Origin of the sequence: Paenibacillus taichungensis (assembly GCF_047302525.1) — a bacterium.
GTDB classification, from domain to species: domain Bacteria; phylum Bacillota; class Bacilli; order Paenibacillales; family Paenibacillaceae; genus Paenibacillus; species Paenibacillus taichungensis_B.
In genome coordinates, this window is record NZ_CP168020.1 from 6,857,267 (window position 1) to 6,914,937 (window position 57,671).

At 48.4% G+C, this 57,671-nt stretch carries 46 protein-coding genes (2 of these 46 running past the window's edge); 38 read left to right on the plus strand and 8 right to left on the minus strand.

The annotated features are described in order from the left end of the window. The 3 genes in view from ACDJ58_RS30995 to ACDJ58_RS31005 are tightly spaced (at most 52 nt apart) and all read left to right on the plus strand, a layout consistent with a single transcriptional unit that may run on beyond the window. Nucleotides 1-758, plus strand: partial view of a carbohydrate ABC transporter permease gene (locus ACDJ58_RS30995; RefSeq protein WP_413374468.1) — the 3' portion only. Its footprint begins 127 nt before the window's first position; 758 of the gene's 885 nt are visible here — the last part of the coding sequence; its start codon lies off the left edge, out of view; its stop codon occupies nt 756-758. A gap of 52 nt (nt 759-810) precedes the next feature. After that, the gene (locus ACDJ58_RS31000) at nt 811-3,144 is read left to right on the plus strand and encodes a helix-turn-helix domain-containing protein (RefSeq protein ID WP_413374469.1); all 2,334 of its coding nucleotides are present in this window, start codon (nt 811-813) and stop codon (nt 3,142-3,144) included. 33 nt (nt 3,145-3,177) lie between these two features. Beyond that, nucleotides 3,178-4,308 (plus strand): glycoside hydrolase family 88 protein, encoded by a 1,131-nt coding sequence (locus tag ACDJ58_RS31005; RefSeq protein WP_413374470.1) that lies wholly within the window; start codon nt 3,178-3,180, stop codon nt 4,306-4,308. Between the two features lie 121 nt (nt 4,309-4,429). On the opposite strand, the gene pdxA is transcribed toward ACDJ58_RS31005, so the two are convergent. The 5 genes from pdxA to ACDJ58_RS31030 all read right to left on the minus strand — a co-directional run bounded on the left by pdxA (nt 4,430) and on the right by ACDJ58_RS31030 (nt 9,981). After that, nucleotides 4,430-5,431, minus strand: a complete 1,002-nt coding sequence (gene pdxA / locus ACDJ58_RS31010) for a 4-hydroxythreonine-4-phosphate dehydrogenase PdxA (RefSeq protein ID WP_413374471.1) — start codon at nt 5,429-5,431, stop codon at nt 4,430-4,432. Beyond that, nucleotides 5,428-6,723 (minus strand): four-carbon acid sugar kinase family protein, encoded by a 1,296-nt coding sequence (locus tag ACDJ58_RS31015; RefSeq protein ID WP_413374472.1) that lies wholly within the window; start codon nt 6,721-6,723, stop codon nt 5,428-5,430. Before ACDJ58_RS31015 ends, pdxA begins: the two co-directional genes overlap by 4 nt. A gap of 62 nt (nt 6,724-6,785) precedes the next feature. Beyond that, a complete protein-coding gene (locus ACDJ58_RS31020) occupies nt 6,786-7,772 on the minus strand; it encodes a 2-keto-3-deoxygluconate permease (protein ID WP_063566472.1) in 987 nt (328 codons plus the stop codon). A gap of 166 nt (nt 7,773-7,938) precedes the next feature. Then, nucleotides 7,939-9,621, minus strand: a complete 1,683-nt coding sequence (locus ACDJ58_RS31025; RefSeq protein ID WP_413374473.1) for a PrpR N-terminal domain-containing protein — start codon at nt 9,619-9,621, stop codon at nt 7,939-7,941. A gap of 180 nt (nt 9,622-9,801) precedes the next feature. Further along, entirely contained in the window at nt 9,802-9,981 is a 180-nt protein-coding gene (locus ACDJ58_RS31030; RefSeq protein WP_413374474.1) for a hypothetical protein, read from the minus strand. A 151-nt stretch (nt 9,982-10,132) separates the two neighbouring features. Between ACDJ58_RS31030 and ACDJ58_RS31035 the strand changes: the two genes are divergently transcribed. From ACDJ58_RS31035 to ACDJ58_RS31160, 26 genes are all read left to right on the plus strand, one after another. After that, nucleotides 10,133-10,837 carry a PspA/IM30 family protein gene (locus ACDJ58_RS31035; RefSeq protein ID WP_413379897.1) on the plus strand — a complete coding sequence of 235 codons (705 nt, stop codon included), beginning with the start codon at nt 10,133-10,135 and terminating at the stop codon, nt 10,835-10,837. A gap of 46 nt (nt 10,838-10,883) precedes the next feature. Beyond that, nucleotides 10,884-11,915, plus strand: a complete 1,032-nt coding sequence (locus ACDJ58_RS31040; RefSeq protein ID WP_413374475.1) for a TFIIB-type zinc ribbon-containing protein — start codon at nt 10,884-10,886, stop codon at nt 11,913-11,915. A gap of 2 nt (nt 11,916-11,917) precedes the next feature. Beyond that, nucleotides 11,918-12,715 carry a TPM domain-containing protein gene (locus ACDJ58_RS31045; protein WP_413379899.1) on the plus strand — a complete coding sequence of 266 codons (798 nt, stop codon included), beginning with the start codon at nt 11,918-11,920 and terminating at the stop codon, nt 12,713-12,715. A 65-nt stretch (nt 12,716-12,780) separates the two neighbouring features. Further along, on the plus strand, nt 12,781-13,803 hold the full coding sequence (locus ACDJ58_RS31050) for an SPFH domain-containing protein (RefSeq protein ID WP_413374476.1): 1,023 nt from the start codon (nt 12,781-12,783) through the stop codon (nt 13,801-13,803). Between the two features lie 200 nt (nt 13,804-14,003). After that, on the plus strand, nt 14,004-14,231 hold the full coding sequence (locus ACDJ58_RS31055) for a DUF896 domain-containing protein (RefSeq protein WP_063566529.1): 228 nt from the start codon (nt 14,004-14,006) through the stop codon (nt 14,229-14,231). A 130-nt stretch (nt 14,232-14,361) separates the two neighbouring features. Then, nucleotides 14,362-15,324 (plus strand): ring-cleaving dioxygenase, encoded by a 963-nt coding sequence (locus ACDJ58_RS31060; protein WP_413379901.1) that lies wholly within the window; start codon nt 14,362-14,364, stop codon nt 15,322-15,324. A gap of 58 nt (nt 15,325-15,382) precedes the next feature. Then, nucleotides 15,383-16,471, plus strand: coding sequence for a low temperature requirement protein A (locus ACDJ58_RS31065; RefSeq protein WP_413374477.1), 1,089 nt, complete (start codon nt 15,383-15,385; stop codon nt 16,469-16,471). A gap of 222 nt (nt 16,472-16,693) precedes the next feature. After that, nucleotides 16,694-19,480, plus strand: coding sequence for a glycoside hydrolase family 3 C-terminal domain-containing protein (locus ACDJ58_RS31070; protein WP_413374478.1), 2,787 nt, complete (start codon nt 16,694-16,696; stop codon nt 19,478-19,480). Between the two features lie 101 nt (nt 19,481-19,581). Further along, nucleotides 19,582-19,770 (plus strand): hypothetical protein, encoded by a 189-nt coding sequence (locus ACDJ58_RS31075; protein WP_024629467.1) that lies wholly within the window; start codon nt 19,582-19,584, stop codon nt 19,768-19,770. A gap of 186 nt (nt 19,771-19,956) precedes the next feature. Continuing rightward, nucleotides 19,957-20,127, plus strand: coding sequence for a hypothetical protein (locus tag ACDJ58_RS31080; protein ID WP_413374479.1), 171 nt, complete (start codon nt 19,957-19,959; stop codon nt 20,125-20,127). Nucleotides 20,128-20,264: 137 nt separating this feature from the next. Next, nucleotides 20,265-21,686, plus strand: a complete 1,422-nt coding sequence (locus ACDJ58_RS31085) for an alpha-L-fucosidase (RefSeq protein ID WP_413374480.1) — start codon at nt 20,265-20,267, stop codon at nt 21,684-21,686. 142 nt (nt 21,687-21,828) lie between these two features. Beyond that, nucleotides 21,829-22,695: a sugar phosphate isomerase/epimerase family protein gene (locus tag ACDJ58_RS31090; RefSeq protein ID WP_413374481.1), complete on the plus strand. Its 867-nt coding sequence runs from the start codon at nt 21,829-21,831 to the stop codon at nt 22,693-22,695. Between the two features lie 261 nt (nt 22,696-22,956). Beyond that, on the plus strand, nt 22,957-24,015 hold the full coding sequence (locus tag ACDJ58_RS31095; protein ID WP_413374482.1) for a Gfo/Idh/MocA family protein: 1,059 nt from the start codon (nt 22,957-22,959) through the stop codon (nt 24,013-24,015). A gap of 365 nt (nt 24,016-24,380) precedes the next feature. Then, nucleotides 24,381-25,793 (plus strand): alpha-L-fucosidase, encoded by a 1,413-nt coding sequence (locus tag ACDJ58_RS31100; protein WP_413374483.1) that lies wholly within the window; start codon nt 24,381-24,383, stop codon nt 25,791-25,793. A 314-nt stretch (nt 25,794-26,107) separates the two neighbouring features. Then, complete coding sequence (locus ACDJ58_RS31105) at nt 26,108-27,088, plus strand: ABC transporter permease (RefSeq protein ID WP_024629462.1); 981 nt, start codon at nt 26,108-26,110, stop codon at nt 27,086-27,088. 15 nt (nt 27,089-27,103) lie between these two features. Continuing rightward, nucleotides 27,104-28,012: a carbohydrate ABC transporter permease gene (locus ACDJ58_RS31110; protein ID WP_413374484.1), complete on the plus strand. Its 909-nt coding sequence runs from the start codon at nt 27,104-27,106 to the stop codon at nt 28,010-28,012. Between the two features lie 128 nt (nt 28,013-28,140). Next, complete coding sequence (locus ACDJ58_RS31115) at nt 28,141-29,778, plus strand: ABC transporter substrate-binding protein (RefSeq protein WP_413374485.1); 1,638 nt, start codon at nt 28,141-28,143, stop codon at nt 29,776-29,778. A 173-nt stretch (nt 29,779-29,951) separates the two neighbouring features. After that, a complete protein-coding gene (locus ACDJ58_RS31120; RefSeq protein WP_413374486.1) occupies nt 29,952-32,174 on the plus strand; it encodes a helix-turn-helix domain-containing protein in 2,223 nt (740 codons plus the stop codon). A gap of 44 nt (nt 32,175-32,218) precedes the next feature. Further along, the gene (locus ACDJ58_RS31125; protein ID WP_413374487.1) at nt 32,219-34,531 is read left to right on the plus strand and encodes a glycoside hydrolase family 3 N-terminal domain-containing protein; all 2,313 of its coding nucleotides are present in this window, start codon (nt 32,219-32,221) and stop codon (nt 34,529-34,531) included. Continuing rightward, nucleotides 34,528-37,629, plus strand: a complete 3,102-nt coding sequence (locus ACDJ58_RS31130; protein WP_413374488.1) for an alpha-mannosidase — start codon at nt 34,528-34,530, stop codon at nt 37,627-37,629. The genes ACDJ58_RS31125 and ACDJ58_RS31130 overlap by 4 nt, the downstream gene beginning before the upstream one ends. A gap of 139 nt (nt 37,630-37,768) precedes the next feature. Then, nucleotides 37,769-38,644, plus strand: a complete 876-nt coding sequence (locus ACDJ58_RS31135) for a sugar phosphate isomerase/epimerase family protein (protein ID WP_413374489.1) — start codon at nt 37,769-37,771, stop codon at nt 38,642-38,644. A gap of 12 nt (nt 38,645-38,656) precedes the next feature. After that, entirely contained in the window at nt 38,657-39,529 is an 873-nt protein-coding gene (locus tag ACDJ58_RS31140; RefSeq protein WP_413374490.1) for a sugar phosphate isomerase/epimerase family protein, read from the plus strand. A gap of 214 nt (nt 39,530-39,743) precedes the next feature. Next, nucleotides 39,744-40,535, plus strand: coding sequence for a carbohydrate-binding protein (locus tag ACDJ58_RS31145; RefSeq protein WP_413374491.1), 792 nt, complete (start codon nt 39,744-39,746; stop codon nt 40,533-40,535). 118 nt (nt 40,536-40,653) lie between these two features. Continuing rightward, nucleotides 40,654-40,881, plus strand: a complete 228-nt coding sequence (locus ACDJ58_RS31150; protein ID WP_053782996.1) for a hypothetical protein — start codon at nt 40,654-40,656, stop codon at nt 40,879-40,881. Between the two features lie 79 nt (nt 40,882-40,960). Beyond that, complete coding sequence (locus ACDJ58_RS31155) at nt 40,961-41,521, plus strand: hypothetical protein (protein ID WP_413374492.1); 561 nt, start codon at nt 40,961-40,963, stop codon at nt 41,519-41,521. A 224-nt stretch (nt 41,522-41,745) separates the two neighbouring features. Next, complete coding sequence (locus ACDJ58_RS31160) at nt 41,746-42,174, plus strand: VOC family protein (RefSeq protein WP_413374493.1); 429 nt, start codon at nt 41,746-41,748, stop codon at nt 42,172-42,174. A gap of 93 nt (nt 42,175-42,267) precedes the next feature. On the opposite strand, the gene ACDJ58_RS31165 is transcribed toward ACDJ58_RS31160, so the two are convergent. After that, nucleotides 42,268-43,143, minus strand: a complete 876-nt coding sequence (locus ACDJ58_RS31165) for a hypothetical protein (RefSeq protein WP_413374494.1) — start codon at nt 43,141-43,143, stop codon at nt 42,268-42,270. A 370-nt stretch (nt 43,144-43,513) separates the two neighbouring features. Here ACDJ58_RS31165 and ytxJ point away from each other — a divergent pair, with 370 nt between their 5' ends. The 8 genes from ytxJ to ACDJ58_RS31205 all read left to right on the plus strand — a co-directional run bounded on the left by ytxJ (nt 43,514) and on the right by ACDJ58_RS31205 (nt 53,915). Continuing rightward, complete coding sequence (gene ytxJ, locus ACDJ58_RS31170; protein ID WP_413374495.1) at nt 43,514-44,053, plus strand: bacillithiol system redox-active protein YtxJ; 540 nt, start codon at nt 43,514-43,516, stop codon at nt 44,051-44,053. Nucleotides 44,054-44,361: 308 nt separating this feature from the next. Beyond that, a complete protein-coding gene (locus ACDJ58_RS31175) occupies nt 44,362-44,424 on the plus strand; it encodes a potassium-transporting ATPase subunit F (RefSeq protein ID WP_231952816.1) in 63 nt (20 codons plus the stop codon). 63 nt (nt 44,425-44,487) lie between these two features. Next, nucleotides 44,488-46,167, plus strand: coding sequence for a potassium-transporting ATPase subunit KdpA (gene kdpA, locus ACDJ58_RS31180; RefSeq protein WP_090955342.1), 1,680 nt, complete (start codon nt 44,488-44,490; stop codon nt 46,165-46,167). A gap of 67 nt (nt 46,168-46,234) precedes the next feature. Then, on the plus strand, nt 46,235-48,373 hold the full coding sequence (gene kdpB / locus ACDJ58_RS31185) for a potassium-transporting ATPase subunit KdpB (protein ID WP_413374496.1): 2,139 nt from the start codon (nt 46,235-46,237) through the stop codon (nt 48,371-48,373). Nucleotides 48,374-48,597: 224 nt separating this feature from the next. Beyond that, entirely contained in the window at nt 48,598-49,158 is a 561-nt protein-coding gene (kdpC, locus tag ACDJ58_RS31190) for a potassium-transporting ATPase subunit KdpC (protein WP_413374497.1), read from the plus strand. A gap of 128 nt (nt 49,159-49,286) precedes the next feature. Beyond that, nucleotides 49,287-51,626: a histidine kinase gene (locus ACDJ58_RS31195; protein WP_413374498.1), complete on the plus strand. Its 2,340-nt coding sequence runs from the start codon at nt 49,287-49,289 to the stop codon at nt 51,624-51,626. Between the two features lie 8 nt (nt 51,627-51,634). Next, nucleotides 51,635-53,215 (plus strand): ATP-binding protein, encoded by a 1,581-nt coding sequence (locus tag ACDJ58_RS31200; RefSeq protein WP_413374499.1) that lies wholly within the window; start codon nt 51,635-51,637, stop codon nt 53,213-53,215. A gap of 1 nt (nt 53,216) precedes the next feature. Beyond that, nucleotides 53,217-53,915: a response regulator gene (locus ACDJ58_RS31205; RefSeq protein ID WP_413374500.1), complete on the plus strand. Its 699-nt coding sequence runs from the start codon at nt 53,217-53,219 to the stop codon at nt 53,913-53,915. 89 nt (nt 53,916-54,004) lie between these two features. On the opposite strand, the gene ACDJ58_RS31210 is transcribed toward ACDJ58_RS31205, so the two are convergent. After that, the gene (locus ACDJ58_RS31210) at nt 54,005-55,306 is read right to left on the minus strand and encodes an alpha-glucosidase/alpha-galactosidase (protein WP_413374501.1); all 1,302 of its coding nucleotides are present in this window, start codon (nt 55,304-55,306) and stop codon (nt 54,005-54,007) included. A 196-nt stretch (nt 55,307-55,502) separates the two neighbouring features. Here ACDJ58_RS31210 and ACDJ58_RS31215 point away from each other — a divergent pair, with 196 nt between their 5' ends. Then, nucleotides 55,503-56,339: an AraC family ligand binding domain-containing protein gene (locus tag ACDJ58_RS31215; RefSeq protein WP_413374502.1), complete on the plus strand. Its 837-nt coding sequence runs from the start codon at nt 55,503-55,505 to the stop codon at nt 56,337-56,339. A gap of 138 nt (nt 56,340-56,477) precedes the next feature. Here ACDJ58_RS31215 and ACDJ58_RS31220 read toward each other — a convergent pair whose 3' ends face one another. After that, nucleotides 56,478-57,671, minus strand: the end of a protein-coding gene (locus tag ACDJ58_RS31220; protein WP_413374503.1) for a DUF5704 domain-containing protein. Its footprint extends 1,743 nt past the window's final position; only the last 1,194 of its 2,937 coding nucleotides appear in the window; its start codon lies off the right edge, out of view; it ends in the stop codon at nt 56,478-56,480.

Here is a 57,671-nt window from a genome sequence, read left to right on the forward strand (position 1 = left end):
GTCAACTCATGGCCCATAGAGGCCTGCTGCTTTCCCCCAAAGGAATTACAATGGAGAGCTACAAGCTGGTGCTAAGCAACCCCAACATTCTGTCCGGATACCGGAATACGATATTCATTGTGGTGGTGGGCACGGCGCTTAATCTGCTGTTCACCATTCTGGGGGCGTACACGTTGTCCCGCAAAAGCTTTATGCTCCGCAATCCGATTATGCTGGCGATTGTATTTACGATGTTTTTTAACGGCGGAATCATACCGTCTTATCTGTTGATCAATAACACGCTTCATATGGGCAACAGCCTCTGGGCTCTGATTGTACCCGGTTTGATCAGCAGCTATAATCTGATTATTATGCGGACTTCCTTTGCGGAAATCTCGGAAAGTCTACTAGAGTCGGCCCGTATAGACGGGGCGGGAGAGATGCTCATTCTCTGGCGGATCGTAGTGCCATTGTCCATGCCCGTTATTGCGGTGATGATTCTTTTTTACGGCGTCGGTCACTGGAATTCATGGTTCAGTGCGATCCTGTATATTCGGGACCGGAACCTGTTTCCACTTCAACTGGTGCTGCGAGAAATTCTGATTCAGAACAGTACAGACTCGATGACAACAGGAGCGACCGCTATGGACAAAGAGGCCATCGGGGAAAGTGTAAAATATGCAACGGTCATGGTAGCCACCCTGCCTATATTGTTCATCTATCCGTTTCTACAGAAATACTTTGTTAAAGGTGTTATGATCGGAGCAATCAAAGAATAGAGTTGCCTTATGCCAAGCCATGCCCAAATATCACAATGTGAGGAGGAGACGCATGAAGAGAAAAAGCATCCTGTTATCCTGGGGCATTTCTTACATGGTCATTCTGCTCATACCGATTGTGATCGGTGCTGCTGTTTTTGCCGAGTCTCGCATGTTGCTTGAGGAAGAAGTTAATCGTTCCAACATGGTGCTGTTATCTCAGGTACAGGAAACCATTGATAACCAGATTGGCGATATTGGCAGCATTAGCAATCAATTAATGGCTGACTCCCAACTCATGAGCTTCATTAATCATGCGTCTGAACAGGATGCCCGCTGGAGGTTCATGGGGATTGATCTGATCAAAAACCTAAAATCTACACGCGTCGGAAACGGCTTGATTAGTGAACTGTATATTTATATCAAACAATCCGATATCGCGTTGTCCTCTTCTTCACTCATTCAAAAAAATTATCTGTATGACATGTTCTATCAGGGCACCAATGTAACCGAGGAAGCGTGGACCCGGCTTATGCATGATTCCGGTAAGAGCATGTACCGAAAGATGGAGGTTCGGAGTGAAGATCGACGGATTGAAGACACGCTGGTCTATATTCAGCCGTTTCCTATCCAGAATGGCGCTGACAGCCCTGCGACCTTCGTCGTTAACCTGGACCCTAACCGATTCCAGCAAGCCATCGATAACGTACGTTTGGAAAAAGAGAGCACTGTATTCATTTTGGATCACGATGGTCAAACGTTATTTTCTACCGGATCACTTGAAACCCCTTACATGAAGGGGGAGGGTCTTAACCTTTTCAATGATGTTGGGAAAAGAACGGAAACGATCGATTGGAACGGAGAATCCGTGACCATATCGCAGATTTCTTCTAAGATCCAGGACTGGAAGTATGTATCCATCATACCTACCCGAATCTATGCCAAGAAGCTGACGGTTATCCGCGATATTACTCTTGGAGGCGTTGCCGCAGGACTTATCCTCGGTGGGGTGGCAGCCTGGTGGTTCACCAGACGGAATTACCGTCCGCTGGGACGGATCATGAACATTATCTCGGATAAGGTCAAGTGGAAACTGGAGCAGCCGGACGATGAATATGGCATTTTGCAATCTGTTCTGATCCAAGCCTGGGAAGAGCAGGATCAATTTGCGAACAGGCTCAAGGATCAGCAAAGCGTTGTACGGAGCAGCCTACTCTCCAAGTTGATGAAGGGAAGGGTACAGGTGGGTGAGGAGTTTGCTTCGGCGCTGGAACGTTCGGGCATTCGGTTCGAGACGGATTCGTTTGCCGTATTGCTCCTGCACATTGAGGATGTTGAAGGGCTGTTCCGTTCCAGAGTACGTGAGCAGGACCAGGAGGAGAAGCATCAATTTGTGCACCTGATTCTGACCAATGTGCTAGAGGAAATGATCGGCTCAATCGGTCATGTATACTCTGCGGACATTGATGGAAGAATTGCGTTCCTGATTAATATTCGGAAGTGTGAGGAGGATACCAGTCATCAGCTAATTCGTGCAGTCGAAGAAGCCCAGCGTTTCATCGGCTCCCGATTCTGCGTGTACTTCTCTGTTGGCGTTAGCCATGTTCATCACCGTATTGCGGAGATCGCAGATTGTTTCCGTGAATCGGAAGAAGCGCTGGAATACAGGTTGATTCTGGGGATCGGTCAAATTATTGACCCGAACCGGATTCGTCGGCCCAAGGAGGAGCTGTATTACCCTCTCGATCTGGAGAGACAGCTCATCAATTATATTGCTACAGGGAATTATGCCCGTTCCACGGAAGTGATGAACGAAATTCTCATGACCAATTTTGCAGGAGAGCCCTTATCTGTTGAACTGGCTCGCTGTCTGATGTTTGAGTTGATCGGTACCTTTCTGAAAGCTACGGAACAGATTAAGACGGATGATCAAAACGAGATGACACAGCGCAACGATCTGATTCGGCAATTGTTTGCATGTGAGACCTTTGAGGAGATCGAGTCCGAATTGCTGCGGATACTGGAGACGGTATGCCAGACAGTGCATGAGCGCAAGCGGTCCCGCAGTGAGGAATTGAGGGATCAACTGGTGGAATTCATTCATGAGAGTTATGCAGATGTCAATTTGGGCTTGACTCATTTATCCGAGCGGTTTCGTTTTCATCCAACCTATGTCTCCAAGTACTTCAAGGAACAGACCGGAGTCAACGTGATCGATTACATTAACCAATATCGAATTGAGCAATCCAAGAAAATTCTAGAGGCAGAGGAACTGACGATCCAGGACGTATCCGAGCGGGTGGGTTTCCTGAACAGCAATTCGTTCATTCGTGTCTTTAAGAAATATGAGGGAATTACACCCGGCCAGTATAAGCAAAACAGCAGACTTGTCCAGCAAGAGGGTTGAAAAATATTACTTGCCTAGAGGAGGAACTGTTCCATGTGGAAAAAAGCTATTGAAGATGCACTCAATGTCACTCGGCGTAATATAGATCGATTCGAGGGACGCTTTCCCCATGTTAGTAATGGGGATGAGCATTATGTGCTTAATGATAATACGGAGTGGACGGCAGGGTTCTGGTCAGGCATCCTGTGGTTATGCACGGAGTATACTCAGGACCCGAGGTTTCGTGAGGCTGCCGTGAATAGCGTCGATAACTTCCGTCGGCGAATGGAGCAGAAAATCATTTTCGATCATCATGATATTGGCTTCCTCTATTCGTTGTCTTCTAAGGCACAATGGATTGTGGAGCATGACGCCGCCGCTAAAAAACTTACGATCGAAGCTGCCGATATGCTGATGAAACGCTGGCGTGAGGATGCTGGACTGATTCAGGCTTGGGGACGTAAAGGCGATGTGAACAACGGAGGGCGAATTATTATCGATTGCCTGCTCAATCTTCCGCTGCTGTTCTGGGCGTATGAACAGACAAATAACGAGGAGTATCGCCGTGTTGCTGAGCTGCATGCGCTGAAAAGCCGCCGTTTCCTCGTTCGTGGAGACGACTCCAGTTATCATACCTTTTATTTTGACCAGGCTACCGGAGAGGCCATTCGAGGCGGTACGCATCAAGGCTACAATGACGGCTCTACCTGGACTCGCGGACAGGCATGGGGGATATATGGTTTTGCACTGTGTAGCCGCTATCTGCAAAGTGCAGAAATGCTGGAGACAGCCAAACGTCTTGCCCGTTATTTCCTTGCCCATCTTCCGAAGGACGAAGTAGCTTACTGGGATTTTGATGCCCCACAGACGCCTGAACCGAAACGGGACAGCTCTGCATCGGCTATTGTTGCCTGTGGTCTGTTGGAAATTGCCGGACGGCTTGATGAAGCCGATCCTGAGCGTGAGGTATTTCAGAACGCAGCGGAATCGTCCATGAAATCCTTAATTAATCATTATTCCACGCAGGGCTCCGATACAGCGGAGGGTCTGCTGAAGCATGGCTCATACTCCGTAAGAGGTGGGGATTCACCTGATGATTACACGATCTGGGGCGATTATTTTTATCTTGAAGCGTTAATGCGTCTTGAACGAGGTATTCCTGGCTATTGGTACGATCGTCAATAAAGTGATTATGAACAAGTTCCTTGCCGATGAATTAAAATATTTTGACCCAAAAGAAAAAGCAGCGATTCTTCCGTGATGACAGAATCGCTGCTTTTCAATCTTTATATTTGAAAACGTGCTGTTAAATTTGCGTTTTTGGCGCAAGCTCAATGGCGGAACGAATGGCGGCCAGCATGCTTTTGTCATCGGCGATGTTTTTGCCTGCGATGTCAAAGGCTGTTCCATGGTCTACAGAAGTACGGATAATGCCGCCTTTGAGACCTACCGTAATATTCACACCTTCTTCAATGCCCATGACCTTAATTGGGGCATGTCCCTGGTCGTGATAACAAGCCACAACGATATCAAAATCGCCACGGCCAGCGCGGAAGAATAACGTGTCCGCCGGAAGTGGACCAACCACGTTAATGCCTTCCTTTTGCGCACGTTCGATGCCGGGCTGCAGTTTTTCTTCCTCTTCACCATTACCGAACAGTCCGTTCTCACCTGCATGCGGGTTAATACCGCAAACAGCTACACGCGGATTTTCGAAGCCAGCTTTTTTCAAAGTATCATGAGCCAGTTTAACCACAGTGTATGTTCTTTCCGGGTTGATGCTCGCAATGGCATCAATCAGACCCATATGCGTCGTAAGGTGAATCACTCGCAGATTGGGTGTAGTCAGCATCATGGAGAAATCCTCAGTATCGGTCAAATCAGCCAAAATCTCGGTGTGACCTGGATACAAGTGTCCACCTAGGTGCAGCGCTTCTTTGTTCAGAGGCGCCGTGCAGATGGAGTGAATTTGCTGTTTTATGGCCAGATCAATGGCTTTCGCCAGAAACTGAAATGCTGCATCTCCCGCAACGGCAGATACTTTTCCATATTCCAGATCTGCAGGAACGAGATCCAGATCAATAACGTCCACAGTACCGAATTCATACTTGGCTTCGGATGGCTCATGAATGGCATTTACCTTCAGACTCGATCCGATGACAGGCAGGACACGCTCCAATATTTTCGCATCGCCAATGACGAGTGGATTGCAGTTGTTGTAGACCTCCTGATGGCCTAATGCTTTCATAATGATCTCGGGTCCAATGCCTGCTGCATCTCCCATTGTAATTCCAACGGTTGGTTTCATACGGTAACTCCTCCTTTTAATTTTTCAATCGCATGGATGAAGACGTCGGGCTTGCCGAATCCGCCCGCTTTGGTAATCACGTGCAGATCCTCAATTCCAATAAATTTCGATATCGGTACACCAATTTCAAGCTCATCAAGCAGCTCAAAACCACTGATATTCCACTTCATACAGATTTGCTTAGCTGTATCTCCGCCCGTCATGGATACACCTTTGAAGTACCCATTCTCCAGCAACTTGGCGCAGATTTCACCTATGGCCCGTACAATTTCATTGCTGACCTCGGTGTGATTAAGTCCTCTGACTTCACCCGTAGCACGTGCTAGTTCAATATCTACCTGTTCGGCGGTTGAATAGAGGACAACGTCATTGCCTTCCACGGCTTTGGCCATCACTTCCTCATACACACGATCGATTTCTTGCTCACGATCTGCCGAACCCGATACGGCTTTGAACGAGTGGAACGGGATGGATGATACGTTTGTTTTCTGTAGCAACTGCTTGAGCTGCTCACGAGAGTTTTTGTTCACACTCCCTACAACGGTGAGGATCGGACCCGGATTCGCCAGAATGGTCAATTCCGCTGACTTGGCTCCCAAGCTGTAATGAGTGGGAAGGTAGTTCGCGATACCTGCCGAGCCTGCCCAGGCAAATGTATAATCCAACTCGCTGGTGATATTAAGGATCTGCTCTAGGTGTTGCTCATCCGTCGAGTCGACGAGGATATAGGGAATGCCGGTTGCCTTAAAGGTTTCCAGTTTCGTCTTCATATGATCTGTACCCGATTCAAGATCACTCACCGTAATCTCGCCCACTTCATACTTGGTCTGAAGCTTGAGTAAATCCGGAAGATATGAAAGGGTCACAGGTGTCTTCGGATCATTCGCAATCTCGGTATCGGCCAGTGGAACGCCGTTCAGATAATGTGTGCCATTAAGAATGGTGCGGTTGTTCTTGGGATAGCCCGGGGCAATCATCATGAAGTCCGGTTTGACCACATCATACAAAGCGTCGATCTCGATCCCGATGTTTCCGCGCATGGTTGAATCCATTTTTTTGAAAATGGCGCCAAATCCGTTCTTTAACAGCAGTTCGGCTGCTCGACTAACCCGCTGATACGCATCCTCCGGTGTGATGGAACGGCTATCGGTATCAAAAACGACCGCATCGTAATTACGAATGTTATCTTCGTCCATGTTGAATAGTACGCTTGTCTTTAATCCATGACGGGCAAGCTGCACCCCGCTGTCATTGGCGCCGGTCAAATCATCTGCAATAATGGCTAATTTCATGCAGTCATCCCTCCTTGAAAATCAAAATTAAATATAAGTCCGGTCAGCTAAATTCAATGCATTTATGTGGACGGTCTTTGATTGTATTTCTCGACACCGCCTGATTTCTCCAGCCTTTTGGAAAGGAATCCGATGAAGATCGGCAGCAGAATGGCGGTTGTCACAACACTCGCCGCAATCTGCACGGTAGCGATTTCAGCAATTGGAGCAAATGAAGCATTGGCAGCCACGATGGCAGCAGGTGTACCTACAGCGTTACCGGCTGTGGAACCTTCCGAAGCTCCGACAATGGGATTCCAGCCAATGGCTTTGAAGAGCAGGTAGCCGACGCCGCCAGTAATCAATACAGTAATTACACCCAGCATGATGCCGCTAAGTCCGCCTTGAATGATGGACGAGAAGTTGATTCCCATACCCAGTGAAAAGGCGAAGAATGGAACGAGCTTGTCGCTGCCTTTGTGCAGCCATTCAGCAAGGTTGCGATCCAGGTTACCGATAACAACACCGACGATCAGTGGAAGCAGTACGGCTACAAAAGCCATCGGGGAGAACATGCCGTTGGCGAAGCCCATCGCACCGAAAATAGAGAGTGCAACCATGGTAAGAAAAGGTCCATCGCTGAGTGCGAGGAACGGATAAGCCGCCTTGTCATCCTCTTTGCCGTATTGTCCGGCCAGCGCGATGTACAGTCCACCATTGGAATTCGTCATTGCAGCGATAATAGCAAGCGGTGCCAAACCAAGGAATAAACCATTGGAATCCGCAAAATAGATGGCGATCAAACCTAATACTGCACCAACTGCCCACTTGAACACAAGCAATGTAACGCCTTTACCAACCGAAGAACCTGCTGTCTTGAACGTAATTTGTGTACCAGCAATCAACAGGAACAGGGCGATCAATGTACTTGAGCTATTTACGAACAGGGCTTCCGTGAAACCCCCGATTCGCAAAGCATTCGGAAAGAATGTGTTAATGGTTGCACCGAGCAACAGGGGAACAACCATCATACCGCCAGGAATACGATCTAATGTTGCTTTAATGTTCATAGTAGTGGCTCCTTATGAAGTAATCGTTTTTATAAAGCGTTTGCAGGGATTATGTTATCCCATATTGTTTATTTTAGCAACACTTAATTATTGTAAATTTTAAGTAATAACTTTATGTGTTTAATTATGCAACACTTATGATCGTAAAAAAAGCGTAAACCTAAAGTTACTCTTTAAGTTTACGCCATAAGGTGGCACGGTTAATCCCCAAGCGGTCGGCCGCCTTGGATTGATTATTGTTTTCCTCATGTAGAACGAATTGAATAATCTCTTTTTCGATTTCTTTCAGCGTACCACTAAGCTTCATCGTATTGGATGAGGGTTGTTCACCGAGCAGATGTGATAAGGTCTCGGCTGAGATCACGTAGTCCTGTTCATTCAATGCCGCCTGTTTGATAAGATGCCTCAACTGGTTCACTGTCATATGCGGAACTTGATCTCTGATTAGCTGCAACGCGTCCTCTTTCATCTTCACCGCAACAGTCCCATACTTCTGGTAGTAATCGCTGAGGAAATGCTGGATCAGTGGTGCAAGATCCTCCTGTCTGTCCACAAGGCTTGGCATAATGATCGTATTCAGCTCGATATCCAGGGTTCTATTTGGGTTCAATCCCTGTTCCCCTAGAATGAATACTCCAATCCGCCTTTGTAGACAGGTCTGAATGAATGAGATCAATTCCTCATCCTTCGAACCATTTTCCAAATGATTAATCTCCACGTTGCGCACTTTGGAGAGTGGGATTTTGTGCAAATGGCCTGGAGGAACCTGGGCAAGATCGATTTGAAGCATAAGCCCACCGCTGGAGTACATCTGATGAATATGTTTTACCAGAAAAGATTTGCCCGAATCCGCTTCGCCTAGCAGATAAATGGGTTCATGGTTCTCGTAAAGCGCCCGGATGTTCTTCAATACGGCCTGCATGGCAGGGGATTCGGCAACGATCGGCTCCATGGATATATCGGTATACGCCGTTATGCCAAATTGTGCAAAAGCATAGGGCTGTCCTTTTTCAAGGGAGTATACTTTATAGCTTTTGTTACTTAACGTCGTTTCATAGGCTGTCACCGTAAGCTGGTAATCATCCACGATGAACACATTTTGAACTTGGGATTGATGGAAATCCAGGTTGGTATTGGTGAGATAAATGTGATTATCGGTGAGTGGATTTTGCTCAAAATCGGTCAAATTCTCGAATACAACCTCGTTCTGCTCGTTTAAAACAAGAAGATTAGGATGCTCTTGGGTGACCAGATTGTTCAGTATGACGGATATCGCGTGATTTTTGCTTAAGTACCGATATACCAACTGTGCATCTTCAAGCGCTCTGAGGATGGATTCCTTGCCAGATTGGATCAGCAATCCTTCCATTCCATAGGTTTTGGCCGTATTCACGGTGATGACATCGCCAACAATCTGACGGTACCCTGACGCTTTCAGCTCCAGCAGCAGCCGTGCCACATCCTCGGAGCTGCGTATGGTATACACCTTTAAAGGCAGTTCCATTAGATCGATAATCGACTGTGCCCCTGAAGTAATATTGGCAAAGCCAACGATAGCGGTTTTGCCGTTGAACTGGCTTGCCAGCGTTAGGGAGCGTATCATGTCATATCCCGACAACTGCACATCAATAACGGGAATGGTTACGGCTTCCTTGATTAGTTGGGCAGTACCACCGCGGCTAATCATAATTTCAGCACCGTTTCGTTCGGCTTGGGCCGCCAGTTCGGCGCCTTTCATTAAGTCGCCTACTTCACACTGAATGGCTAGCTGGGGAAATAGTGGAATGCACTCTTCTATAATAGTAGTCATGGATTCATAAGGAGCGATAATATGAACTCGTGTACGCATAATTTTCCTGCCTTTTATAAAAATCATTCATGGTTCCTACTGGTACATCAGACCAGAGGGCTTTCCTTATTATAGCCAACTTGCAGAGGAATGGCATCCCTGGCTCCTGACGGATTCAGTTATGCTGACAAGCAAACAGATTATCTGGATGTATTCTCCTCCTTGGAAGTGTGATAAAGATCACGGAATACAACATTCGAATTTATCAAACAGGAAGCACAACTGGCGCAGATTGCCGAATACGTTCATGCTAATTTTGACGTCGATCTGCTGGATGTCTTCTTCACAGCGGTAGAGAGCCTTCCCGTCGAATGCTGATGTCTGCGTCTCGATCAGGGAATATCCCTTAACCATCAGCAATGGGCTGGTGGTTTTTCTTTTATAATGTAATGGGATTATGTCACGCTCGGATGACTTCAGATTTATTGTTGCAGTGGCAGTAAATGAAACCTTAATGCCTATATTCATGTATTATAGTATACATATGAACTTATCGAAGGAGGAACGAATGATGGGAATCTTATCGAGGTTTAGGGACGTGATGAAAGCGAATGTGAACCATGTGCTGGCTCGGGCGCAAGATCCGGAGAAGACGGTGAATGAATATATGCAGAGCTTGAGCAGTGATCTGGGTCAGGTGAAGGCAGAGACGGCTGCGGTTCTCTCAGATGAGAGCCGGGCGAAGAGGGCTTTGGACGAATGCAGTGCAGAGATTAAGAAATTACAGCGGTATGCAGAGAAATCTGCGGAGTCTGGTGATGAAGACAAGGCACGTGGTTTTCTGGAAAAGAAGGCAGAGCAGACTAAGAAAATGAATGAATTACAAGCTGCCTATGATCGGGCTTCTGCTAAAGCCAAAATGATGAAGCATATGCACGAGAAGCTTGTTGCGGATATGGGGCAATTGGAAGCTCGGCATACCGAGCTGAAGGGCAGAATGGCGGCTGCCAATGCGCAACAACAGGCCAATGAACGGAACGCCTCAGCTGCCAATGTGAATGCTGCTTTGAAGGCGATGGAAGACAAAGCGAATCAGGCGCTTAACGAAGCTGAGGCTTTGGCTGAACTCCGTGCTGGGGCACAGGAAGATGATCTGGATGTGCTAATTGCGCAGTTGGAGCAGCAAATGAATGCCGAAGCGGGTAATAATGCACAGATGACGCCGAGTCCAGAGGAAGAGCTCGCAGCAATACAGAAGAAATTGGAAGATAAATAACGATATATAAAATGTCATACATTTCGTTAAACATTGAGGTGAGCAAATGCCGGTAATCGAGTACAAGTGTCCTAACTGCGGCAGTGGAATGCTTTTTGATAGCGCAACTGGAGCGTTATCCTGCCCCAGCTGCGGACGACAGGATAATATCGAACAGATCCCCGATCCGCTGAAGAAACAGGTGTTCACGGAGAATGAGGTCAAGGAGTATCACTGTAACAGCTGCGGCGCGGATATTGTGACTGAGCCGGAGACAAGTGCAACGACATGCAGCTTCTGTGGAGCTGCCGTTGTTCTGAGTGATCGACTGACGGGAGATCTGGCACCGGCCATGGTTATTCCCTTTTCAATCAGTAAGGATGAGGCCAAGCAGGCGTTCAAAAAGTGGTGCAGAAATGGCTTGCTGACACCTAGCGGATTCATGACGGCTGACCGGGTCAAGAGCATTACCGGGATTTACGTGCCCTTCTGGTTATATGAGTTACATAACAAAATTGAAGTTCATGGTCGTGGCACAAAAATCAGAACCTACACGCAGGGTGATTACCATTACACGGAAACACAGCATTTCGATATTTACCGGAGAATCCGGCTTAATTATGTGAATCTGCCCATTGATGCTTCGGAGAAAATGAAAGATGAACTGATGGATAAGCTGGAGCCATTTCCTTATAACCAGTTAAAGCTTTTCAAAACCCCGTATCTCGCCGGGTATATTGCGGAAAAATATAGTTATACCGATGAGGAACTATACCCGCGTGCCAAGGAAAAAACGAGCTCTTATATTGATTCTTATATTGCATCAACGGTTTCAGGCTATAGCAGTGTCAGCTACACGGACAAACAGATTGATACTACGTTAAAAAATGCAGACTATGTGCTGCTTCCGGTGTGGATGGTTTACTATGACTACAATCGTGCGCAGTATACCTTTGCCATGAATGGCCAGACGGGGAAAGTGGTGGGTAAACCGCCCATTAGCAAAGCTAAAGTTGCCGGATGGTTCGCAGGAATTTCAGCCGTTTCTTTGTTGTCATTGAAGCTGGTCTCCTGGATGATGGGAGGTGGATTCCTGTGAGGATAAGAAAACATCTGGCATGGATGGCAACGCTCATTTTATTTTTGATTACTCTCGTTTCTCCATTGATTCCAATGTCAGTGGTATCAGCAGCAGACAGCAAAAACCTGATTTACGATGAGGCTAATCTGCTGAACGAGCAGGAGAAAAGTGAACTGAATGCATTGGCGAATGAGTATGGGGCGGAGAGGCAAACAGACTTCGTTATTCTGACAACGAATAATACGGAGAATCAGGATGTACAGCTGCTGACCGAGGATTTCTATGATGAGCACGCTCTTGGGTATGACAAAGCGCATGGAAATGCGGTCATTCTGACGTTGGATATGTACAATCGGGATATTTATCTGGCTGGCTTTTATAAAGCCGAAGATTATCTGGACAATGGTCGGCTGCAATCAATCCGAAGCAGGATTACCTCTGAATTATCTAGTGGGGATTACAAGCTGGCTTTTGAGAAATATATTAAGCTTTCCTACAAATATATGGGGTATGAACCTGGTGTGAACCCGAACAATATTTTATTTAACGGTTGGTTCCAATTGGGAGTATCTGTATTAATCGGAGGCGTTGTTGTTGGGATTATGACTTACCGTTCTGGCGGACGTGTGACGGTCAACCGGGCGACCTACGAGGATTCGAGTACTTCCAGCGTAATTGATCGTCAGGATCGGTATATTCGTACAACGGTAACCAAACGCAAAATTGAGAAGAACAATAACAATGGTGGCGGAGGCGGCGGGGGTGGAGGTACCAGCCGAGGCGGCCATTCGCACAGTGGTAGTAGAGGATCTTTCTAGCAGGAAAATAACAATTTAGCTTATGATGATGCAAAATGCTTACTATAGAAGGGATGGGAACGAGTATGGGATTTTTCAAAAATCAATTTTCAAATGTGGTGGAATGGGAAGAGTTCAGAGATGACATGATTTTCTGGAAGTGGAGTAACCGTGAGATCAAGAAGGGAAGTAAATTGATTATCCGTTCGGGACAGGATGCGATCTTCCTGAATAACGGCAAGGTGGAAGGGATTTTCGAAGACGAAGGGTCGTTTAATATCGATTCCGAGATCATTCCGTTTCTGTCTACCTTAAAAGGATTCAAGTTCGGATTCAACAGTGGCATGCGGGTTGAAGTGCTGTTTGTGAATACGAAGGAGTTTACGGTTCGGTGGGGTACGCAAAGTCCGGTATTGATTCCGACTCCTCAACTTCCAGGCGGGATGCCAGTTCGTGCGAATGGTACATTTAATTTTAAAGTGAGTGACTATGTTACATTGATCGATAAAATCGCGGGTATTAAGCAGAGTTATCTGGTCGAGGATGTCAAAATCCGGATTACGTCTGTGCTCGATCAGTTGCTAATGAAATGGATTAGCCGTGAGGGTAAGGACATGTTCAACCTGCAGGCGAATGCCTCGGATATTGCCAAAGGTATTCAGGAAGATCTGGATATGCAGATGATGGACATTGGGATTGGAATCACAGGTTTCCAGGTGATGAGCTTCAATTATCCGCAGGAGATCCAGGATATGATTACGAAGACTGCTTCACATGAAATGATAGGCAATTTGCAAAAGTATCAGCAGGTCAGCATGACTGATGGCATCTCATCCGGTAAAGTTAAGGGTGGCGGCGCTGCTTCGGATATGGCGGGCATGATGATGGGCATGAACATGGCAAATGAAATGATGAAGAACATGAATCAGAACCAGAACAACCAGAACCAGAATCAGAATTCGGATCAAAAGCCTGCGGCTAATCAAAACAGCGATGCAGGCGCATCTTCTTCGTCTGGAGACAATAAAAAGCCAAATTTCTGTCCGAACTGTGGCGCAAAGAATGAAGGAGCAAATTTCTGTCCAAACTGTGGTCAGAAGTTGGGTTAACACATATCTAAATATAAAAGGGCTTACTCTAAGGTCAAACTTTGGAGTAGGCCCTTGTTTCATTTTATTTTAAATGGGAGAAAACGGTTGACAATCCATGACAAATGATTTATCTTTAAATTAAGATATTTAATTTGAATATAAACTAAACCAAGAAAAACAAATATCTTAATTCCGATTTACGAGGAGAGATCCAGATGATGATCCCAACATTGACCAGAATCAACGAACTTTCAAGAAAAGCCAACGCGGCAGGGTTGACGGAGATGGAGAAAGCGGAACAAATTCGTCTGCGTCAGGAATATCTGCAAACCTTTCGTGGTTCGATCAATGATATTCTGCTGAATGTAACCATCTATGATCCGAACGGCGACGACGTCACTCCGGATAAATTGAAACAGGAACAGGCCCAACAAAATAATAACTGACTCAGCTCGGTTTAATATCTTAATTTAAAGATAATATAAATGATCATAAATATAAATAAAGCACATATCTGGCTATCTACAAATAACTATTCCCATTCCAAATGTTCGTTAAACCAAGGAGGAAATTATGATGACAATTCAAACTGCAGGTATTCACCATATCACAGCTTTTGCGGGAGATCCGCAGGCCAATGTCGACTTTTATGCTGGTGTCTTGGGACTTCGTCTTGTGAAAAAAACGATTAACTTCGATGCACCAGACGTTTACCATCTGTACTTTGGGGATGAGAACGGAAGTCCAGGTACCATTATCACATTCTTCCCATCAGCCGGATCACCGCGAGGCAAAATTGGTGGCGGTCAGGTCGGCATCACCTCATATGTGATTCCACCTGGGACTATTGGCTTCTGGCAAGATCGGCTGGATCAGTATAACATTGAGGTAACCAAAACAAGTCGTTTTAACGAAGAGCTGCTGCAATTCGAAGACAGCGAGGGTTTGCGTCTCGAGCTTGTTGAACGTGAAGAGGGTGCAGCGAGCACCTGGGTGCATGAAGGCATTCCCGCGGACAAAGCCATCAAAGGATTTGGAGGTGCCGTGCTGTTCAGCGTCAATCCGCAGAGAACGATGGATGCGCTGGACAAAATACTCGGATTCACCAAAGTAGATGAAGATGAGGAGTATGTACGATTCCGGTCTATCGGAGATATCGGTAATGTCGTGGATGTTCCTGTCACCCGGATGGCTTTGGGGGCAGGCGGAGCAGGGACGGTCCACCATATTGCGTGGCGTGCCAAAGATTTTGCAGAGCACGAGCAGTGGAGAGAAGCTGTACAACAGTACGGCTATCAACCAACCCCAGTTCGGGACCGTCAATATTTTAACGCAATCTATTTCAGAGAAGCGGGGGGAATCCTGTTCGAAATTGCTACCGATCCTCCTGGATTCGCGAAAGATGAGCCTGCGGAGTCGCTAGGACAGAAACTCATGCTGCCCGAATGGTTTGAACCATACCGTGCCCAAATCGAAGGCAATCTGCAGCCGATTCAAGTCCGGACGTTAGAGCCTTCGCATACTATGCTGGCACGTTAAAGAAGGGCCAGAACAAGTAATCTTTTTGATATAAGTTCAACTAAAGGAGCATTGAAGGATGATGGAGAAAAAGGTTACCTGGCTGGAGCTGTTCTATGATTTGCTCTTTGTAGCGGCAGTCTCCAAAGCGGGTCATGTCCTGCTGCATGCTGAACACGGCGTGATTTCGTTTGAATATCTGATGAAATTTGTTTTGATTTTCATTCCTGTCTGGTGGGCATGGGTCGGTCAGACCCTATTCATTAACCGTTACGGTCAGGATATCTTCATCCATCGAGTCTTTCTCATCCTTCAACTCCTGTCCGTTCTGGTGATGACGGCGAGCCTCTCGGTAGATTTTGATCAATACTATCTCCCCTTCTTTGCGGGTTATATCGGTTCGAGGGCACTTACAGCCATTCAATATTTTATGATTCATAATTCCAAAAGCGAACATCGACAAAAAGCCGCCCGTTATCTGGGCGTATGCTTCATCATCGGCATATTGATCTCAACAGGTTCCCTGTTCTTTGATTCGTGGCTGCGATATGCGATTTTGTACGTGGGAATTGCGGTGGATATCATTCTCCCGCTCATCGGACGCAAAAATCTGGTGAAGGTGCCGATACACACCCATCATTTATTGGAACGTTTCGCTCTGTTTACGCTTATCCTGCTCGGTGAGTCGGTCGTCAGTATCATTGCCGTGCTGCAAATGGATCACTGGGATGTAAGATCTGTTCTATTCGCGGCGTTTACATCCATATTCGTGATTGCGATGTGGTGGCAGTATTTTGATAATGTTGAGAAAAAGGTCAGTAAAGAGATCCAGACCGCCGGGCAAGCGATCATATACGGCCATCTGTTCATCTATATATCCATGAGCATGATTGCCGCTTCCATTCAACTGTTATACCTGGATGAACTCAATTATAGTTTCATGTTGGCCTTTGTATTTGGTTCAGTTCTGCTGTATTTTCTGTCCACCTCGCTGGTGTTCCACCGATACAGACATGCTCATCTGCGGCTACGTCCGCGTCACTTGGTGTTTATGCTGGGGATAATGGCCGCGTTTATCGTTGTGGATCTGATCTATCGGGTGCCTAATTATGCAATCGTAGGAGAGAACATGGTGTTCTTCCTTGTCTACGCCAAATTAACGACCTAATGCATAGGTCGCACAAGTATAAAAGTCACGGACGAATGACGTTCGTGGCTTTTTAAGTTAGATAATTGTAAAATCATGTCCACTATATGAAAAAACGTTTAACCTGATTTATTTTCTACTATAGAATCTGTTAATATGAGACTAGATACAAGTGAATCTACCAGATTAACGAATATACATAGTGATTCGTGGGTATGGAGATGACAATCAGGAGGGAAATCATTGAGCACACATCTAATCGGAGTTCCATTGGAAGGGTTTGCAGAGTTTAGCCGCACGGTTGCCGCTGAAGGCGCAGTGCTTTTGAAGAACGAAGGACAGGCTCTTCCGATTCGAAAAGACGAAAACGTTTCAGTGTTTGGACGGATTCAAGTTAACTATTATCGCAGTGGTACAGGCTCAGGCGGCAGCGTTCATGTGGCGTATACAACCAATTTGCTGGATGGTCTTCGTAGCAAAAAAGGACTTACGGTTAATGAAGAATTGGCAGCTGTCTATGAAAAATGGATTGAGGAAAACCCGTTTGATGACGGTGGAAAAGTATGGGCGGCAGAGCCTTGGAACCAGAAAGAAATGCCTTTAACGGACGAAGTGGTATCCCAAGCCAGAAGTAAATCCAGCAAAGCGATCGTGGTGATTGGACGTACAGCAGGCGAAGATCAGGATAACGTCGATGCACCAGGCAGCTACCGGTTGACGGAAGATGAGAAAGCGATGCTGAAGCAGGTCACGAATCATTTTGAACAAACGATCGTCGTGTTGAATGTATCGAACATCATGGACATGAGCTGGTTGAATGATGAAAGTTACGTTCATCCGATCCAAAGTGTCATTTACTCGTGGCATGGCGGTATGGAGGGTGGTAATGCGATCGCCGATGTACTGGCCGGAGATGTTACACCAAGTGGTAAATTAACCGATACGATTGCGTATTCCATTGAAGATTATCCTTCCACAAGCAATTACGGGAATGAGTTTAAGAACCTTTATCAAGAAGATATCTACGTAGGCTATCGTTATTTCGAAACGTTTCGACCTGAGAAAGTACAATTTGAATTTGGATACGGCTTGTCCTATACCACATTCACAACCAAAGCTGAAGACGCAAAATTGATCTCTCAAGACGGAGAAAACAGCATTAAGGTGAATGTAACCGTAACCAATACGGGCACAACCTATGCCGGTAAAGAAGTGGTGCAGATCTATTATGAAGCTCCACAAGGCCAATTAGGGAAACCTGCAAAAGCTCTGGTAGCATTCGGCAAAACCAATCTGCTTCAGCCGGGTGAGTCTCAGCGTCTGACCGTGAGCTTCCCTGTGGATTCCATGGCTTCCTATGATGATGCTGGCGTAACAGGACATGCATCGGCGTATGTACTTGAGGCAGGAACATATCGTTTGTACGTGGGAACCAGTGTCAAAAATGTGGAGCATGTCAGCATTGATGGCCAAGATGGGTACGTCGTAGAAACGATTCAACTCGTGGAACAGCTCCAAGAGGCAATGGCACCGACTGAAAGCTTTACGAGAATGAAGCCGGGAGCGCGCAAAGATGATGGATCTTACGAGCTGATCTTTGCAGATGTACCGACGCGCCAAGTATCCATGGCTGAACGAATTGAACAATGCTTGCCACAAACGCTGGAGCAAACCGGCAATCAGGGCTACAAGCTGAGAGATGTGAAGGATGGCAAAGTCAGCCTAGAAGCGTTTATCGCCCAATTGAGTGATCAGGATCTGGCAGCCATCGTAAGAGGCGAAGGTATGAGCAGCCCACTCGTTACATCGGGTACAGCTTCCGCATTTGGTGGCGTGAGTGACAGTCTGTTTAATTACGGAATCCCTGTTGCATGTACTGCAGATGGCCCATCTGGTATTCGTATGGATAGTGGGGAGAAGGCTACACAAGTTTCCATTGGAACTTTGCTGGCAGCAACATGGAATGCAGAACTCGTCGAAGAGCTGTATGTGATGGAAGGCCAGGAATTGCTGAGAAATCAGGTGGATGCACTGCTCGGGCCTGGATTAAATATTCGCCGGAGTCCGATGAACGGACGTAACTTTGAGTATTTCTCAGAAGATCCGCTGATTTCCGGTGTGTTTGCTGCTGCATGTACAAAAGGAATCATGAAGGGTGGCTCTAATGCTACGCTGAAACATTTCGCCTGCAACAATCAGGAGAAACATCGCAGTAAAGTAGATGCCGTTGTATCTGAACGCGCATTGCGTGAGATCTATCTGAAAGGGTTCGAGATTGCCGTGAAAGAAGGCGGAGCGAATTCAATCATGACCTCCTACAATCCGATTAATGGACATTGGGCGGCTTCGAACTACGATCTGAACACGACCATTCTTCGTGGAGAGTGGGGCTTCCAAGGTATCGTGATGACCGACTGGTGGGCTATTATGAACGATGGCGTTGAAGGTGGACCAGCAGATCGGAAAAACACCAACTGGATGGTTCGCGCTCAAAACGACCTGTACATGGTTGTACCTAACTATGGTGCAGAAATCAACGGCTGGGATGATAACACGATCGAATCTCTGGAAAATGGGACGTTGACACGTGGCGAACTTCAGCGCTCGGCTATGAATATTTGTGAGTTCATCATGAATGCACCTGTCTTCTCCAGAAAACATGAGATTGTAGAGAATGTCGCTTCATTCCAAGCGAATGCTTCACTTTCCTCAGAGCAGGCACAAGTGCTGGCTGATAATGCACAGGTCAAACCTATTGTGGGCGAACCTGTCTACATGAAAGTGGATGAAGCAGGTCAATATCGGATTATTGTACAGATCATGTCTCCTGAGCCGGAACTGGCTCAAAGTGCATGTAATGTGATTCTCAATGATCAATTGATGACGACCATTCAAACCAATGGTACTGAAGGTAAATGGATCAGACAGAAGCTTGTTAAAGTGGAGTTGGAAGCAGGCTTGTACGAATTGAAGCTGGACTTCACCAAACCAGGTCTGCAGATCGACTGGATCGAATTCAAACAAGTGTAACGCAGGATCGTCTGATCTGTTGTAACTGAACATGACGACTGTTATGATTGTGTTATGAGATCCGGAATTTCTGAACAATCTGGTCAGGAGTGTTGCGAAGGATGAGAAGGTATAATTTTTGGAGCCCCATTCTGCTGATTGCGGTTGCGCTGATTGTCAGAGGCCTGGTTACCAATCTGGGCGTTCTGTTCGGCATGTCGCATGATGCAGCAAGTAATATCGCAATTGTTGCCATGTTGATTGCTGCACTGATAATGTTTAATCGAATGACAAAGGCAAAGCGAAAATGAACATATAATATTCGATATTGATCAAGAGAGAGGCACCCTTAGGGGTGTCTTTTTTGTGTATTGACGTTTCATTCATAACGTCTTAGACTGTTTATGAATAAAACAATAACATTTTTATAATAACGAAAATAACAAATGTGATTACTCCAATGGCTAACCCATCATTTTCCGAAAGGAGACCCATTCATGAAGGTTATGGCGGCATGGTTTGCAGGCAAGCATGAAAAGGCAATTGATGTGGTGAGCAGGATGTGGGGGCAGCAGGAGGGGTCGTGGATCGTTCCGCTGAGATTGGTAGAGTCTTCGTGGAACAGGGATCGAATTGCAATCAGGCAGCTGACTTTCAACGACAGATGAACATAATTAAGGACCGCTGGAGATGCTGTGCTCTGTCGGTCCTTTATGGCATTTGGCGGAAAGCGGACAGAGAACCGGCATGAGAGGAGAGGGATCCAGTAAATACAACCGATTGGGTGAAGGCAGCAGCACAGGTCGTGCCATCAGAACGTCAGCTGAAATGGCAGGAGATGGAGTTCTATGCATTTATTCATTTTACCATGAATACGTTCACAGATCAGGAGTGGGGAACGGGGAATGAAGATCCCGATATCTTTAACCCTTCTCATCTGAGTGCCCGGCAATGGGTTCAGGCGTGCAAGTCTGCCGGTATGACCGGATTAATCCTCACATGCAAGCATCATGACGGGTTTTGCTTATGGCCAAGCCAGTACACGAATCATTCGGTAGCTGCCAGCCCTTGGCGAAATGGTGCGGGTGATCTGGTGAAAGAGGTTGCCGATGCCTGCCGGGAGGGCGGATTGAAGTTCGGTATTTATCTGTCTCCTTGGGACCGTCATGAAGCATCCTACGGAGATTCAGAGCGATACAACGAATTTTTCAAAAATCAGTTGCGTGAGCTGTTAACCCGATATGGTGAACTTTTCTGCGTGTGGTTCGACGGAGCATGCGGAGAGGGGCCGAATGGGAAAAGGCAGGTCTACGATTGGGATTCCTATTATGCGCTGATCCGGGAGTTGCAGCCAGAGGCTGTAATCTCGGTATGTGGACCGGATGTTCGCTGGTGCGGCAATGAGGCAGGTCATACCCGGACTTCGGAATGGAGCGTCGTACCTGCCTACTTGCAAGATAATGAGAAGATCCAGGAGCAATCGCAGCAGTTAGATGATGGTGAGTTTGCCAGCAGAATTAATACACAGGATGCCGATTTGGGGAGTCGGGAAGTGATCCGGCAGCATGAGGGCAAGCTCATCTGGTATCCCGCGGAAGTGAACACGTCCATCCGTCCGGGGTGGTTCTATCATGCAAGCGAGGACGATCAAGTCAAATCGCTGGAGGAACTGCTTGGCATCTATGATGGAGCGGTTGGGGGCAACGCCAATTATCTACTGAACCTTCCACCAGATCGACGCGGCCTTATTCACGAACAGGATGTTGAGCGGCTGCAGCAGCTCGGGGACTTTTTGCGCAGTACTTATCGGCAAAGTTTGGCTTTTGGGGCGAGAATTCACGCATCGGATACCATGGGTGATGAACATGTGGCTACCCAGGTATTGCTTGAGGAATCGGATACGTTCTGGTGCCCATCTGAAAGAACTGAACTGGCTTGGCTGGAGGTGGAGCTGCCGGAGGAAAAGCGGTTCGACCGAGTCGTTCTCATGGAGCATATCCGTTCAGGTCAACGAATTGAACGCTTTACGCTGGAGGCAAAGGGAGAGAGTGGGGATTGGCATGAGCTGTATCGCGGCACGATTGTTGGTCACAAACGAATCTGTAGTTTCGAACCTTTTACCGCCAAAACCATTCGTCTGACCATTCATGAATCCAGATGGTATCCAACGTTGTCCTGGCTGGGTGTATATCTGAGCAAACAAGAGGTGCATGAAGCTGGCGATTGAGCCGTAACATTTGTAGATAAGCCGATTTTGGATTCATCCCATGGAAAATAGAGTAGCAAACGATTATTGGCAATTGTATGATCTTATGGAAAAAGGTATACGTAAGGTAGAGCTACACACCAGCAGGAGAGGATGAGAGGATATGAAAGTAGGACTCAGCACATACAGTCTGCAACAGGCACTGGATGCCAAAGAATTGACTGTACCCGACGCCATCCGTTACATCGCCGAGCAGGGCGGAGAACATGTGGAGATTGTTCCGATCGGGTACAGCCTGATCGACCAACCGGAATTTATTGACCAGATCCGAGAGGCTGCACAAGACGTGGGAATTGATATTTCCAATTACGCAATAGGTGCCAACTTCGTTACAGGAGAAGGCCCGGATGCACTTGAAAATGAGATTGCTGCTGTCTTGAAGCATGTAGATGTCGCTGCCGCACTTGGCGTTACGAGAATGCGCCATGATGTCGCGTTTCGTCCTGCACAGGAAGGCACTGTTGCCCAGTTTGAGGCGGACCTGCCTGTTCTGGTGAAGGCCTGTCAGCGAATTGCCGATTACGCAGCGAGTCACGGCATTATCACAAGTGTGGAGAATCATGGTTACTATGTGCAGTCCAGTGAGCGTGTCCGGCGGTTGGTGCATGAGACGGCACGAGAAAACTTCAAGACAACGCTGGATATCGGCAATTTCCTGTGTGTGGATGAAGACCCGGTTAGCGCTGTGAAAAACAACATTCCTTATGCATCCATGGTGCACGCCAAAGATTTCTATCGGAGACCTTCTTACCGTAATCCCGGAGAGGGCTGGTTCCAGACCGCACACGGCAATTACCTGCGTGGAGCGATTGTGGGTCACGGAGATATCGACATGCCGGAAGTATTCCGTGTGTTGAAGCAATCCGGTTATGACGGATATATCTCTGTAGAATTCGAAGGTATGGAAAATTGCAAAACAGCATCCCGAATCGCGATGGATAACGTCCGCCGCTTCTGGGAGGAAGCTTAAGCAGGCTACTGCACTACTATATAAGTGGAATCAATTTTTATATGTAAGGCTGAAGTAACAGAGGGGAAGTTTGGAACTGTAGGAGCAGTAGCGCCCGCCCTTGTCTGCGGATTTCAACTGCTGAGAGCGGTTGATACAAGAAATCTGTAGACAACAGCGGCCGAAAGTCCAAACATTCACCGTAGTTACGTTAAGCCGATTATCATATGTTTTGAATCAACTGATATGACCATCATTCAACAGATTATGGAGGGAAAATCCATGTCCAAACTTAAAATTGCCGTTATCGGTGCAGGATCAATTTCCGATTTTCATTTACAAGCGTATGACAGTAATCCCGAAGTTGAAATATACGCCATATGCGACCTGAATGAAGCACGTGCCAAGGAAACGGCGAAAAAATATAACGCCACCCATGTATTCACGGATTATAAGGAGCTTCTGGCACTGCCCGAAATTCATTCGGTCAGCATCTGTACCTGGAATGATACACATGCCGAGATCAGTATTGCTGCTCTGGATGCGGGTAAAAATGTACTTTGCGAGAAGCCGCTCTGTCAGACGGTAGAAGATGCGTTAGAGGTAGAGAAGGCTGTTCACCGCAGTGGAAAGCTGCTTCAAGTTGGCTTTGTACGCCGTTATAGCGACAATGCGCAGATTCTGAAGAAGTTCATTGATGAAGGCGAGCTCGGAGAGATCTATTATGCCAAGGCATCCTGTCTGCGGCGTCTGGGCAATCCGGGCGGATGGTTTGCAGATGTGGAGCGCTCTGGTGGAGGTCCATTGATCGATATCGGCGTGCACATTATTGATATTTCCTGGTACCTGATGGGCAAACCAAAGGTGAAAACCGTCTCTGCAAATGTCTCCAATCGTTTGGGTAACCGTGCCAATATCCGTAATTTGTCGTTCTACCAGGCTGCGGATTATGATGCGAACAAAAACACCGTGGAGGATATGGCCAATGCGTTGATTCGTTTCGAGAACGGGGCAAGCCTGCTGGTGGATGTGAGTTTCACACTGCACGCGAAGCAGGATGAAACCTCGGTCAGACTCTATGGCGATAAAGGTGGAGCCGAACTGGAACCGGAAATTTCACTGATTGGTGAGAAATTCGATACGATTTTGAACATGACGCCACAGGTGGATTTCAAATCCCTTGATTTCGCAGGTTCTTTCCGTAATGAAGTCAATCATTTTATCGACAGTACCCAAGGGCGCAAAGAGACGCTAAGCCCCGTTGAGGATGGCGTTGAAATCATGAAAATCCTTTGTGCCATCTACGAGTCCGCACGAGAAGGACGCGAAATTTCACTGTAGATATAGTGTTGCGATCCGAAAATGGCAACGCCACTCGAAGTAGTGAGGTCTAACAAGTCTATACTTGTTGAACCAAACATTTCGCCAAAACGGAGTTAGAACCAATCTGAAGAATGCACTGCAATCGAAATGACTGGGCTTATAGGTCTTTATAAGTTGAAACTGAACGTTTAAGCCAAAACGGAGAGTGCAGAACCAATCTGAAGAAGCGAAGCGCTCGCCTTTATCCCCGGATTTCGACCAATTATAAAGTGAAATCAAAGAAATCCGGGGATAACAGCGATCGGAAGATGGTACTGCAATTGGAGTGACAGAGCTTAACTTGTGTAGTTTATCTTATATCCAATCCAAAGGAGATGAACGGGATGAGCGAAACCAAAGATACGGTGCTGGAACAGGAAGAACAGGTCGTCGAAGCTGGGGTGCACAACTTTAGCAAAGAAGAGGAATGGGTGAAGCCTGAAGATCCGTTGCTGAATGAACGTCTGGAGTGGTTCAAGGATCAGAAGCTGGGGCTGATGATGCATTGGGGTCCCTATTCCCAACTTGGACTCGTGGAGTCCTGGGCGCTAAGTGACGAGGATGGCGATTGGTCGCGCAATGATATCGACTGGACTGACGACATGGAGCATTTCAAGCAAGAATACTTTGATCTCAACAAAACCTTCAATCCGATTCGTTTTCAACCTGAGGAATGGGCACAGATGGCCGCTGATAACGGGTTCAAATATTTCCTGTTCACCACCAAACATCATGATGGTTTCTGCATGTGGGATACACATACAACCGATTATCGCATCACGGGCAAGGATACTCCTTTTCATACCCATAAGTATGCGGACATTTGCCGGGCGCTTTTTGACGCTTTTCGTGCCAAGGGGCTTGGGATCTCAGCTTACTTCTCCAAAGCGGACTGGCATACGCCATATTACTGGACACCTGGCATGGAGCGGGGAAGCCATATGTGGCGTGGACCATCCTATGATCCGAAAGCGTATCCATGGCTGTGGGAGAAATTTGTGGAGTTCACGCATGAGCAGATCATGGAACTGCTGACCAACTATGGACGAATCGAATGTCTGTGGCTGGATGCAGGCTGGGTACGTGAAGGCCGTCACGGTCAGGATATCCGATTGGGCGAAGTGGTGGAGCGGGCACGTCAGACAACTCAGCCGTGGCTCCTCGCAGCAGATCGCACAGTAGGCGGACCGTATGAGAATATCGTAACTCCAGAACAGACCATCCCTGAGCATCCAATGAATATTCCTTGGGAGAGCTGTATCACGGTGGGCAATTCCTTTGCGTTTGGATATGATGATCAGTATAAGTCAGCAAGACAGCTGGCGCATATTCTGCTTGAGGTAGTATCCAAAGGTGGTAACCTTGCGCTGAATGTGGGGCCACAACCGGACGGGCGTCTTCCAAAAGGGGCAGTGCGAAGCATAAAAGCCCTCGGAGAATGGATCAGTACTCACGGGGAGGGCATCTATGGCACGCGAATTTGCGGACCATACTTCACAGGGGAGTGGGCCTTTACACGTAAGGAAGATCTCAACGTATCGTATGCCTTCCGTCTGTACAGAAGCGAGAACGAAGCAGTGCAATCACAGGTAGTCATTCCATATGTGGATAAGGTGGAGCGAATTGAACTCTTCGGCACAGATGATGTGCTGTCATTCCAACGGACGGAAGATGGACTTGTTGTAGAGTTGCCGCAAGAGGCAGTTACGGAAGTAGCACCTATCACGCTGACGTTCAGATTGTTCACAAACCAATAAAGCTACACTTCAAATCCCGGGGGGCTTTTACAGTCCTTCGGGATTTTTTTTGGTTGGTGATTTTTGCAATATACATGTACTAAAGGTCGATTTCCCCTTGTCCGGCAAGGGTTTTGGGAATAAGGAGAGGTGGGAGAAAATTGCAAATTGATAAAAGAACACCGCTCAAGGTACTATCGATTTAAGAAAGCGTTACCTGACATTATTCTTCACACGGATGGTGCTAACACAGGAAAATGAGTCAAAGAAAAGGATGTATAAGGGATGTAAATGTAATGTATTATTACACTCAAGGTGTAGAAGGAGTGACGCAAATGAGTCGAGCTACGGAAAGCATACCTGCACCGGTGGAGCTCCAGCAAGGAAGGAATTACGCAGAACCCAAGCGACAGCATCCATTTATCAGAAGCCTCAAGAAACATTGGGAGCTCTATCTGCTGGTGCTTCCTCCCGTATTGTATCTGTTGATCTTCAAGTACATTCCAATGGTAGGTGTACAGATTGCCTTCAAAGACTTCAGTGTTGTCAAAGGAATCTGGGGCAGCCCATGGGTTGGGCTGAAACACTTTGAAGCCTTTTTTGAATCCCCGAACTTCTGGCTGCTGATCAAAAATACGATTGGTATCAGTTTCTACTCGTTACTCGCCGGATTTCCCATTCCGATCCTGCTGGCGCTCGCGCTGAATGAAATCCGAACAGGTTACTTTAAAAAGACCGTCCAAATGGTCACGTATGCTCCGCATTTTATCTCCACAGTCGTCATGGTATCCATTATCATTCTGATGCTGTCACCGCATGTGGGTGTTGTAGACAAGCTATTTACCTTCTTGGGTTTCCCGATGACCAACTTTATGGGCATTCCCGAATACTTCAAATCCATCTATGTGTGGTCGGGTGTATGGCAGGGCATGGGCTATTCATCAATCATTTATATCGCGGCTCTCGCTGGCGTTGATCCATCCCTCTATGAGGCAGCGAAGATGGACGGCGCTTCAAGGCTTCGGAAAATTTGGCATATCGATCTGCCAACGCTCGTGCCGGTTACCGTCATCATGCTGATTCTGAGCTTGGGCAGCATTATGGGCGTGGGCTTTGAAAAAATATATCTAATGCAGAATCCGCTTAACACGAGCGCTTCGGAAGTCATCTCCACGTATGTGTACAAGGTGGGTCTGATCGGGGCCAACTTCAGCTTCTCCTCGGCGGTAGGATTGTTCAACTCCGTTATCAACCTGATCCTGCTGGTTATCGTCAACGGCATTTCCCGCAAAGTATCCCAGAACAGCTTGTGGTAAAGGAGGAGCTCATCCATGTTCAACCTGATTAATCGTAACCGGATCAAGGACCCGCTCGGTGACCGTATCTTCATGACATTCAACTATATCTTTCTGTTCGCCATACTTCTAACGGTGTTTTACCCGCTTTTGTATATCATCAGTTCTTCGTTCAGCTCCTCGCGTGCCGTTACATCCGGTCAGGTGTGGCTGTTCCCGGTAGACTTTAACATCAAGGCCTATATCTCCATTTTCAAAAGCCAGCAGCTCATGCTCGGTTTCTACAACACGATCATCTATACCGTTGTAGGCACATTTATCAATGTGGCGCTTACGGTTATGCTCGCGTATCCGTTATCGCGCAAGTCGTTTTACGGACGGGGAGCCATCATTATTTTCATGATGATCACGATGTTCTTTGATGGCGGTCTGATTCCAACCTATCTCTTGATGAAAGACCTTCATCTACTGGATACACGCTGGGCGATGTGGCTGCCAGGGGCGCTCGCAGTGTTCCAGGTTATTGTAGCGAGAACCTTCTTCCAGTCTTCCATCCCGGAAGAGCTGGGGGAGGCGGCGGAAATGGACGGATGTCGGGATATCCGGTATTTGATCAGTGTGGTTCTTCCATTATCGAAGCCGATTCTGGCGGTCATGACCCTGATGTATGCGGTGGGGCACTGGAATGCGTACTTTGATGCCCTGATCTATCTTCGTTCCGAGAAGTTGTTCCCACTCCAATATGTGCTGCGCAATCTGCTAATTCTAAACGCCGCAGACCCAGCAATGTTGGCCAATACGAGCCAGCAGCTAAGAGATCAGGGGTTCGAGCAGGTCCTGAAATACGCACTGATCGTAGTTGCCAGCATTCCTATTCTCATCATGTACCCGTTTGTGCAGAAGCATTTTGTTAAAGGGGTTATGGTTGGCTCGCTCAAAGGATGATCTTTGTAATATGCGCCTGTTACGCCACTTGAAAGGAGGTGGGGGAACACTCCGGCTTCCGGGATAAGGTTTAACACGAGTACGTAACCAGAATGTTATGCCGTTTTCAACAAAAAGGAGGAGTCAGATTGAAAAAATCTTGGATTTCGATGTTGTTTCTGGTCTTTGCTTCGATGGCTTTGTTGTCCGCATGTGGTTCATCCGAGGATGCGGGTACAGGGAGCGACGGTAGCGGGGAGAGCGGTGGCCCGGTAACGATGACCTTCTTTGCCCCACAAGGTAAAGCGTCCATGGAAGAAAATGAGTTCACCAAATTTATCGAAGACAAGTTCGATGTTGCCCTGAAATGGGATCTGGCCCCGACGGACGCCCTTCAAGACCGCAGACAGTTGCTGCTGGCGAGTGGGGATTATCCTGAAGTGTTCCTCCATGGCAAGTTCACCACCTCAGACCTTCAGACGTATGGAAAACAGGGCGTGTTCCTGCCGTTGCAGGATCTGATCAAGCAGTACGGTCCGAATCTGTCCAAGATTATGGAGGAGAAGCCGTACTTCAAAGAAGCGGTGACTGCGCCGGATGGCAACATCTACGCACTGCCGATTTTCAATGAATGTTACCACTGTACGTATGCTCAGAAATACTGGATTAACACCGAGTGGCTGGACAATCTGGGTCTCAAAATGCCTACCACGACCGATGAACTCTACACGGTTCTGAAGGCGTTCAAGGAACAGGACCCGAATGGCAACGGCAAAGCCGATGAGATTCCACTTACGGGTGCACCCAACAAGTACGTGTGGAACGGCAACATCGATGCCTATTTGATGAACAGCTTTATCTATAATGACAACGATAAATATCTGATTGTGAATGATGGCAAGGTTGATTTTGCAGCGAATAAGGAAGAGTGGGAAAAAGGGCTGGAGTACATGCACAAGCTGTATGCAGAGGGCCTGATTGATCCGGCTTCCTTCACGCAGAACGATCAGGCGATTGGGCAGCTGGGCAACAAGGAAGGCGATGAAGTGGTTGGCTCCATTACGACAGCACTTGTCAGCTACCTCGTGAATACGTATGACAAAGATATCACCCGCCACCAGCACTGGGATATCGTGCCTCCGCTGAAAGGACCGGATGGCGTTCAGACGACAGGCGCTACGCAAAGCGTAGGTGAGTTTGAGTTTGCCATCACCAATAAAGCGACCGAAGCACAGCAGATCGCGGCGATCAAAATTGTAGATTACATGTTCAGTGAAGAAGGTGCCTTGTATGCAGAGTACGGACCTACCGAAGGTAAAGGCTGGAAGAAGGCGGATGCCGATGAGAAAAACATTAATGGCGAGCCTGCCAAATACAGCTACTATAACCTGCCTGAGCGTGACCCGAATGTTGTAGTCAACGAGAGTTGGTCACAGATCGGAGCACATGACTTGTCCAATACGTTCCGCAATTTGTTTGCAGAAGGTCAGAATCCACTTGAAGCGGAGGGTTATGGTACACGTCTGGCGCAAGCAACCAATGTATATGAACCTTATGCGCCAAAAGAAGTCTATCCTGCGAACGTATTTATCCGTCCTGAAGATACAGAAACCGCTGCGCAGCTCACGACGGCCGTCAAGGATTACGTGATGACCAATATGGCTCAATTCATTATCGGCAGCAAGAGCATCGATAAGGAATGGGACGCGTACGTAAAAGGTTTTGATGGTCTGGGACTCAGCAATTACCTTGAGATTTACCAGCGTGCGATTGAGAAGAATCAATAAAGGTTGATGGATTCATGAATGAGGCTGTCCCGATGTCAACACAGGAATCGGGATGGTCTTCTCCTTTTGACAACCCCACTTCATCCGATATAATTTACTGAATATTTATGGAAAATTAGCGACCAGATTAGCGTAGTTGTCGTCATGCGTATAAACAGTGGGGGGCCTCGGAGATGAACAACAGTTGGTTTAGACGTTTGCTGCTATCGTATTTGCCTGTTTTTTTTATCGTAACTACAATCCTGTTTATTATCTTCTTCCAAGTATTCAATGAACAGAACCGGAGAGAAGCACTCAAAGCCAATGAATTTCTGGCGTCACAGGTAACGCAATATCTGGACAATTCACTGCGCTCCATCGACTTCAAGGTGCTGCGTGATATTTTGACCAATCCCAACCTGAAAAATTATTATTCGGTAACCGGAAGCGAGGATGTGTATGCCGGAATTCAAGCAGTCCAGGTTATTGATGAATTGAAAATAGAGTATCCGCTGATTGATTCCATATATCTGGTGAGATACAACGACGATACGGTATTCAGCAACGGCAAGGCAGTGCCGATTGAGGAATTCCCCGATGCAGCGTTTATTAAAGACAGTCGTGCTGCGGCAACGCAAAAGTGGGTGGGGGCGAGATCCTTTAAGGCATTCCCGACAGAGGAAGGAAAACAGGTCATTACACTCATTCGCGGTGTCGGAAGCGGCGCGGGTCTTGTGGTGGTTAACGTCGATCTGCCAACCTTGCAGAAATCCATCATGCAGATGTATGACCCTGAGTTCACCTTCGTGAATATCTTCAATCGCTCAGGCGGCAATCTGTGGGACGGAGGAATGCAGGATGGCATTACAGCAGTTTCTCCCAAAACAGACTCAGGTGAAGTGTTCTCCGAGTTTACATCCAGCTACAGTGGCTGGAAGGTTCAGACAGGTTTGAACAATGGTAAGATCGTCAAATTCGCCCTGAAATTTTATAATATCTGGTTTGTTTTTGCCGTTGCCGTTGTCCTGATTGGTGTGGTGTGGGTGATCTATGTGACACGGAGAAATTACAAGCCCATCCAGCAGATTGTCACGTTGATTGAGACGGTGGCTTCGCAGAAACAGCCGGGCGTGGGTTATACGAAGGATAACGAGTTCCGTTTTATCCAGACCACGCTGGAGCGAATGATTGATCAAACCAAGCAATATCAGGAGGAACATGAAGAGAACCTGATTTTGCAGAAAAAATATTTCTTTCAGGAGCTGCTGGAGGGTACGCGGGACTTTACTGGAAATGAACTGACAGCGGAGATGAGCAGGTTCAAGCTCCCGCAGTTAGAGGGTCGATGGGCTGTAATTGTGGTGGAGATCGATCAGTATTCCCGGTTCATGGAGGAGTACCACAATCAGGATCAATCCCTCCTGAAATTTGTGTTATCCAGCATTCTGCAGGAGAGTGCAAGGCACGAGGGCACCGAAGTGTGGGCAGAGTGGATATCGGAACAGCGTCTGTATGCCATACTCTGGATTCCCGAAATGGAGAAAGGCGAGGAAACCGAGCAGGGACTGCTCTCCGGTTATCTTGAAAGGCTTGGGCAGTATTTGAACTTCACCGTAACCATCGGCATTGGGAGAGTGGCAGTGGATGTCCGTGGTCTGAGAGCGTCGCTGAAGGAGGCGGTGCATGCCTTGGAATACAAGGCGGTGCTCGGCATGAATCGGATCATTCCATGCGGGGAGGTACCGAACTCAACGAATGATGTGTATGAATTCCTGAAGACGATCTCTTTGCTGGTGCAGGCGATGCGACTCTCGGAAGATGTGTGGGAGAAGCATTTTGACCGCTTGTTCGAACAGATCCATGAATCCGTGCTCTCCCGCCAGGAGATTATGAATACGGTCCAATTGCTGTTCCAGCACTATAACCGGGAGTTCGCAGAACTTCCACGAGAGTATCAGGAGCGATGGGCATCTGTATTTACACCACTTCTTCCCAGGTTGGAAGGTTGGGAGACGTTGGATGATTTACGCGCGCTGTGCTGGGAAGGCTTCCGTGAGCTGGCTGAAGAGATGCAGACGCTTCATTGCTCCAGAAAACATAGATCTCATATTCTTGAAATTCGCAAGTATATTGAACAGAACTACAACAACCCCGAGCTGTCGCTGAATTATCTAAGTGATCTATTTGATATCAATCCGAAATATTTAAGCAAGCTGTTTAAGGACGAAATTGGTGAGAAGTTCGTGGATCTTCTGATTAGTCACCGTATTGAGAAGGCGAAGCAGCTCATGCTGGAGACTAATAAGGCCATTCAAGAGATTAGTGAGGAAGTTGGGTATACGAATTACAATTCCTTCAATCGGGCGTTCAAGAATGTGGTGGGTGTAGCGCCTAGCGACTACCGAAAAGCCATGTGAGCCCATGCACCAGACTAAGCCGAACTCATAAGGAGAATTTGCATATGGACTATAAAGACGCTTTGCTTCCCATTCAGGAACGGACCCAAAATCTGCTCGGGCGGATGACCACGGAGGAGAAGATAGGGCAGCTGATCCAGCCGATGGGGTGGAAGACTTATGTTAAGGAAGCAGATGGTACGGTTCAGGTTACGGATGAGTTTAAAAAGGACATCGCAGAGGGCGGGATTGGGTCGTTGTATGGAGCACTTCGTGCTGATCCCTGGACGGAAGTGACGCTGGAGACTGGCCTGACCCCTAGGCAGGGAGCTGTTGCCACCAATGAAATTCAGCGATATGCCATAGAGAACTCCCGGCTGGGGATTCCCATTTTGTTCGGGGAAGAGTGTTCTCACGGGCATATGGCCATTGGGGCAACCGTATTCCCGGTGCCGTTAGCAGTAGGAAGTGCTTGGAACATGGAATTGTACCGTGGAATGTGTGAAGCGATTGCTGTGGAGACTCGGAGCCAGGGAGGAGCGGCAACATATTCGCCTGTGCTTGATGTAGTGAGGGACCCGAGATGGGGACGGACAGAGGAATGTTTTGCCGAAGATCCATACCTGATCGGTGAATTGGCGGTTGAAGCGATAAAAGGTTTACAGGGTGACCGGCTCGATTCCGACCGGACGATTGTGGCGACACTCAAACATTTCGCAGCCTATGGCAGTTCGGAAGGTGGGCGCAATGCGGCCCCTGTCCATATGGGACTGCGCGAGCTCCACGAGGTGGATCTGCTGCCGTTCAAGAAAGCGGTGGAAGTTGGGGCATGTTCTGTCATGACAGCGTATAACGAGATTGATGGTGTGCCTTGTACTTCGAGTTCGTATCTGCTGAATGATCTCCTGCGCGAGCAATGGGGCTTTGACGGATTTATCATTACTGACTTTGGTGCGATTCAGATGCTGGTCAGTGGGCATAACACTGCGGAGAACGGGGAGCAGGCCGTCGCTCAGTCACTTAAGGCAGGGGTGGACATGGAAATGTCCGGGTACATGTACCGGAAGCATCTCGGGCAGGCCCTGTCGCAAGGATTAATTGAAGAGCAGGATCTGGATACAGCGGTAAGGCGGGTGCTGGAGATGAAGTTCAGACTAGGTTTATTCGAACAACCTTTCGTTGATCCTGACTTTGCTGAGCAGGTCATCGGATGTGAAGAACATATTCAGCTGGCGAGAAAAGTCGCACAAGAGGGAATCATTTTACTCAAAAATGAAGAAAACACCCTTCCGCTTAGCAAAACAGGTACAAAACTGGCGGTCATTGGCCCAAATGCGAACCATGTCTACAACCAGCTTGGTGATTACACCTCACCGCAGCCGAGAGGACAGATCGTTACGGTGCTGGATGGGATTACGCGCAAGCTTGGTGCTGACACTGGAAAGGTGCTGTACGCACCGGGCTGCCGGATCAAAGGCGATTCCAGAGAGGGCTTTGCGCAAGCGCTAGCCTGTGCTGAAGAAGCAGACACCATCGTTATGGTGATGGGAGGGTCAAGTAGCCGGGATTTTGGCGAAGGGACCATTGATCTGCGGACGGGGGCATCCGTTGTTACGGATGATCCATGGAACGATATGGAGTGCGGCGAGGGGATAGACCGCTCGTCTCTGAACCTGATGGGTGTTCAATTGGAACTGGTGCAGGAAGTACATAAGTTGGGGAAACCGGTTATTGTCGTATATATTAACGGCCGGCCGATTGCCGAACCCTGGATTGATGAGCATGCCCATGCCATTGTGGAAGCATGGTACCCGGGGCAGGAGGGAGGCAACGCTATTGCAGATATTCTGTTCGGTGATGTGAATCCATCTGGTCGTCTTACCGTCTCCATTCCCAAGCATGTAGGTCAGCTTCCGGTAAGCTACAATGCCAAACGGACCCGGGGTAAGCGATATCTAGAGACAGATCTGGTGCCACAATATCCGTTCGGCTTTGGGCTGAGTTATACAGAATTTAAGTACGAGAATGTAAGGGTTGTACCGGAAGTGATCGGACCAGACGATGAAGCAGAGGTGCAGGTGGAGGTCACGAATACGGGAGTGGTTGCGGGAAATGAGGTTGTTCAGCTGTATATTACGGATGTATCGGCTTCGGTCACCCGGGCCGAAATCTCACTGAAGGGATTCCGTAAAATTCATCTGGAGCCGGGACAGACCCAGACGGTGACGTTCCCTGTGCAAAAAGAACATCTGGAGCTGATCGACTCCCGTCTTCAGCCTGTTGTGGAGCCTGGTGAATTCAGACTGATGGTTGGCAGTAGCTCCAGAGACTGGACTGCTTGTAGTTTACACATCCAAAATTTGGGGGTGGAGGTATGATTCGAATTCAGAGATTCATTCAGGATCTGGCTCAGCAGCAATGGAAGGATACTATTGAACTTCCAGAGTGGCAGATGCAGAAGGCCAAGTATATCCGGCCAGGGGAATATGAGTATGAACAGGAGAATGCGGCTGTTCAAAGCTTGAATCCGCTCCATAGCAACCATGGAACGACTTATTTTCTGAGCAAAACCGTAGAGATTCCGGCCAATTGGGAGGAAGATGTGGTCGGATTGATCTTCCAGGCCGGGGGTGAAGGTCTGCTGAAGGTAAATGGCATGCCGTATCACGGACTGGAACGCAATCATGGGTATGTACCGTTACCGAAGAGCCGTGTGGGAACTACGCCTTTGCTGGAGATTGAGCTATATGATCCCATACCGGAACCACATGACCCCTTGAATCGACAGGCGGTCATCCAGCCGCCAATTCAGGGCATCCGAGCCGCTTTGGTTCGTGTTAATTCGCCTTTACAGAGTCTAATGTATAGCATTACGGTACTTGCAGAATCACTCCGAGCATTACCGGAGAAAGACTTAAAGCGCACCCGTCTTATTCGGGATGTTCATCAGGTGATGGATAAGATGTACAATGAGCCGGAGCGCTGGAGTAAAGCGGCGTGGGTGCAGCATTTGGAAGAATGGCTCGCACAGTCGGTGCAGGAGGAAGACCCGGAAGAGTACCGGGACGGATTCATGCATCTGGTTGGGCAGTCCCATATCGATATTGCCTGGCTGTGGCCTGTGCGTGAGACTGTGCGCAAGTCCAGCCGCACCTTCTCCACGATGTGTACTTTGATGGATGAGTATCCGGAGTTCGTGTATTCGCAGAGTCAACCGCAGCTGTATGCATTCGTGAAAGAGCACTATCCTGAGCTGTACGAACGAATCAAAGCCCGAATTGCCGAAGGCCGCTGGGAACTAGTTGGTGGCATGTGGGTAGAGCCGGATCTGAACATTCCGAGTGGCGAGTCGCTGGTGCGGCAGATCTTATACGGGCAGAACTTTTATCAGGAGGAGTTCGGCAAGCGTTCAAACATCGAGTGGCTTCCTGACACGTTTGGCTACTGTGCTTCGCTGCCACAACTGCTCAAGCTGGCTGACATTCCTTATTTTATGACCACCAAGCTCAATTGGAATGATACCAACGTTTTCCCGTATGATCTGTTCCATTGGATAGGTATTGACGGCACCTCGGTGCTTGCGTATCTCAATCATGGAGTGAATGAGCATACCCGGCCCAAAGATGTCGATGAGCACTGGCAATCCTACAAGCAGAAGGATGTACACCCCGAGCAAATGCTGCTTTATGGGCATGGCGATGGTGGAGGCGGGGTAACGAACGAAATGGTTGCGTTCGCAGAGCGATCCCATTTCATGGTTGGGCAGCCCATTAGCAATTTCAGTACAGCAGGCGCGTTTTTCGAAGAAATTTCGAACAACAATCCTAAGCTGCCCAAATGGCATGGCGACTTATATCTGGAACTGCATCGTGGAACCTATACAACTCATGCGCGCAACAAACGGAGCAATCGCAAAGCGGAGGTGTTGTATCGGGAAGCGGAAATCTGGGGGCAGTTTGCCGGAGTTGAAGCAGCACAGGCGAAAAGTGATCTGGATGAAGGCTGGAAGCTGATCATGCTTCATCAATTCCATGACATTATCCCGGGAACGTCCATTCCGGAAGTATACGTAACATCTATGGAAGAGTATACGAAAGTATTCGCTCTGGGGACATCGGCTATGAATGGTACCCTTAGCAATATTGAGGACCGCATTGCGACAGATGGCTTTGACGGTCTGCCCTATATTGTATTTAATAGCCTAGGCTGGGAGCGGGGAGAAGTCGTTACGATTACAGGCGACGAGAAACTGAGCGGTTTAGCAGCGTTCGACCATCAGGGTAATCGTCTGCAGAGTGACCTTGAGGCAAATGGAGACGCGCTGACCTTGTCAGTCTATGTCCGATCTATTCCGGCCTTTGGATATACAACGTTATGGCTACGCCATGAACCGGATGCCAATCTTCCTACATTGAAGCAGGATGAATCCTTTCCTTCTGTCTGGGAAACGGACTTTTACACGCTTGAATTTAACGATGTAGGAGAGATCAGCAGATGGTATGACAAATCCATGCAACGGGAGTGGCTGAAGCCGGGCGATAAAGCGAATGAGTTACAGTTTTTCCATGACAGGCCAACGTATTGGGATGCTTGGGATATTGATCCGCGGTTTGAATCGCAGCGAGCAGGAGTGGCAGAGTTGATCTCCAGAGAAGTAGTACAGCGTGGAGTAACGCAGGATATCCTTCGGTTTCACTGGAAGTTAAACGAGTCGGAGATTCACCAGGATATTATCCTGTATCGTCATCAGCGACGTGTTGATTTCAAGACAAAGGTGAACTGGGCGGAGAGCCATAAGCTGCTTAAAGTGGCTTTTCCCGTTGATTTGGTATCAGCGAAAGCTGCCTATGAAATCCCGTTTGGTGCGCTGGAGCGCCCTACTCATAACAACACCAGTTGGGAGCAAGCCCAGTTTGAAGTGTGTGGTCACCGCTGGGCGGATATCTCCGAGGGCAACAGTGGTGTAAGCCTGCTGAACGATTGTAAATATGGATATGACATCAAGGATCAGACGATCCGTCTTTCCCTGCTCCGTGCTCCTAAATGGCCGGATGAACATGCTGACCAGGGTGAGCATGAATTCACGTATTCCCTGCTGCCGCATCAGGGAGATTGGCGGGAAGCGGGTGTGGTACGACGTGCGATGGAACTGAACCACCCGGTTCGGGTTGTTGCAAGTGAACGACACTCTGGCACATTGCCAGCAGAGCACAGCTGGGTTCATTTCCATAGTGAACATGTCATTCTGGATACAATCAAGGCTTCCGAAGACGGCACGGGAACGGTACTTCGTTTCTATGAGTCATCTGGTGGAAGAGAGACGGTTGAGATTCAATGGGCTGACGCGAGTATACAGACATCTGTAATCAATCTGTTGGAGGATGAAATCGGACCACTAGCTTGTCATGAAGGGAAGTTTGAGCTGACGTTCAAGCCATATGAAATTCAAACTGTGAAGCTGGTCTCAGCAGATTAGAATCAGGGAACCGGATAAGAAATGATCCGAGAAAAAGGAGTGACCGGGTAGGGGTCGAAAAGTTAATAGAGCATTCCATCCATCATGAAGGCTCACCAGGAATGGAAAATCAAATACCGATTTAACGGGAGGGTATGGCATGAAATTAACAAACAAGATTGGCGTTATCGTGGATAGCTTCGGTGTAGGCGTACGTGAAGGGTTAAGCAAAGCGAAGGATGTAGGTGCAGAAGGCGTACAGATCTATGCAGTCCATGGAGAGATGGACCCCGAAAACCTCTCTCCGGCGGCCCGCAAGGAGTTAAGAAGTTATATCGATTCTCTCGGTCTTGAAATTTCTGCCCTGGTTGGCGATTTGGGCGGTCACGGGTTTCAGGTCAAGGAAGATAATCCGTGGAAAGTAGAGAAGTCCAAGCGCATTGTGGATCTTGCTCTTGATCTGGGGACGAATATCGTCACAACACATATCGGTATTGTTCCGCACGATCCTTCCTCCGAAGTGTATGCCACACTGCATGCCGCATGTGAGGAACTAGGCCAATACGCCAAAAGCGCAGGAGCCTACTTCGCGATTGAGACGGGACCGGAGACGGCAGCAGACCTGAAAGGATTTCTGGATACCCTGTCCACCAACGGGGTTTCGGTTAATTTTGACCCGGCCAATATGGTGATGGTTACCGGAGATGACCCTGCAAGAGGTGTTCATCTGCTCAAGGATTATATTGTGCATACCCATGTGAAAGATGGTGTACGCTTGAAGGAAGTAGACCCGAGGGACGTATACGGTGCAGTGGGATACGCGCCTATGGATCATGAGAAAATTGCCGAAATGGTCTCTTCCGGAACGTTCTTCCGTGAGGTGCCGCTGGGAGAGGGCAGTGTGGATTTTGATGGATACTTTGCAGCTCTTCGGGATATCGGCTACAAAGGTTATCTGACGATTGAGCGCGAGGTAGGCGACCAGCCAGAGCAGGACATTCGCAAAGCGGTTAAATTTATCCAACAATACCGATAGGGAGCTGAGCAGATGAAAGTGGGCCTGAGTACGTATAGCTTGTTGAACGATCTGAATTCGGGTGAAATGACGGTTCTGGATATCATCGACTGGATTGCTGCAAATGGTGGCGAGCATATGGAGATGGTTCCGTATGGCTACACCGTGGAGGACAATCCTGATCTCGCCGACGCCATTCGGGAGAGAGCTGCTTCTATGGGTATTGAGCTGTCCAACTATTCGATGCCTGCGAATTTCGTGCAGGAGACGGAAGAAGCTTTTGAAGAAGAGATAGCTCGGGTTAAAAGGCATGTCGATGTTGTACACCGAATGGGTGTAAAGCATATGCGCCATGACGTAACGGCGTTTACTTTGCCTAAGGAGAAAATGACCATTGCCTGGTTTGAGGAAAATTTGCCGCTGATGGTGAAAGGAAGCCAGATCATTGCTGATTATGCTGCACAGTTTGGCATTACAACAACCATTGAGAATCACGGCTTCAGTGTGCAGGCCAGTGACCGTGTGCAGCGTGTGCTTCATGCCGTAGATCGTCCCAACTTCAAAACGACACTCGATATCGGCAACTTCATGTGTGTGGATGAGAATCCGATTATCGGGGTCATGAAAAATCTGCCGTACGCTTCTCTGGTCCACTTCAAAGACTTTTATTTCCGCCCTTATGATGAGCATCCGGGTGAAGGGGAATGGTTCACAACCGCTTACGGCAACTTCCTGCGCGGTGCCATTGTTGGGCAAGGGGATATTCCAATTCGCAAAATTGTGAGGCTGATTAAAGACTCCGGTTATGATGGTAACATTACGATTGAGTTTGAGGGCATGGAGGAATGCAAATCTGCTTCCAAAATCGCCATGAGCAACCTGCGCCGCTTCTGGGAAGAGGCTTAAGGCAATCATTTAGTTTTACATCGTGGGGCCACTTTCAGGAAGTGGCTCTTTTTGCATTTCTTATATTGAGAAATATACTCGTCTTCGTGTTAAATAAGTCATTATTCAGGGGTGCCCAGTCCCGTGATTATGATAAAGTATAATAAAGCGAAGCGCTTTCATATTTTCCGATCAAGAAAATTATAAATAATATCAATAGAAATGGAGAATGTAGATGACGAACTTATCACTCGAAATTCAAAATGCGGACGGTGTGGTGCTTGAAACGCGTACGGACAGTGAACAAGTAAATCTTGTGTACAGACAGGCCTTTGGATCAGGAGACAGCATCGTTCTAAGAAGCTCTGATGTAAACGTATATCTGATCATCCAGCTGGAGGATTCCATGAACCCGGCTTTCGTTTATTTTACAGGTGAGGAGTATCGTTATGCCATTCCTTTTGACGAGAAACGAGTGTCCTATTCACCAAAGTCATTTACGGGTGACAAGCATGTTCTAAGTGCTCGGTTGGCTACACGGGAAGAGATTGAGGCATATAAAAATGTAGCGCTGAATCCGTATGATCAGCATGGAAACGAAAGCTGTTTTCCCCATGCTTCCGCCAACGTGGAGACCCGTGGAGAGTCTGTATTTGCAGCACGTAACGCCATCAATGGCAACAGCGCCAATGATTCACATGGCGAGTGGCCTTACGAATCTTGGGGGATCAACCAGCGGGATGATGCTGCTATCACAGTCAACTTTGGACGCAAGGTGTCTATCGACAAAGTAGTCCTGACCTTGCGTGCAGATTTTCCCCACGATAACTTCTGGGAGCGGGTTACTCTTACCTTTTCCGATGGCAGCTCCGAGCAGGCTAGTTTGATCCAAACTCATAAACCACAAACGATCGCAGTTCAGTCGAAGGACGTGGAATGGGTAACGTTAAGCGAACTGATCAAGTCGTCAGATCCCTCTCCATTCCCGGCATTAAGTCAGTTCGAGGTGTTTGGTCGCGAAGCCTAAATTCATTAACATTAATTGGTTCTCGATAAGGATTAAGTTACGATCATCACAAGTATGGTATAATAGATCTATTCAGCCTGGAAAATGACTGGCTATGGATAGGGGAGATCACTGATCTATGCAGGTATTCGAGGACTGGAACCAGAAAGTGAAAAAAACGTTTAATGCTACGAATCCCGAGGTTGTATTGACGGTATCTGAAGCAGGGAGTTTGCTCGGTCTGACCAAAGATCAGATGAAACTTTATGTAGACAAGAATAAACTAACTAAGGTCCCGATCATGAGAAGTGTTCACCGATACCTCTTGTTGAAAAGTGAAATAGATAGCATCGTAAAAACGCGCTAACCTCATAGGATCGACCGCAGCCATTTTACCGACAGGATTCGGGAGAGTGGTTTTTTTTTGGAGAAAGGAGGAACAGACCATGCTGAGAAAACTCTCGAGAGGGCTATACCATTGGGTGAACTGGAAATGGGTGGTGGCTTCGGTTGTGATTTTTGCATGCTTTATTGCATTCATTCTTCCCTGGCAGGCGGCGAAGTCGGAAGAAATAACAGGAATTGGAGAATCACCGGATACATCCTTCCTGTATTCGGCAAATGATCTCTACCAGATGGCTGAACAATACGGCGAAGCAGGGCGGAGCGATTATATCCAGGCACGTTTTACGTTTGATCTCGTCTGGCCGATAGTTTATCTGTTCCTGTTGGTGGTTTTGTTGTCTATTCTGTATCGTGTGCTTCCACCAGAGAATCGCTGGCGAAGGCTTAATTTACTGCCAGTCGGTGGATGGGTTTTGGATATGCTTGAAAATGCAGGTGCCTCCTTGACGATGTATCGTTATCCTGTACATACTCCCGTGGTAGCTGAATTGACCCCGATTTTTACTCTGCTGAAATGGTGTCTCATCTCTACCAGTTTCGCTGCGCTGGTACCAGGTATTATCCTAACAATCTTTCATTTCGCTCGCACAAACCGGGGATAAAATAAGGATTACAGGACAATCCTACCAATGAAACGATGTTGATCCTCACTCAGTACCGCTACAAGATGATTCGAACGTGGTCAGAGCTCCTTTTTGGAGAAAAAATGGTTCATAGAGAAGCTTGTAGAAATACCTTCTTGTCAACGGACAACCTGTTCGTTTATACTCATGTCGCAAGCGGCAGGAATGGTTTAATTACATGATATCAAGGAGATGAAGCACGAATGGCAATCAGCTTGAATGTGTATCTTGTAACGGATGGCAATGGACGTGAAGCAGTGGAATTTTATAAAAAGGCATTTGGAGCGGAAGTGTTGGCTCTCCAGACGTTTGGCGATGGTCCTTCCAACCCGGATCACCCCGTACCACCAGAAGCGAAAGACCGCATCATGCATGCTTCTTTGCAGATTGGTAGCTCTGTACTAATGCTATCAGATACCTTTCCTGGCATGCCGCATATTGTAGGTAATCATGTTAATGTTACGGTGAACACAGATACTGCCGATGAAGCCAAAGCAATTTTCAACCAGTTGCAAGACGGTGGCGAAGTGAAAATGCCGATACAGGAAACGTTTTGGAGTCCAGCCTACGGAATGGTTATCGATAAATTTGGCGTTCAGTTCCAGATCAGCTGTGTTGTAGGCAACCATTAGTAAGACTTAACGATCTCTACCGTATAGGCGATAATTAGCCGCAAAAAAACCTCCAGGACAGGGATAACATGTCTGGAGGTTTTTTTGCGGCTTTTATTCTTTCTGAATCTTGGAAGGGTTGTTGATTTTATAAGGAACAGGGTTCTTGGTCAGCTTTTTCTTGATAATCTTTGCTTCAAAAGTAAGCACATCGCCAACCTCAAGCTCCTGCTTCTTGATCGTGGCACTGTGGCTGGACCAGGCTTCGCCAACGTCAATAACTTCGGGCTCGGTGATCGTAAGAGCTTCATAGATAATGACTTCATCATCATTGTCGGAGAAATGGTTCGGCACGGTCGTAAATTCCTTCACAACAGCGGACATTTTCACTTTACCCTCCGGCAATTCAATCTTAAGCGATTTAGCTTTACCTGCGGTTTTTGCTTTCGGTTTGGCTGCGCTGGTTGCCCCGTTTGCGGGGCCAATGTACTCTTCCACTAAGCCTTCAGGGTCGCCTTTCAGTTCGGAGGAGGAGTCATCGTCATCCGTGTCCACATCCAATTCGGAATCAAAGTCACTCATAACGGATGGAATCTTATCCGAATAGGAAGTAGTAACAGGATCTTGTGCAGCATTAGAGCTAGGGAGCACCTCTAAGTTGGTTGTAGCGACTGGTTCATTAGATTTATCCTTTGCCGTGCCTGCTCCAACTGGACCTTTTACATTATAGCCAGACGCCTGCATTTCTTTCAGATAAGAAGGATGGATGCAGTGTTTTTGATCGTTATCCAGTTGAATGACTGCGGCCATATGATCGACAAAGCCAATGATGGTGCAAGGTACATTCAAACCATTGCCTTTATAATAGAAGGTTTTGACCTTTGTAGCTTTCTCCGAAAGCAGGCCCCATTCCTGGCACTTCTCAATCAACTCGTCTTCGTTCTCCAAAGCGGTATAATACTGCGGTTCGATCATAAAAGCATATGCCATAACGAATTTCCGCCTTTCCAATCATATCTTCATGTTCATCGTTGCCAAATTACACTCAGTGTATCACAAAAGTGGACTCTTCGATGAGGAATATAAAAGCGCCTGCGTAGGCGCCTATGGTATAATTTTCGGTAGACAACGGGTGGAATTACCATAATGAAGTCATAAACAAAAACCCACCGTTAAACAGGTTAACCGCCTGCGGTGGGATTTGCTCTGCATCTGAACAGACGCGCGCCGTGAGAGGCTTTCACCTCTCCATGTTGTCTATTCTTATGTTACCATAGCCATTTTATACAGGCAAATGAGTGACTGTTCCTACATTAAAGTTAATATTTTTTTATAAATATCTTCAAGGAGGATGATCTCCATGGACAAAAAAGTGAATCCTCAAACTCTTTGGCTTGGGGTGGGTATTGCCATTGGAACGAGTATTGGCGTGGCAACAAACCAGATCGCCCTGGGGGTTGCCTTTGGTGTGGCATTGGGCGTCGTGGTTGGATCTGTCGTTAGCAAACGTGCAGGCTCGGGGCTGGATGATATGCTGAGTGAACATGTCAAGGAATTGTATAAGCAGGAGGAATGGGAAGAGGTACTTGAGCGGTCTCAGGATCATCCGGTGCTGCTTCTGAAACACAGTACAACTTGTCCAATCAGTGCGAGAGCATACAGGGAGTTTATGGCCTTTGTGGGCTCAAATGCATCAGATCCCGCACAGAAAATGGAGTACCGGATCGTCAAAGTTATCGAAAGCCGCTCGCTTTCCCGCCGCATTGCGGAAGATACCGAGGTCCACCATGAATCGCCTCAAGTTCTGCTGCTGGACGGCGGCCAAGTTATTCAACATACGTCACACGGGAAAATTACCCGGAAGAGACTGCTGCAATGGGCCCAGAATCCGTTTGGATGAAGGGCACCCAATATACATAGACCCGCTTTCTTCAGCTGATCGCTGAGGGGAGCGGGTCTTTTTTACGCTTTTTTTACACCCTGGAGGGTATTTCTTTACCCCCTTTTTACAGCGTTTCGTATTACGATTTCATATGTAGAAGGTTGCAAGAACGGTAGAGAGAGGGAGGGGAGCACATGGTGAATGATGCCACGATAATTGGGCTGGTTGTGCTGTTGTTTGTGGTGTTCTGGGGTTTTGTGAAATTTTGTGAGAAAGCATGAATGCATAGGGCATGAAAGGGGAGAAGCCGTATGATCGTCATCGGCATGATTGTGCTCGCACTGGTAGTCTATCTTGGTTACGTGCTAGTGAGGCCGGAGAAATTCTGATGGTCGCTTGGGGTACGAAACCAGAAGCACTCGGATCGTCGATTTTAGGGAGGAAATGCGGATATGAGTAGCGGTTTATTACAAGTGGCGGTGACGCTGCTGATCATCATACTACTGGTGAAGCCAGTGGGGAGTTATCTGGTGAAGGTGTTTGACGGCAAACGAACAGGACTGGATCGGATATTTGGCGGGCCTGAGCGATTGCTGTATCGATTGATGGGGGTGAAGGAGAACGAGTCGATGGGTTGGAAAAAGTACCTGTCAGCCGTGCTCATCTCAAACTTCGTCATGCTGTTATTAATGTTTCTGGTGCTACGGCTGCAAAAGTATTTGCCGCTCAACCCGGATGGCATTGGCAATATGCCTGCGGCACAGGCCTTTAATACAGCTGCATCGTTCATGACCAACACGAACTGGCAGTCTTACACGGGCGAGAACGCCCTGTCGTATCTGTCCCAGATGTTGGCAGTGACGTTTCCGATGTTCACCTCAGCTGCGACAGGCTTCGCGGTCGCTATTGCATTTATTCGCGGCCTGGTGGGCCGACGGGATGAACTGGGGAACTTTTACGTCGACGTGGTACGGTCGATTACGAGAATCTTTTTGCCGCTGAGCTTCATTGTGGCGTTGTTCCTCGTATTTCAGGGTGTGCCGCAGACACTGGCGGGAGCGGTGAACGCTACCACGCTGGATGGGGCGCAGCAGACGATTAGCCGCGGGCTGGTCGCTTCGTTGGAGTCGATCAAACACTTGGGTACCAATGGTGGAGGCTGGTTCGGAACCAATGCAGCACATCCATTTGAGAACCCCACGGCGTTGTCGAACCTGGTGCATATCGTCTGCATGATGCTGCTTCCTACTGCGCTGGTTTACGCCTTCGGCATCATGGTGAACAACCGGAAGCAGGGCTGGACGCTGTTTGCGGCCATGAGTTTACTTTTCCTCGTGATGCTGACCACGGTATTTGTTTCGGAATATCGCGGTGTGCCAGCGCTGGATGCAGTGGGAATCCAAGGCAATATGGAAGGCAAGGAAGTCAGGTTTGGGGTATCGGAATCGGCGCTTTTCACAGCGGTGACCACAGCAGCCACAACGGGGTCGGTGAACAATATGCATGAGTCGCTCACCCCGCTTGGTGGCATGGTCGCACTGGCTGAGATGATGCTCAACAACGTATTCGGCGGTAAAGGGGTAGGTTTGCTCAACGGATTGCTCTATGTGATTCTGGCTGTGTTTATCTGTGGGCTGATGGTTGGGCGGACCCCTGAATTTCTTGGTAAAAAAATTGAGGGTAAGGAAGTGAAGCTCGCGTCTATCGCGCTGCTTGTTCATCCTTTGATTATTCTGGCTCCGACCGCGCTGGCGCTTATGCGTCCTGAGTCTGTCGCTTCAATTTCGAATTCAGGCATGCATGGTCTGACCGAGGTGTTATATGCCTTTGCATCCGGAGCTGCCAATAATGGATCGGCGTTTGCCGGGCTGAATGCCAACACAGACTTTTACAACATCGCCATTGGTGTGGTGATGCTGCTTGGAAGATACATTTCCATGATCGCGATGCTCGCCATTGCCGGATCACTGGCCACTAAACGAGTGGTTCCCGTAACAACCGGTACACTGCGTACGCATACACCTCTTTTTGCAGGTATTCTGGTGATGATGATTGTGGTAGTTGGGGCGTTGACGTTCTTCCCATCACTGGCACTTGGACCGATTGCAGAACATTTGGCGATGATCCGATGATGAACGGTATGGTGATCGGATATGGGAATAGGAGCAAGGACGTAAAGTGCGGAGGTGGATTATCACAATGAATGTTGTAGAACGAAAGAAGGAGCAGACAGTGGAAGGATTAGACAGAGGCACGATCAGAACCCAGGGTAAAGGAACGAGAGGTACGGGTACCGATCCCGGTACGCCCAAAAGAAGCAAAACATTAAGTCGGGACATTCTGCTCCAGGCATCTCTGGATGCCTTCAAGAAGCTGAACCCGGTCGTCATGATCAAAAATCCGGTGATGTTTATCGTCGAAGTCGGCACACTCATCACATTGCTGTTATGTATCGATCCAGATCTATTTGTTGCATCCGAGGCAGGGAGAGGGTACAACATCGCGGTGTTTCTCATCCTGTTGTTCACGTTGCTGTTTGCCAACTTTGCTGAAGCACTGGCAGAGGGACGGGGCAAAGCTCAGGCAGATACGCTGCGCAAGACGAAATCGGACACCACTGCGAAGCTGGTACAGAAAGACGGAACCATTAAGCAAGTGTCTTCGACCCAGTTGAAAAAAGGAGATATCGTCCGTGTAGAAGCAGGCGAACTGATTCCCACGGACGGTGAGATTATTGAAGGGCTGGCCTCTATCGACGAGTCCGCCATTACCGGGGAATCAGCTCCCGTAATCAAGGAGGCGGGCGGTGACTTCTCCTCCGTTACGGGAGGCACGCGGGTTACTTCCGACTATATCGTGATGCGTGTGCAGACCGATCCGGGGGAGTCATTCCTCGACCGGATGATCTCACTCGTTGAAGGCGCACAGCGCCAGAAAACGCCGAATGAAATTGCGCTGACAACACTGCTCGCCGTGTTGACCCTGATATTCCTGATTGTCATCATGACCATGGTGCCCATGGCGAACTATTTGGGCATCCGGCTCGATCTGGCTACCCTTATCGCGTTGCTTGTCTGTCTGATTCCGACTACGATTGGCGGGCTGTTATCCGCGATCGGTATTGCGGGCATGGACCGTGTCACGCAGTTCAACGTACTCGCCATGTCGGGTAAAGCGGTGGAAGCGGCAGGGGATATTGATACGCTGATTCTGGATAAAACCGGAACTATTACGTACGGCAACCGCATGGCCTCGGAGTTTATTCCTGTTCAGGGCGTATCTGCACAAGAGATGACTCGGGCTGCGCTGCAAGCTTCCGTAGTCGACGAGACACCGGAGGGGCGCTCGGTTGTTGAATTGGCTGGCAAGCAGGGCGAGAACTGGGCGGAGACAGAATATGCAGATGCAGAACATGTGAACTTCACTGCAGAGACTCGCATGTCGGGTCTGAATCTAAGCGGTGGGAAGCAAATTCGCAAAGGTGCGGTGGATGCGATCAAACGCCATATTTCCTCCCGTGGAGGGCGGATACCCGGCGATTTGGACGATATAGCCAACCGAATTGCAAAGGCTGGGGGTACACCGCTTGCTGTTGCGATTGATGACCAGATTTATGGTGTGATCTATCTGAAAGATACAGTGAAACCAGGGCTGAAAGAGAAGTTTGCGGAGATGCGAGCCATGGGAATCAAGACGATCATGTGTACAGGGGATAATCCCCTGACAGCGGCGACCATTGCGCTGGAAGCGGGCGTGGATGATTTTATTGCCGAGGCCAAGCCGGAAGACAAGATTACCGCGATCAAAAAAGAGCAGCAGGAGGGTAAGCTCGTCGCCATGACTGGCGACGGCACCAACGATGCTCCTGCTCTGGCGCAGGCCGATGTTGGCCTGGCGATGAATTCGGGCACCATGGCGGCCAAGGAAGCGGCCAACATGATCGATCTGGATTCCGACCCGACCAAGCTGTTGTCGGTGGTCTCCATTGGCAAGCAGCTGCTCATTACCCGCGGCGCACTGACGACCTTTTCGATATCCAATGATATTGCCAAGTATTTCGCCATCATTCCGGCCATGTTTATTCTAGCCATGCCACAGCTTCAGGCACTGAACATTATGAATCTCGCTTCACCGCAGTCCGCGATTCTGTCAGCGCTGATCTTCAACGCCATCATTATCCCTCTGCTAATCCCAATCGCCATGCGGGGTGTGAAATATCGGGCCATGTCCGCGGAGCGGCTGCTTGGACGGAATGTGTTCATCTATGGTGTGGGCGGTGTAATCGTTCCTTTTATCGGAATTAAGCTGATTGATCTGGTGCTGTCGGGGCTTATTTAACTAAACATTTAAAAAGAAGCCTTGATTTACACGACAACGGAGAGTGCAGAACCAATCTGAAGAAACGAAGTGTTCGCCTTTATCCCTAGTATTTTCACCTATAGGAAGGAATTCAAAAAAATCTGGGGATAACAGCGATCGTAAGATGGTGCTGCAATCGGAGTGAACCAGTGTAACACGTATAGGTTGAGTTTTTACAATAACGAAATCAGGATGTGATTCATATGAAACAGGTACTGCCCGCCATTCGGTTGTCTGTCGTGCTTATGCTGATTTGCGGTATTATCTACCCGCTGGTTACAACTGGAGTGGCACAGCTGCTCTTCTCGAATCAGGCCAACGGCAGTCTGATCACACAAAACGGGAAAACCATCGGTTCGTCGCTGCTGGCGCAGGAAGTGAAATCGCCGGGGCTGTTCCAGCCCCGGGCATCGAACGCCAATTATGATGGAACCGCATCGGCAGGTTCCAATCGCGCCGTTGCCTCGGAGGCGTATATTGTTGAAATGAAGGAAAAGGTGGCGGAGCTCAAGCAAGCGAATCCGGGCTTGCAGCAAATTCCTGCAGATCTCGTGACAGGTTCCGGTTCCGGTCTTGACCCCGATCTGTCACCGGAAGCGGCAAAAGCACAGATTCCCCGGATTAGCCAGGCAACGGGCCTTGGTGAGCAAGAGCTTGCCAAGATCGTCGAGGAACATACACAAGGGCGGCAGCTGGGCATATTCGGTGAGCCGCGTGTGAATGTGACCGCTCTGAATCAAGCGTTGACGGCTGAGCTGAAATAACAGGCATCGTGTTGGGTAGATCCACGGGGAATGCAACTTCCCTTGGTTGTTCGTATCAGGCCTTCTTCCGAGCTTCGGAAGGGGCTTTCTCCATTTTAAGTAAAGGTTATGTTGGGGGAGTGAACAGGATGGAAGATAGCTTCAAGCGGAAGTCCCCGGAAGACATCTTGAAGATGATCACGAAGCTGCAGCAGGGCACTTTGAAGATTTATATCGGTCCGGTCAGCGGTTCGGGCAAAACGTATCATATGCTTAGGGAAGGAAACACATTGCGCCACCAGGGGATCGATGTGGTCATCTGCGCTGTGTCGACCATGCAAAGACCGGAGACCGTGGAGCAGCTCGGCGAGTTGGAGCGGATTCCAAGCATTCACTGGTCTCGCTGGAAGGATGGCATGGAGATGAAAGATCTGAATCTGGATGCCCTGCTGGCACGTAATCCGGAGGTTGTGCTCGTTGATGGGCTTGCTCATAGAAACCGAAAAGGAGCACGTCATGCAACTCGACTGGAAGACATTCGGTATTTGCTGCGACACAACATCAGTGTCATTACAACGGTGAATGTATATGAGCTGGAGGGATATACGGAGCTTGCACGCCAGCTAACGGGAATTGCAGCAGAGCATACCGTGCCTGCCGATACCCTTGAACTGGCCGATGAAGTGAAGCTGATCGATGTAACTCCTGAAACCGTATTAAGCCGCCTTGCGGAGGGACATCTTCGGGGACATGAAGGTGAAGCGGTGTTCCGGCATGGCAATTTAGGCATTTTGCGTGAACTGGCTCTCCGACTTGTCGCGGAAGGGGTCAACGAATCACTGCGTGAGCACCGGGAAGAGATGGGAATTAAGGTTACGACAGGTATCATGGAGCGCATTTTGGTATCCACCCAATATCACTGGAACGGGTCCATCTATATTCGGCGGGGACAGCAGATTGCGAAGAGATTAAACGGAGATCTGCATGCCGTGACCTTTCGCAATATGAAGCAGCCGCTAACCAAGGAAGCTACTGTTTTTCGTCGCAATATGATCAAACTGGTGGAGAAATTCGAGGGACAGTTTGAGGAATTGCCTGTGTTACACCGCCGTAACATTCCATCTACGCTTGCACGCTACGCAGTCCAGCATCAGATTACCCGTATTGTTATGGGACACTCACGGCACAGTCGCTGGCAGGAGCTGTGGCGGGGATCATTTGTTAATTCCTTGCTGCGCAGGGTGCGGGGTGTCGATCTGTTTCTGCTTGCCGATCGGGCACAGCATGAGGGCGAGCGGGTGCTTCCGACCCGATTGATGGATACAGAGACTCCAACATATCGCAGGTTAAGTGAGCAGGAGATGAAGGCACAGATTGGTCAGATTCGGCGTGGTAAGTTCAAGGTATACATCGGTGCTGCGCCAGGTGTGGGAAAAACCTATATGATGCTCCGGGAAGGCAATGATCTGCTCCGCAAAGGCATCGATGTACGGATTGGTCTGCTGGAGACACATAATCGGGCGGAGACGGTGGAACAGATCGGCCAATTATCCATCATTCCACGAGAGCAGCGGGTGTACCAAGGGGTGCAGCTCGAGGAAATGGACACTGATGCGATTCTTCGTCTATGTCCTGAAGTGGTATTGGTGGATGAGCTTGCGCATACGAATGTCCCGGGAAGCACGCGGCAAAAGCGTTACGAAGATGTACAGATTCTATTGGATGCGGGCATCTCCGTCATCACTACCGTGAATGTACAGCATCTGGAAAGTTTGAACGATGCGGTGGAGCATATTACGGGAATTCGGGTCAGAGAGACCGTGCCGGATCAGATTTTGCAAATGGCAGATGAGGTCCAACTTATCGATGTTGCCCCCCAAGCCTTGCGGCAACGCATGAGGGAGGGTAAAATCTATGCAGCAGCCAAGGTGGAACAAGCGCTTGGTCATTTTTTTCGCATTGGCAATCTGATTGCCTTACGGGAACTTGCCCTGCGGGAATTGGCCGATGATGTGGATGAACGCCTCGAATCACAGGAGCGCAAAAGTGCACTTCGGGGTCCCTGGCGCAGACAGGAGGCGGTCTTTGTCTGCGTAAGCAGTGATGAGCATGCGGAACGGTTGATTCGCCGCGGATTTCGCACAGCCTACCGGTTAAAGGCGGTCTGGCATGTGCACCATGTTCATGTAGGTCAAGTCATGAATGACGAAGTGAAATGCCAGTTGGAGGAGCTGGAACAGCTGACCGTTCGACTGGGCGGCAAATTTCATATTCATCATAGCCAGAGGCTAAGAGACGTGCCAGGTATTTTGGCGGGTAAAGCTTCTGAGGAAAAAGCAACGCAGTTGGTGGTTGGTCAAGCGAAACGGGTCTGGTGGCTGAACGGCTATCGTGGAAAGGGAACGGTGGTCAGCAGGCTGGTGAGGTTATCCAGACATATGGACGTATTGATTGTTGCGGACTACGATTATGATCTGAGCGGGATGTGAGATGTGCTGTGTCTGAACGAAATAAAGGGGAAGACGTTTGGCTGAAGTTGAACCGTGTTCCCAAATATATATGGGTAACTCTTGGAATCACATTGCTCACCATTCTGCTTCATGCGATAGGGATTAGTGATGACCTGGTTAACGTGGGGCTAATTTATCTTTTTCCGGTATTGGTCAGCGCTGTGTACTGGGGAATGGGTCCGGCCATATATGCAGCAAGTCTTAGCGTCGTTGCCTTTGACTTCTTTTTTGTTCCCCCGTTTCTCAGTTTTACGGTTGAAGATTTGCGATATATGTTTTCCTTTGTTGTGTATTTGGCAGTGGCGGTATTAACGGCGAGTCTGGCGGGGCGCCTGCGGCAGCAGCTTGAGGTGGTGAAACAACGCGAGATTACGACGAATTCGCTATATGCTTTAAGCCGTCAGATGACGGCTGTTACAGATTTGCATACCCTCTTGGGAAACATTGTGAGACAAGTGTCACTCACACTTGGGGCTCCGGCGGCAATATATCTCCCAAATGCTCAAGGCGAACTTCAGGTTACCTCTTCTTCGGAGGATTCGGATTCAATAGCCTGGGGTGAAGGAGAAGCTGAAGTCGCTATTGCCAAATGGGTGTATAAACATGGCGAAATTGCCGGACGCGGGTCCTCCAGCCTGCGGGAATCGTCTAGTCTGTATGTGCCGCTGCTTACAGAAGACCAGATACATGGGGTGCTCGCTGTGAATCTGGAATCCAGCGATCTTCAGGAGCAGCGGGAAGAGCTGCGTTTGCTGGAAGCGTGTGGCGGGCTGGCAGCAAGCGCCATTGCCCGTGTTAAGCTGGCCGAAGAAGCGAGACTTGCGCAGGTGACGGCTGAATCGGAACGAATTCGCACTGCTTTGCTCGATTCGGTGTCCCATGAGCTGCGCACACCTCTTACGGCCATCATTGGTTCAGCGACAGGTTTGCTGGAGAATGATTCTCTTTTTACCCCGGAGGATCGAAAAGAACTGACAGGCAATATTCGGGATGGGGCCCTGCGCATGAATCGGCTGGTAACCAATTTGCTAGGCATGGTGAAGCTGGAGAGTGGCATGTTGCAGTTGCGCAGAAAATGGTGCGACGTGGGTGACATGATCGGCATTGTGCTAACCCAGGTTCAACAATTCATCCAGCACCGTCGCATTCGGGTGGAATTGCCGGATCAACCGCCGTTTGTATCCGGGGATGAGGTTTTGCTGGAGCAGGTTCTGGTTAACGTGATCAGCAATGCCATCAAATATTCACCAGAAGACAGTGAAATCGTCATTACGGTGAAGGTGGATGAGCCGCATGGACGAATGACCATTGTGGTGGCTGATTCGGGTGTCGGGATTCCGGAAGCAGACCGCGAGCGGGTGTTTGAGAAGTTTTATCGATCCGAATCGTCACGGCATGTGACAGGTACGGGACTTGGGCTTGCCATCTGTAGAGGAATCGTCGAAGTACACGGAGGTACGATCACCGCAGAACCGAATCCGGGAGGTGGGACGCGGGTATCCATCTGTTTGCCCACAGAGGAACCCGAAGCATCATTCCCGTATATGGGACAAGGAGAGGAAGAATGACATGACGGCACCGCAAGGCGCGCGCATATTAATTGTGGATGATGAACCACAGATCCGTAAACTGCTGAAGGTTACGCTTCAGGCGCACCAATTTGAGATTCATGAATGCGCCGACGGTGAAGAAGCGGTTATTCAGGCGAGCATTGTGCACCCTGATCTGATCGTGCTTGATCTGGGATTGCCCGGTATGTCCGGAATGGATGTACTTCAGCGAATCCGGGAATGGTCGCAGGTACCAGTCATTGTGCTGACGGCAAAAGAACGCGAAGAGGATAAAATTGCTGCACTTGATGGCGGGGCAGATGATTATGTCACCAAACCGTTTGGCATGGGAGAGCTCGTTGCCCGTATTCGGGTTGCCCTTCGCCATGTGGCCAAAACTACGGATGAGCCGGTATTGCGTTTTGGTCCGCTTACGATTGATTTGGCCCAGAGACAGGTCGATTTGGACGGGTCACCCGTAAAATTAACACCAACCGAGTATGAGATGCTGAAAGTACTCGCAACCCATGCAGGCAAAATTATTACCCAACGCCAGCTGCTGCAACAAGTGTGGGGAGGGCATCATCATGAGTCGGACAGCCATTACTTGCGGGTATATGTCGGACATCTGCGCAAAAAATTGCAGGAAGATCCCACGCGTCCACGTTTTATTCAGACCGAGCCGGGAATCGGATATCGTTTTCTGCTTCAGGATTAGGCTGGGAAACAAGATGAAAGCTCAAAAAAGCACCAGCCTCTCCCTGTTGAGAGGAGACTAGTGCTTTTGAATTGCAAACAATGAACTTCTTATGACGTGTACTTCGGCAACCAGTCGCCATGAGCTTCGATCAGTTCATCACACATCGCAACGATATCATCGATGGACAGCTCGGCAGCTGTATGCGGGTCGAGCATCGCGGCATGATAGATGTGCTCTCTTTTGCCCGTAATCGCCGCTTCGATGGTCAACAGCTGAGTGTTAATATTCGTGCGGTTCAATGCCGCAAGTTGCGGAGGCAGGTCCCCGATATACGTCGGGCTGATGCCTGAACCATCAACAAGACAAGGCACCTCAACACAGGCTTCACGAGGCAGATTGGTGATCAGTCCGTTATTCATGACATTACCGCCGATTTTGTAAGGGCGGTCCGTCTCCATGGCCTCCATAATATGCGAAGCGTATTCCCGGCTGCGCGTATGTTCAATATTTTCGCTGGATAACAGCTTCTCACGCATTTCTTTCCAGCCTTCAATCTGGTTCACGCAGCGGCGCGGATACTCATCCAGCGGAATATTGAAGCGTTCGATCAGCTCCGGGTAGTTTCGTTTGATAAAATAAGGATGGTATTCGGCATTATGCTCGGAGGACTCGGTTACATAGTATCCAAAGCGCTGCATCAGCTCATAACGCACCATGTCGCCATGCTGCTCTTTCTGCTTTTCCTTCGCCAGACGTTTAATCTCCGGATACAGATCCTGACCATCCCGTGTTACTTCCAGCAGCCAGGCCATATGGTTGATACCCGCAACTTTCGCGACCACACCCGTCTGATCAATCCCCAGTGCATCAAACAGATGCGGCACACACACCTGTACACTATGACACAGACCTACGGTTTTTATTCCGCCATGCACGTTCATGACATTTGTCAGTACTGCCATCGGGTTGGTGTAGTTCAGGAACCACGCATCAGGACACACTTCCTGCATATCCCGTGCAAAATCAAGCATCACCGGAATCGTCCGCAAATTACGGAAAATCCCGCCAATCCCGAGCGTATCGGCAATCGTCTGACGCAATCCATATTTCTTCGGAATCTCAAAATCCGTAATGGTACACGGATCATATCCGCCCACCTGAATGGCATTGATCACATATTTGGCCCCGCGCAGTGCTTCCTTGCGGTCGGTATAAGCTTTAATGGCACATTGGCTTCCGAGCGAACGGGCCATACTGGTAAGCAAACGCTCTGAGTCGCTTAGGCGTTCAGCATCAATATCGAACAACGCCAGCTCAAAATCCTGAAGTGCTTCGGTCATCATGACGTCGCCCAATACATTTTTGACAAAAACGGTGCTTCCCGCACCGAGGAACGTAATTTTGTTCATCTCAAGTTCAGCCTCCCTGAATAAATGGTGTACCTCCAATATAGGTGGATCGGGCTTATATAACTATGGCTCAACCTCTCTGAAACATGGCATAATCCCATTTTTGGATTCGCTTACAGCTAATAATTCATCTATTTACCTGTTATAATTTTAGTGGAGAGATTGCGGTTGTGGTGAACAGAGGGAGTGTGAATTGTTGAAACTAATTGAAACGAACGTGGTTCCTATGGATTTGACACAGATGGAATTGGTACTGTTATTTTTCGGTTGGCAGGCATGTGATCCGTCGCATTATTGGGGGCCGGGTGTTCGGGATGCCTATATTGTTCATTACATTCATGAAGGACGGGGCACTGTATTTATGGCGGATCAGCAATACGAGCTTACACAGGGCCAGGGCTTTGTCATTCTTCCGGATACGCTTATTCATTATGAAGCGGATGCGAAGCAGCCGTGGACTTATTCCTGGTTCGGGTTCAAGGGTGTTCATGCCAAGGCATTCATGCAGCGGGCTCACATCAGTCCGGAACATCCTGTATTTGATGCCAGAGACTCGGACACATTCGACCGTCTCTATACCGAGATGGTTCAAGCATCCACGCGTACCGGGGGAGATGTGTTCAACCAGAGCTTGTTGTACCGGCTGATCGCCGAATTGATTGCATCTTCTCCCGCAGAAGAGCAGCTGCAACGGCCTCTGTCTACTAAAGAGGAATACATCAGGCAGGCCGTTCAATTTATGGAGAATAGGTATAGTCAGAGAACTTCAATTCTAGATATTGCCCGAGCCGTAGGTTTGGATCGCACATATCTGTCAGGGCTTTTCAAGGAGAGATATGGCAAGTCATTACAGGCTTTTTTTCTCGAATACCGGATGAATCGTGCAGCTGAACTGCTGCAGCATTCGGCCCTATCGGTTAGTGAAGTGGCCCACTCGGTGGGGTACACAGATCCATTACTGTTTTCCAAGATGTTCAAGCGAGTGACGGGTGTATCTCCGAAAGGGTCGAGAAGCATGGATCAGGGAGAATAGCCGTCATTATGCTGTTTGGAACGTTTATGTAGGAGAGACCACGAGATGAGATGTCTTGATGAAGTTCGAGAGTTTAAATTCAAAAGGGTTGCTGCAAAGTCATGAACATGACTTATGAAGCAACCCTTTTGTTGATGATTAATGCGGCACTTGGGATTGGAAATCGTTCCGGCTGGACTGATCTGCATGGTAAAAGACCACATCGCCATCCTTTACAGGCCGGGTTTTGCCTTGGCTGTCTACAGGAATGTTACTGAAGCCCTCCATCTGCCACTGATTCATTAGTGGTGCATGAATGTATTGCAGATGCGGCGCACCCGTATTACCATTCCTTACCGTCTCCAGATTGAAATTAACCACGATATAACCGTTCTTTAGAAATACAGCGGCCTTTTCATCCAACTGATTTTGTCTGGCAAGAGGTTCAAGATTGGTTCCCTTCGGCACGGCGTAGACATCTGCGGGAAGACTGTATTCCCCATACCAGCGCTGAATGGCAGCATTGGCTCGGTCTACATTAACTCCGGTAGGGATGTTTGTCTTTGGTCCAATTAATGTGCGGATCGGAGCCGACAGGATCATCCAGTCATAGCGTCCCACCCACGTTTTCTGGTGAGAGGTCTGATCCACCAGTTGGACCATATAATCAGCCAGTGTAGTTTGACTCTGTTCCTCGGCTGTCAGTTCATAGGTATACTGGTAACGCGCGGTATCGCCGAGCTCTGTGCCGGGTACATTCCGCAGACGCGAATTAAGGACGACAAACCGCTTCTCCAAATCCTCGGCGGATCCGATACGAATCAGTCGTTCCTGACCTCGGTGGTAGTACAGATCCACTTCCTGTCTAGAAGAGCCGTCTTTGCTCACAAAATAGAAAGTTGGTGTGATCCGAACGCCATCCTGTTTGCCAAACATATTGCCTTTGGTTTTCAGATCAAACTTGATGTGGTATCCGGTCTTCACAGCCACGTTGCGGAACCCTTGTACCGGATGGCTGCCTGGACGTATAGGCAATACGAACGGTACCAGGTTACCTCGTGGGTCACCATCAATACTGTTTAATCCTGTCCAGTAGCTAACACCTGTCGGCTCCTGGCTGCCAAGCTGCTTGCGGAATACATTTTCCCAGTTATAGTCCGATATATCGGTGACGTGAAAATCATACAAGCGTCCGATGACTTCCACAGGGACCGTATCTGAGGCGACATGGTGCGCCAGATTGGTGTTGGCATCCGGTTGCTCAGTGAATGTCGCTGGTGCATTCTCCGCAATATTGCGGAATTCAACTTGGTAGTTTCCCTCATCCACCCAAACCGGTAGATAAAAGGTGGT

Excerpts from the sequence above, each read along its gene's own strand:
- ACDJ58_RS31000 (WP_413374469.1), top strand. The coding sequence starts at position 811 with ATGAAGAGAAAAAGCATCCTGTTATCCTGGGGCATTTCTTACATGGTC.
- ACDJ58_RS31005 (WP_413374470.1), top strand. The coding sequence starts at position 3,178 with ATGTGGAAAAAAGCTATTGAAGATGCACTCAATGTCACTCGGCGTAAT.
- pdxA (WP_413374471.1), bottom strand. The coding sequence starts at position 5,431 with ATGAAACCAACCGTTGGAATTACAATGGGAGATGCAGCAGGCATTGGA.
- ACDJ58_RS31015 (WP_413374472.1), bottom strand. The coding sequence starts at position 6,723 with ATGAAATTAGCCATTATTGCAGATGATTTGACCGGCGCCAATGACAGC.
- ACDJ58_RS31020 (WP_063566472.1), bottom strand. The coding sequence starts at position 7,772 with ATGAACATTAAAGCAACATTAGATCGTATTCCTGGCGGTATGATGGTT.
- ACDJ58_RS31025 (WP_413374473.1), bottom strand. The coding sequence starts at position 9,621 with ATGCGTACACGAGTTCATATTATCGCTCCTTATGAATCCATGACTACT.
- ACDJ58_RS31035 (WP_413379897.1), top strand. The coding sequence starts at position 10,133 with ATGGGAATCTTATCGAGGTTTAGGGACGTGATGAAAGCGAATGTGAAC.
- ACDJ58_RS31040 (WP_413374475.1), top strand. The coding sequence starts at position 10,884 with ATGCCGGTAATCGAGTACAAGTGTCCTAACTGCGGCAGTGGAATGCTT.
- ACDJ58_RS31050 (WP_413374476.1), top strand. The coding sequence starts at position 12,781 with ATGGGATTTTTCAAAAATCAATTTTCAAATGTGGTGGAATGGGAAGAG.
- ACDJ58_RS31055 (WP_063566529.1), top strand. The coding sequence starts at position 14,004 with ATGATCCCAACATTGACCAGAATCAACGAACTTTCAAGAAAAGCCAAC.
- ACDJ58_RS31060 (WP_413379901.1), top strand. The coding sequence starts at position 14,362 with ATGACAATTCAAACTGCAGGTATTCACCATATCACAGCTTTTGCGGGA.
- ACDJ58_RS31065 (WP_413374477.1), top strand. The coding sequence starts at position 15,383 with ATGATGGAGAAAAAGGTTACCTGGCTGGAGCTGTTCTATGATTTGCTC.
- ACDJ58_RS31075 (WP_024629467.1), top strand. The coding sequence starts at position 19,582 with ATGAGAAGGTATAATTTTTGGAGCCCCATTCTGCTGATTGCGGTTGCG.
- ACDJ58_RS31080 (WP_413374479.1), top strand. The coding sequence starts at position 19,957 with ATGAAGGTTATGGCGGCATGGTTTGCAGGCAAGCATGAAAAGGCAATT.
- ACDJ58_RS31090 (WP_413374481.1), top strand. The coding sequence starts at position 21,829 with ATGAAAGTAGGACTCAGCACATACAGTCTGCAACAGGCACTGGATGCC.
- ACDJ58_RS31095 (WP_413374482.1), top strand. The coding sequence starts at position 22,957 with ATGTCCAAACTTAAAATTGCCGTTATCGGTGCAGGATCAATTTCCGAT.
- ACDJ58_RS31100 (WP_413374483.1), top strand. The coding sequence starts at position 24,381 with ATGAGCGAAACCAAAGATACGGTGCTGGAACAGGAAGAACAGGTCGTC.
- ACDJ58_RS31105 (WP_024629462.1), top strand. The coding sequence starts at position 26,108 with ATGAGTCGAGCTACGGAAAGCATACCTGCACCGGTGGAGCTCCAGCAA.
- ACDJ58_RS31110 (WP_413374484.1), top strand. The coding sequence starts at position 27,104 with ATGTTCAACCTGATTAATCGTAACCGGATCAAGGACCCGCTCGGTGAC.
- ACDJ58_RS31120 (WP_413374486.1), top strand. The coding sequence starts at position 29,952 with ATGAACAACAGTTGGTTTAGACGTTTGCTGCTATCGTATTTGCCTGTT.
- ACDJ58_RS31125 (WP_413374487.1), top strand. The coding sequence starts at position 32,219 with ATGGACTATAAAGACGCTTTGCTTCCCATTCAGGAACGGACCCAAAAT.
- ACDJ58_RS31130 (WP_413374488.1), top strand. The coding sequence starts at position 34,528 with ATGATTCGAATTCAGAGATTCATTCAGGATCTGGCTCAGCAGCAATGG.
- ACDJ58_RS31135 (WP_413374489.1), top strand. The coding sequence starts at position 37,769 with ATGAAATTAACAAACAAGATTGGCGTTATCGTGGATAGCTTCGGTGTA.
- ACDJ58_RS31140 (WP_413374490.1), top strand. The coding sequence starts at position 38,657 with ATGAAAGTGGGCCTGAGTACGTATAGCTTGTTGAACGATCTGAATTCG.
- ACDJ58_RS31145 (WP_413374491.1), top strand. The coding sequence starts at position 39,744 with ATGACGAACTTATCACTCGAAATTCAAAATGCGGACGGTGTGGTGCTT.
- ACDJ58_RS31150 (WP_053782996.1), top strand. The coding sequence starts at position 40,654 with ATGCAGGTATTCGAGGACTGGAACCAGAAAGTGAAAAAAACGTTTAAT.
- ACDJ58_RS31155 (WP_413374492.1), top strand. The coding sequence starts at position 40,961 with ATGCTGAGAAAACTCTCGAGAGGGCTATACCATTGGGTGAACTGGAAA.
- ACDJ58_RS31160 (WP_413374493.1), top strand. The coding sequence starts at position 41,746 with ATGGCAATCAGCTTGAATGTGTATCTTGTAACGGATGGCAATGGACGT.
- ACDJ58_RS31165 (WP_413374494.1), bottom strand. The coding sequence starts at position 43,143 with ATGGCATATGCTTTTATGATCGAACCGCAGTATTATACCGCTTTGGAG.
- ytxJ (WP_413374495.1), top strand. The coding sequence starts at position 43,514 with ATGGACAAAAAAGTGAATCCTCAAACTCTTTGGCTTGGGGTGGGTATT.
- kdpA (WP_090955342.1), top strand. The coding sequence starts at position 44,488 with ATGAGTAGCGGTTTATTACAAGTGGCGGTGACGCTGCTGATCATCATA.
- kdpB (WP_413374496.1), top strand. The coding sequence starts at position 46,235 with ATGAATGTTGTAGAACGAAAGAAGGAGCAGACAGTGGAAGGATTAGAC.
- kdpC (WP_413374497.1), top strand. The coding sequence starts at position 48,598 with ATGAAACAGGTACTGCCCGCCATTCGGTTGTCTGTCGTGCTTATGCTG.
- ACDJ58_RS31195 (WP_413374498.1), top strand. The coding sequence starts at position 49,287 with ATGGAAGATAGCTTCAAGCGGAAGTCCCCGGAAGACATCTTGAAGATG.
- ACDJ58_RS31205 (WP_413374500.1), top strand. The coding sequence starts at position 53,217 with ATGACGGCACCGCAAGGCGCGCGCATATTAATTGTGGATGATGAACCA.
- ACDJ58_RS31210 (WP_413374501.1), bottom strand. The coding sequence starts at position 55,306 with ATGAACAAAATTACGTTCCTCGGTGCGGGAAGCACCGTTTTTGTCAAA.